Below are 55,140 nucleotides of genomic sequence, written 5' to 3' on the forward strand. Positions count from 1 at the left end.
GTTCCCATCAGCCATCGCATCAAGAAATGCGCCTGGAACGACGACTATCTCATCAATGCCATCACTCATATGCGATAGCCCTGCCCGCAAGGGGGAGATCGGATGTCGTCCCGGCTTTCGCCAACCGTCGGCGTTGCAAAAATGGGCGGTGAAATTGAAGCTGCCAATCTCCCCCCTTGCGGGGGAGATGTCCGGCAGGACAGAGGGGGGCGCTGTCCCGCCAGCATCTCGCGGCTTAGTAAGCCCTCAAGCCGCTTCAGCCAAACACTTCGCACAAGTCCCACGAAACTCGATCACCGCCTTCTTGGCGGCGAAGCCGGTCGAGCGCACCCATTCGTCGAGCCGGTGGCCGACATCGTGGTCGGAGAACTCGGTCACCTGGCCGCAGCTGTCGCAGATGGCAAACGCCGTCATCGAATGGCTGTGGTCGTGCGGCTCGGCACAGGCGACGAAGGAATTGAGGCTTTCGAGCCTGTGCACGAAGCCGGACTTCACCAGCGTGTCGAGCGCCCGATAGACCTGCAGCGGTGCGCGAAAACCGCGCTCGCGCAATTGGTCGAGCAACGTATAGGCGCTGAGCGGCCCGCTGGCGGCCTCGAGTTTCTCGAGAACGCAAAGCTGGTTCTTCGTCAGTACATCCCTTGCCGCCATGATCCCGTTCCAAGCCGCTCCGTGCCGATCACTGCCAGTTCGCATGCAATCCGGCCTGTTGCACTGAGATAGCGACGAACTGCTATTTTTGCTACTGTTTCTATTCGCAGCCGGTGGTCGGCTGGCCGGCGGCGCCATATTCAAAATACTGACAAAATCGTCAGCCAGGCTGGCCGTGCTTGGAAATTCGATCGGGCTTGGGGAAGCAACCATGATCAAAGTGACGCGGCGGACGCTGCTTGCCGGCACGTCTGCGCTGGCCGCTGCCGGCCTGGTGCCGTTTCGGGCATTCGCAGCGGCGCGCACCTACCATGCGCTGCTTGTTGCCTGCACCGATTACCCGAACCTGCCGAAGAAAAACTGGCTGATCGGACCGAAAAACGATGCCGGCCTGGTGCGCGATTACCTCCTGGGGAACACGCCCGCGCCGGTAAAATTCCTGGCCGAAAACGTCACGCTGCTCGCCAAGGATGTCGAAGGCGCCAACGGACCGCCGACACATGCGGCGATCAAGGCAGCACTCGCCGACCTTGCCGCCAAGGTCCAGCGTGATGATTTCGTCTATCTGCATTTGTCCGGTCACGGCGCGCAACAGCCCGCGGCGACCAAGGGCGACGAGACCGACGGCCTCGACGAAATTTTCTTGCCGTCCGACATCGACAAATGGGTCAACCACGAACAGGGCGTGCCCAATGCGCTGGTCGACAACGAGATCGGCACCGCACTCGACGCCATTCGCGACAAGGGCGCCTTTATCTGGGCCGTGTTCGACTGCTGCCATTCCGGCACGGCGACGCGCGCCGCCGAGGTCGACGACGAGCTGGAACGCAAGGTCGAGTTCGCCGATCTGGTCGGCGGCGACGATGCTGCCAGGGCGGCTGCGGTGAAAGCCTATGACGGGATTGCGTCGGCCGCGCCGCGCGGCTTTGGCGAGGACGGGCAGCGCAAGCCGGCCTTCAAGCTGGCGCCGACCGGCGCCGAGCCGACCACCAAGGGTAAATTGGTCGCCTTCTACGCGGCGCAGACGGTGGAGACGACGCCTGAGATGCCGCTGCCCAGGGGCACGGCCGATGCGCCGCGTTTCGGGCTGTTCACCTTCACCATCCTGTCGAAACTGGCCGAGAACCCCAACATCACCTACCGCCAGCTCGGTCAGTCGGTGCTGCAGCAATATTCGGCGGACGGCCGCACCCGGCCAACGCCGCTGTTCGAGGGAGAACTCGACGCACGCGTCTTCGGCACCGACAAGACCGATGCGGTCATGCAATGGCCGATCGTCGTCAAGGACGACAAAGCCACCATCGGCGCCGGACTGCTGCATCGCCTCACCCCCGGCAGCAAGCTGGCAATCTTGCCGTCGGCGCTGTCGCCGCTGTCCGAGGCGCTTGGTTATCTCCAGGTGCGATCGGCAAAGAACCTGGAGAGCCGGGTCCAGCCGGTCGAGTTCGGCGGCAAGCCGGCGCTCAAGCTGGCTGACATCCCCGCCAATGCCTATGCCCGGCTCGCCGAGCTCGCCGTCGACTACAAGCTCGTGGTCGCGCGGCCGGCAGCGGCCAAAGGCCTCGAGAAAGAGGCTGCGCTGGCGAACTCGGTTCTCGACGATCTGGCGGCCAGGGAGAACTCAGGGTTCCACATCGCGCTGGTCGAGCCGGGCAAGAGCGCAGATCTGCGTCTCGCCGTGCTGCGCGAGAATGCCATTGCCGGCGCCGCAGAAGACGCCACCGACGCGCCGGCGCTGTGGTTCCTGCCAGCTTCGGGCGACATGACGCTCAAGGATGGCAGCAAGCCGCCGCTGATCGTCATTCATCCGGACGGCCGCGAAAAGCTGATCGACGCCGCGGCCAGGAACCTGACGAAAATCTTCCGCGCCATCGGCCTGTCGAGGCTGGCCGCCGCTTCGGATTATCGGCCGGAAGAGGTCGACGTCGAGTTCCGGATCAAGCGTCTGGACAGTGACGCGCTGCAGCCTATCGAGCCGTCGACGGTGCCGCGTGTTTCGCCCGACGATCAGGTGCATGTGCTGGTCTGGAACGGCTCGACCAACCTGGTTGACATCAACGTGCTCTATGTCGGCTCCGACTATTCCATCCAGCATTTTCTTGCCGAGCGCCTGACCGAGGGCGCCGTGCTCGAGGAAGGCCTGTTCAAATTCACCGACACCAGCTTCGGCATGGAGCAGATGATCGCCGTCTTGACCGAGGCGCCGCCGCAGAGCGAGAAGCAGGACCTGAGCTTCCTGGCGCAATCGGGGGTTGTCTCGGTAACGCGCGGACTGGGACAGCCAAGTTTCTCCGATATGCTGGCCGATATCGGCATGGCGCCGGCGACGCGGTCGGCCATGCGGCTCACCGACGACAAGGCATCGAAGGGCGCCGTGATGATCTTCCCGATGGAGACGGTGCCGCGCGCCTGAGGCGGGATCAAGCGCCCGGCCAGGCCTCTTGCCTGATCGGCTGATAATGAACATTCTTCGACCGCCGCTGTCGGCGGCCGAACGGAACGGATGAGGGCGTTCGTGAACAGGATGGTATTTTCGTGGCGCGCAACAACCGCCGGCCTTGTCGCCGGGCTGTTGCTGGCCGCCAATGCCTCGGCGGACGAGATCTGCGGCCTTTGCGCCAAGGAGGTCGTCATCAACTCCGAACTGGCGAGTTGCTTTCTCGATCAGTACGACCAGATCGCCAAAACCGGCAACACCGCCGTCGTCGTCGATCTCAGCAGCTGCACCTCACGCGGCGTGGTCGAGCCGTTGCCGTCGCCTGGCAAGCCGCAGGTGGAGCCTGACGTGCAGTTCATCGTTTCGCGGGCGCAGCTGGATTGCCTGAAGAAGAAGCTGGAGACGCCGGGCATCGTGCTCGATCCGTCAGCTATCATCGAACTGGACAGCTGCGGATGACGAAAGCAGGGAGCGACGCAACGCAGCAGGCAGGGGCGGCGCCGGTACCGCAAAAGAAGCCGGCGTCACTGCCGGAAACCGTCGAAGGCCTGCCTTGGGTGAGCAATCACGAGGTCAAGAAGGAGGCGAACCCGTTCACCGATCGCGACTGGCGCATGCTTGTCTATGCCTGGTCCGGATTGCTGGTACGGCTGGCGATCATCTTCACCTTGATCTTTTCGGTCTACCAGTTCCTGGCAAACCAGGAGCAGAAGCGTGTCGAACAGACGATGTCGCTGGTCGAGCTCTGGGAAAGCAAGGATTACCAGCAGGCGCAACGGGCCCTTAAGCAACGCCTGGCGACGCTCAATGCCAAATACGGCAATCTGCTCAGCGCCAATCCCACGCCGACCGAGGAACAGGTCTATCGGCAACGCATCGGCATCGAGGCGATGAGCGCAACCGGCGGCGACATGCCGCTTGCCGAGTTCAGCGACAATTTCGACCGCATCGTCTATTTCCTCAACCGTCTTTCCTTCTGCGTCGAAGGCAGGCTTTGCTCGCGTCAGGTCGCCGACTCGTATTTCCGCGACTATGCCGCCTCGTTCTGGAGCTATTTTGCCGGCTATATCGACAAGGAGCGCAAGGCCGGTTCGCCGACCTTCGCCCTGCCAATCGAGAACTATGTCCGCCAGGCGCCACCCCCGGCCCAATCCAGATAATCCCCGAAAATGCGAAAGCCGGCGACGGAAATGCTCCGCCGCCGGCTTTGATTGGAGCATTTTGCAGCCAAGTGTGATCATATTTGGCGTCGCAGAAATGCCGCTAAAATAGATAACCCGCCCCGATGATCGCGGCGCGCACTCTGCAGGCCTATTTGTACAGGCTGTTGATCCACTGGACGTTGATGGCGTTCAGGCGCACGGCGGTATTGGCATCCGGGCTCTCGGCCACGTTCACGCCGGTGATGACGCGCTGCTTGGAGCCATTGTCATAGGCATAGACCGAGCTGCCGCTCGAACCTGGATACGTGTCGCAGTCGTACTGGAAATACTCGGTGGCGATGTTTTCGGCGTGCACTTCGCAGGTCGCCTTCCACATCGTGCCCATCGGCTTGTCGCCGGGATAGCCGATGATGTTGGCGGTGAAATCGCCGAGATCCACATAGTTGGCATAGCCCAGCCAGCCGAGATTGGTGCCGACATCCTGCTTGAGAGTGACGATGCCGAGATCCCACGGCACGACAGAGCCGTAAAAGCCTTGGTAATTGTCGATGAAGCCCTGGACGATATAGGCGCTTTCATAGGTGAAGGCGCCGAACGGAGCGTCGTCGGCGGTCTTGCCATTGAGAGCCGGCACGAACAGGATATCGTCGAGCCAGGCCTTGTCCTCGTGGCTGTAGAGGCAGTGCGCCGCGGTGAGCACCGTGCGCGGGCCGATCAGTGTCGCCGAGCAGCTGCCATAGCTGCCGCTCTTCGATTTGCCTTCGAGATAGCCGATCGCGGTGAACGGGTAGGTTTTGGTATTCTTGATCTGCTCGCGGTCGTCCGTCCCGAACACCTGGCGGCCGGCCTCTTCGCCTCCGCTTAGTCCGGAATTATCGGACTTCTGCCCGTCGGCGGGCGCGTTCATTTCCTTGATGACAAGGTCCTTCAGCGTCTCGTTCGGGTCGATCTTGATGTCCTTGCCATCGGCGGAGCGGCCGACGATGCCATAAGATTTGACTGCCGTTGCTTCGTCGGCGAGCGGCGCGGCGCGGTTGGCCTCGTCGTCGGTCAGTTTCGGCGGGGCGATCGGTTTCGCCCGGCCGGGCTTGTAATCGCCCGATGTCACGTCCCGCATGCTTTCGCCGTTGCCAGCATTGGCGGAGCCTGGATCGGCAGCCAAGGCAGGAACCGCCCACATTGCGGTGGAAAGCAACGCGGACGCAATAATGCTATGTGTCAGTTTTGTCATGGTGAGACTCTCCCAAAAGTCAGCAAGGACTGGATCAAGATAGAGAAATATTGTCGAGATCGTGGTGGTGACGAAAAATGAAATTGGTTGCCGGCGCCTTTACCGGGCCATTATTCAGTGCAGCCAGTTTAGGTCCCCGCCAAAAATGCCCGCAACGGTATACTGCCTAAATTAATCCAACATTGGCAATGACAAATTGCTTTCACATAGCCCGTGGGGGGCTATAGGATTTGGGCGGGCTTGGTTCGACAGCACGATTAGCAAAAGTGGTGCTCGGTTTTGTGACGGATCGCGCTCCGCCTTGGAGCATGATCTCACCGGCCGGTTCCATTTCAGTGGATCATGCGTCCGTGGCTGACCTGTCGGAATATTGTCTCAGGGGGTTCGAGGTGAAGATCATCCATAGGTTCAGACCGATTGCCGCCGCCGCGCTGCTCGGCATCGCGGCGGCCTTGCCGGTCGTTGATTCCGTTCATGCCACGGACGCGGCCGCCCGGCCGGAGGCGGCGATCTCGCCGATGAAACGCGTGGCCGAGGCCAGGGCAAAGGCCAGGGCGGAGAACCCCGACGGCGCCGATCGCGTCTACGGCGGCAAGCAGGCCGAGACGGGCGCCTACCCGTTCCAGGTGGCATTGCTGACCACGGGCAAGCTGGACAAAAGCCCGGCCTCGCAGGCGAATGCGCAGTTCTGCGGCGGCAGCCTGATCGCGCCGCAATGGGTGCTGACCGCGGCGCACTGCCTCAATGACGACGGCGAGCCGATTTCGCCTGATGTGGTCACCGTGCTCACCGGCGCCACCGATCTCAGCGAGGGCAAGCGCTACAAGGCGGTGGAGATCATCGTCAACGAGGGCTACAGCGAGCAGACGCTGGACAACGATCTCGGCCTGATCCGGCTGGCCGAGCCGGCCGATGCCCCGACCATCAAAATTGCCAGTGAGCCGACCCCCGACGCCGGCAAGACGACAGTCACCGGCTGGGGCAAGATGCAGGACGGAACATTTCCCACCGCGCTGATGGTCGCCGACCTGGACCTCCAGCCGAACGCAACCTGCAACAGCGGCATCAAGGCGATTTATGCGCATGATTTGAAAGCAGCGCTCGGCGAGCTCGCCCGCCGCATGCGTTATTCGGAAAGGGGCATCGAGGCGGCCGCCAACGCGATTGCTGCCGACATGGCGGATCCGCTGACCGGCAACATGATCTGCGCCGGAACGGCCAGCGGCGAGCGCGACGCCTGCAATGGCGACAGCGGCGGACCGCTGTTCATGACCGGCGCCGATGGTCCGGTGCAGGTCGGCGTCGTCAGCTGGGGCGAAGGTCCGGCCGACGGCGGCACCGCCTGCGGCCACAAGAACGCCTACGGCATCTACACGCGGCTGGCCAATTACACCGGCTGGATCGAGGAGAAGATGAAAACGGCAGCGCCCGTGCCCGCAGCACCCAAAGCCCTCGGCACGGCGCAGAAGCCGGCGACGCCCTGACCGGCGTCACTTGCTGAACCAATGAACAGCGGGAGCAATCCCGCTGTTTCTGTCCCAAAACCTGGGGTCGGGACTAGAACCAGCGATCGCGGCGCTGGTCTGTGGCGGCCAAGGTGAGGCCCAGTAGCGCCCCTACTGCCGCTCCGAGTATGAATGCGGACGATACTGTGCCAGGATTCTCCTGGACGACCCCGGAAACCGTTTGCGCCCTGTTGCGCAGGGCTTGCGCCGTCCGGGACGCGCGGTCAGCAGCGCTGTCATACCAGTCGCCGGCCTCTTCGATCGTCTCTTCCGCGCGTTCGGCCAAGGTCCGATTGATCTTGTTGATCTCACGCCTCAGCTGCGCGACCTGCTTCTCCAGGGCTTCCTGAGCTTCACGTTGAGTCATCTTCGGTGCTGCGGATTCGTTCGGGTCGTCGGCCATGGTAATCTCCTTTGCGGAAGGCTCGGCTCAACGGTCGGCCCACTGTACAGGTTCCTCGGCAAAACGATTCTGTCCGGTGTTTGTTCTGTGAGAACCCGGGATTTGTCCGGCATGTGTGCGAAATCGGCTTGAACATCGGATCGTTCCGGCGCTCCCCGCGTTGGTGAAAACGCCACAAGGGAGGAGCCGTCATGGACAACGATCGGCATGAAAAGATTCGGCAACGAGCCTATGAAATCTGGATGCGCGAGGGCCGCCCGGATGGCGCGCATGAGCGTCATTGGCAGCAGGCGAAGCAAGAGCTTGGCTACGATGAGACGATGACCGGCCAGGCTGATGATGACGCGGCCGAGCACGGTCCGGCTGGAACGATCGCCAGTTCCGACGTTCTGACGGTCGAGGCACTGGCGATGCGCACCGGGATAACCGGTGATCAGGCGCAAGAGTTGATCGACAGGCTCGGCAACGACAGAGCCGCACTCGAAGAAGCCGCGCGGAACCTCAAGGCAGCCGAAAGTTAGCCGCTGGCCACCGTGTCGAAGACAGCTATCAGTTTGCGCTGCCGCGTCTTTCGATGAAAACGGACCGCGGACCGTCTCCGCCTACTTCCTTGGCGGCCCCTTGCGCTCGGCCGACGTCGCCCAGAGATTGATGTCCGACTCGCGTGCAAAGGTGTCGATCTCGGCGAGCTCGGCATCGCTGAAGTCGAGCGTCTCGAGCGCGCCGACGCAATCCACGACCTGTTCCGGCCGGCTGGCGCCGATCAGCGCCGACGTCACCCTGCCCCGGCGCAACACCCAGGCCAGCGCCATCTGCGCCAGCGTCTGGCCGCGGCGACGGGCGATGACGTTCAGCGCCTCGATATTTGCGATCGATTTGTCGTTGATGAATGCCGGGCGCAGCGACTTGCCCTGGCTGGCGCGGCTGCCATCGGGGATGCCGCCGAGATATTTGTCGGTCAGCATGCCTTGTGCCAGCGGCGAGAACACGATGGAACCGACGCCAAGCCCCTCGAGTGTATCGAGCAGGCCGTCGTCCTCGACCCAGCGGTTAAGCATCGAATAGCTCGGCTGATGGATCACGCAAGGCGTGCCGAGCTGCTTCAAAATGTCGGCGGCTTCGCGGGTGCGCTGTGAATTATAGGAGGAAATGCCGGCATAGAGCGCCTTGCCCGAGCGCACCGCGTGATCGAGCGCGCCCATCGTCTCTTCCAGAGGGGTGTCGGGGTCGAAGCGATGGGAATAGAAGATGTCGACATAATCGAGCCCCATCCGCTTCAGGCTCTGGTCGAGGCTGGCCAGCACATATTTGCGGCCGCCCCATTCGCCGTAAGGTCCTGCCCACATTTCGTAGCCGGCCTTGGTCGAGATGATCAGCTCGTCGCGATAACCGGCAAAGTCCGTCCGCAGGATCTCGCCAAAGGCCCGCTCCGCCGAGCCGGGCGGCGGGCCGTAATTGTTGGCGAGATCGAAATGCGTGATGCCGAGATCGAAGGCCTTGCGCGTGATTGCCTGCTTGGTTCTATGCGGCGTGTCATCGCCGAAATTGTGCCACAGCCCGAGCGAGATCGCCGGCAGCTTCAGGCCGGACCGCCCGCAGCGATTGTAGACCATCTTTTCGTAGCGGTTCTCGGCGGGAACATAGGGCATGGGAAATCCTCATATCGAAACGAGCCCGACGGCTGTCGCCGCGACGCACGGCAGCCGAGCCTTCCGCACCTTTAGCCTCTCCCCGCGCAAACGGGGAGAGGCTTTTACGGTGCTTGGGAGGTGCGCCGCCTACTTCGTTTTCTTCTTCGCCAGCAGCTCCTTCGCTGCCTTGACGCCGAGTGCCGCGGGCCGCTCGCAGCTGGTCTGCATGGCGACGAACTTTCCGGTCTCGCCAGAACGCAACAGGCCGGTCATGACATCGACGGCATGCAGCGCCAGTTCCATCGAGCAGCGGTGCGGCCGGCCTTCGGTAATCGCGATCGCCATGTCGGCAAGGCCGGCGGTGCGGTAGTTGGCCATCATGCCATGCGAATGCATCTCGTTGGGCACGCCGAACGGATGCCGCCATTTCGGCAGCTTCTTCACCGGCTTGGCGGCCTCGGTGTAGCGCACCTCGCCGCCGAAGAAATTCGGATCCGGCACGAACACCGTGCCTACCTCGCCATAGAGCTCCATCGGCGCGTGGCCATGGCTCCAGACATCCCAGCTGGTGTTGAGCGTCACCACGGCGCCGTTCTCGAATTCCAGCACGCCATGGATCGTCGTCGGCGTGGAGACCGGGATCTTTTCGCCGGCGCGCGGCTTCGAGCTGATGATGCGTTCCGTCATCGGGATCGAAGCAAAAGCCGCGACCTGCTTCACCGGCCCGATCAGCTGGATCAGGTTGGTGATGTAATACGGTCCGATATCGAGCACCGGCCCGGCGCCCGGCTGGAAGAAGAAGTCCGGATTGGGGTGCCAATGTTCCATCCCATGGCTCATCACATGACAGGTGCCGCTGGTGATCCTGCCGAGCCTGCCGGTGTCGATCAGGTCGCGGACAAGCTGGTGCGCGCCGCCGAGGAAGGTGTCGGGCGCCGAACCGATGCGCAGCCCCTTGCTTTCGGCCCGTTTCTTCAGGTCGAGCCCTTCCTTGACCGAGAGCACGAAGGGCTTCTCCGAATAAACATGCTTGCCGGCGTCGAGAATCTGCTTCGACACCTCGTAATGCACCGCCGGAATGGTCAGGTTGACGATGATGTCGATATCGTCGGCCTTGAGTAGCCCCTCGACGGTCTCGGCGCGCAGCTTGAACTCTTTTGCCCGCGCTTTCGCCGCTTCCATGTTGATGTCGGCGCAGGCGCGCATCTCGATGCCACGGAACAGCGGCGCCAGCGAGAAATACGCCTTCGAGATGTTGCCGCAGCCGATGACGCCGATGCCAAGTTTTGTTGCCATGCTGGTGTGCTCCTAATAGGTCTTGGCGGCTGCGATCGAGCGGCGGGCGAAGCGCGCGATATCGTTGGGATTGTCCTGTTCCATGACGTAGTATTTTGCGGCGCTTTTGGCGCGCAGCGCCTTGATCAGGCCGGGCCAGTCGATGGTGCCGTGGCCGACATCCGACCAGCCGTCCTCGTCGAGTCCCTCGCCCGCCTTGGCCATGTCCTTGACGTGGACGGCGACGATGCGCTTGCCGTGCTTCTCGATCCAGGGCAGCGGATCGACGCCGCCGCGCACCACCCAGGCGACGTCCATCTCCCAGCCGATGTCAGGCGCCGAGGACAGAATATGGTCCTGCGGCACCGAGCCGTCGGCAAGCGCCTTGAACTCGAAATCATGGTTGTGCCAGGCAAAGCCATAGCCGGCTTTCCTGGCCGTCTCGCCGACCTTGGCCAGGCGTTCGCCGAAGCCGCGCCAGCCGGCTGTGTCGGCCGGCCTGAACTCGGCGTTCAGGAACGGGCAGATGAGCAGCGTGATGCCGAGCGCGTCGGCCGTCCTGCGCACGCCATCGAAATCCTTCTCGAGCGCGTCGATCGAGAAATGCCCGGTCGGCATGGCAAGCCCGTTCTTGTCGAGTTCCGCACGGAATGCCTTGGGATCGTCATAGACACCACCGAACCCTTCGACTTGGCTGTAACCAAGCTCGCCCAGCATCTTGAGCACGCCCTCCCAGGGCTGGAAATTGCGGGCACTGTAAAGTTGGAATGACCAGTTCATCGTCTCTGTCCGTTTTCTTGTGGATGGTTAGTCTTGGGGGGATGAGTCTTGGGGGGAATGGAAGAGTCTTGGGTGGCTAGATCTGCTCTAGAGGCGGTTACCTGTGGCGGCGTCGAACAGCGAGGCGCGCATCGGATCAAAACCGATGCCGACCGCCTCGGCGTTGTTTGGCGTGCGCTCGGCTGTCACCCGTACCGTGAAATTCTGGCCGCCGAGCTTCAGCCAGACCAGCGTGTCGGAACCCATGGGCTCGACGACCTCGACACTTGCCGTGGCTGCGAATGGCCATCCCGTGCCGCTGTTGAACGCGACGTGCTCGGGGCGAATGCCGAACACGGCCGGCCCCGGCACCGGGTCCTTCTCGAAAGCATAGGTGGCAAGCGGAATCCGTACATCCTCGGCGACGAAGTGCCAGTCGCCGTCCGCCTGCTCCAGCCTGCCGTCAAGGAAGTTCATCGCCGGCGAGCCGAGGAAGCCGGCGACAAACCGGTTGACCGGCCGGTTATAGATGGTCTGCGGTGCATCGAGCTGCTGGATGACGCCGCCCTTCATCACCGCGATGCGGTCGGCCAGCGTCATCGCCTCGATCTGGTCGTGGGTGACGTAGATCATGGTGTTCTCGAGCTTGCGATGCAGCAGCTTTATCTCGACGCGCAATTCCGCGCGCAGCTTGGCGTCGAGGTTGGAGAGCGGCTCGTCGAACAGAAAGACATCGACGTCACGCACAAGTGCGCGCCCGATCGCCACGCGCTGGCGCTGGCCACCGGACAGAGCCGCCGGCTTGCGATGCAAAAGCGGCTCGATCTGCAGGATCTCGGCGGCCCGGGCGATGCGCTTGGCGATCTCGTCCTTGGCGAGGCCGGCAACGCGCAGCCCAAACGACAGGTTCTTCTCCACCGTCATCTGCGGATAGAGCGCGTAGGACTGGAACACCATGCCGATGCCGCGATCCTTGGGCTCTTCCCAGGTGACGTTCTTGCCCTTGATGAAGATGCGGCCTTCGGAAACGTCCAGCAGCCCGGCAATGCAGTTGAGCAGGGTCGACTTGCCGCAGCCGGACGGGCCGAGCAGCACGATGAACTCGCCTTCTGCGACATCGAGGTTGAGCGTCTGCAGCACCGATATCGCGCCGAAATTCAGCGACAGGTTCTGGATCGAGACGCTGGTGCCGTTTGCCCCGCTGCTGCCGTTTACCTCAACACTGCCGTTTGCGTTCATCGCCATCATCCTTTCACCGCGCCGGCGGCGATGCCGCGCACAAACAATTTTCCGGACAGGAAATAGACGATCAGCGGCACCAGGCCGGTCAGGATGGTGGCTGCCATGTTGACGTTGTATTCCTTCACGCCTTGCACCGAGTTGACGATGTTGTTGAGCTGCACCGTCATCGGATAGGTGTCGGGGCGGGTGTAGACGACGCCGAACAGGAAGTCGTTCCAGATGCCGGTCACCTGCAGGATGATGGCGACGACGAAGATCGGCAGCGACATCGGCAGCATGATGCGGAAATAGATGCCCCAGAAGCCGGCGCCGTCGACACGCGCTGCCCGGAACAGCTCCTCCGGCATGGAGGTAAAGTAGTTGCGGAACAACAGTGTGAGGATCGGCATGCCGAAGATGGAATGGACGATCACCAGGCCGCTGAGGCTGCCGTAGAGGCCGACCTCGCGCAGGATAATGACGATCGGATAGATCATCACCTGATACGGGATGAAGGCGCCGACGATCAGGATGATGAAGAAAGTGTCGGCCCCTTTGAAGCGCCAGTTGGCCAGCGCATAGCCGTTCACCGAGGCGAGCGCGATCGACAGGATCACCGACGGGATGGTGATGCGCACCGAATTCCAGAAGCCACGCGACAGCCCGTCGCAGTTGAGCCCGGTGCAGGCGCTCGACCAGGCCTTGACCCAGGGCTCGAAGGTGATCTCCATCGGCGGCGAGAAGATGTTGCCAAGGCGTATCTCGGGCATGCCTTTAAGCGATGTCACCACCATGACGTAGAGCGGCAAAAGATAGTAGAGCGCCACCACGATCAGCGCGCCGTAGAGGAAGATGTTGCGGCGCGAGAACGTGTGGCGCGGCTTCGGTCCGCTCGGCCCGTAGGCTTCGAGCCCGCCGGCGCCGCCAATGGCAGGCAATGAGACGGCATGGTCAGACACGCTTCTTGCCTCCGAACTCGAGATAGGCCCACGGCACGATGACGATGATCACCGACAGCAGCATCATCGTCGAAGCGGCGAACCCTTGGCCGAGGTTCTGGGCGAAGAACATGTAATCATAGACATATTTGGCCGGGACTTCGGAGGCGATACCAGGCCCGCCGCTGGTCTGCGCGACGACAAGGTCGTAGACGCGAACGATGTTGGAGGCGACGATGACCAGCGTGGTGATGAAGACCGGCCGCATCATCGGTATGATGATGAACAGATAGGTCTTCCAGGTCGGTATCCCGTCGACCCGCGCGGCCTTCCAGATATCCTCGTCGATGCCGCGCAGGCCTGCCAGCATCAGACACATGATGAGCCCGGTGCCTTGCCAGAGAGCAGCGATCAATATGCCGTAGATGACGATGCTGGAATCATAGAGCGGATTGAAGCTGAAGCTCGTCCAGCCGAGGCTGCGCACCACTGCCTGGACACCGAACTCGGGGTTGAGCAGCCACTGCCAGACGAGACCGGTGACGATGAAGGACAGGGCGAAGGGATAGAGGAAAATGGTCCGGAATGTGTCCTCGAACCGGATCTTCTGGTCGAGCAGGGCAGCAAGCAGGAAACCGATCACCAGCGAGAACACCAGCGACAGCACGCCGTAGATCAGCAGGTTCTCGATCGAGATCAGCCAGCGCGGCGTCGCCCACAGCCGGTAATACTGGTCGATCCCGACGAAATGCAGCCGCGGCAGCAGCTTGGAATTGGTGAAGGAATACAGCACCGTCCAGACGGTGCCGCCGACGAAGATCACCAGCGCGGTGAAGATCATTGGGATCGAAGCGATTTTCGCATTGAGGTTGCGAAAGAGTTGGCTGGGGCGTTCGCTCTTGCTCATCTGCACAGCCGCGCTGGATCGGGTAAGGGCGGGAGGGTCAAGAGGTCTTGACCCGAGCTCCCGACCCTGCGCTCGCAGGGGCGGGAGTGAGGCGCTTGATCGATCGCTCAATCGGCCGAACCGACGATGGCGGCGAAGCGCTTCTGCGCATCTTCCACGGTCATGTCCTGCTTGGCGAAGAACTCGGAGAACAGATCCTCCTTTTGCTTCTGCGTATCCTGCGAAAGCAACTGGTCCGTCCAAGGCATGACATTGCCCTTGGCGAGGATTTCGAGGCCCTTCTTCATGCAGTCGTTCGCCGCCTTGAGGTCGACGTCGCCGCGCACCGGCAGCGAACCCTTCTTGAGATTGAAGGCGACCTGCGTCTTGGGATCAAGCAGCGTGTGGGCCAGCACTTCCTGCGCCTTCGATTTTTCGGGATCCTTCAGCAGCGGGAAGTAAAAAGCGTCGCCGCCGGTGGCGATCATCTCGTTGAGGCCGAGGCCCGGAAGGCAAGTATAGTCCTTGCCGGCGGTCTGGCCGGCAACCTGGAACTCGCCCTGCGCCCAGTCACCCATGATCTGGCCGCCGGCCTTGCCGGTGATGACCAGGTTGGTGGCCTGGTTCCAGTCCTGCACATTGGTGTTCTTCGCCATCTTGCGGGCGTCGTCCGCGGCCTTGAAGACCTTGGCGACTTCGGGCCCGGCGGCGAATTCCGCGTCCTTGTCCTTATAGACCTTGAGGAAGGCATCGGTGCCGCCGACCGCCGCGAGCAGCACGTCGAAAGCGCCGGAGGCCTGCCAGGGCTGGCCGCCGACCGCGAGCGGCTGGATGCCTGCTTTTTCAAGCGCGGGCGCCGCAGCGACATATTCATTCCAGTTCTTCGGCACCGGCACGCCGGCTTTTTCGAAGGCGGCGTTCGACAGCCACAGCCACTGCCAGGAGTGGATATTGACCGGCACGCAATAGATTTTGCCATCGAGGGTACAGCCGTCGAGCAGGCTCTTCGGCTGCACGATTTCCGTCCACTTTTCCTTGGTGGCGAGATCGGTGAGGTCGCGCATCAGCCCGGCCTGCACCAATTCTTCCGCCTGCCGGCCGTGATTGAACTGGGTCGCGCCCATCGGGTCGCCGCCGGTGATGCGGCTGATCATGATCGGCCGCGCTGTGCCGCCGGAGCCGGCGATGGCGCCGTCAACCCAGTGATTGCCGGTTGCGTCGAAAGCCTTGGCGAGTTCGGCGACCGCTGCCGCCTCGCCGCCGGAGGTCCACCAATGGGTGACTTCCAGATCCGTCGCGGCCGCCGGGCCGGCGAATTGCAGCGCGGTCGTCAATGCCAGCGCAGCAGTCATGAGTTGGTATCGCATTTCGTTCCTCCCAGAATCTGAAACGTTACAGATTTTGGATACGGCAATTGCTTCGGACGCGCAACCCCTCAGGCAAATCCGGCGCCAAATTTTTTCGAAGCGCGAATAAAATCACCTGGCCTGTCGAGCTACCGCATCGCAACAAGAGAGGTTGCACTGCAAAAAATTGGTGCTGCGACGCCAGAAACCCGGAAAAGCCCGTTTCAATCGTTCTTTTTTGCGCCGACCGGAGTACCGCTCGTTTTGCGCCTATCACCAGTGATATCGCGACGGCAGTGACAATCTGTAACGTTTCAGTATATAGCGGTCTCATTCGGTGAAGGCCCGCGGCGTACCCGCGGCCCGCCGATTGCCGGCCTGCCCGGCAACTGCTATGCGCCTGACGGGGCGGGACGAATGAACAGGCATCAAAAAGAGAAGGCCGACGAAGCGTCGGGGCAGGGCCGGCCGACACTGAAGACGCTCGCCTTCATGACCGGGCTGGGCGTCACCACCGTGTCGCGCGCGCTGAAGGACGCGCCCGAGATCGGCGCCGAGACCAGGCGTCGCGTCCAGCTTGTCGCCAAACAAATCGGCTATCGGCCCAACCGTGCCGGCGTCCGCCTGCGCACCGGCAAGACCAATGTCATCAGCCTGGTGCTCAACACCGAGCACGAGATCATGAGCTTTGTCTCGGACATCATCTACGGTGTTTCGGAAGTCATTGCCGATACGCCCTATCACTTGATCGTGACGCCCTATTCACGCTCGCAGGATCCGCTCGACCCGATCCGTTACCTCGTGGAAACCGGTTCAGCCGACGGCGTCATCATTTCGCGCACGCAGCCGAACGACCCGAGGGCACGTTATATGCTGGAGCGCGGCATCCCCTTTGCTACGCATGGCCGCACCGACATGGGGCTGATCCATCCCTACCATGATTTCGACAATTACGCTTTCGCAGCCGAGGCAGTGCGCCATCTGGCCGGCATCGGCCGCCGCCGGCTGGCACTGCTGGCGCCGCCGGTCGAGTTGACCTATCACGGTCACACGCTGAACGGCTTTGCCGATGCGCTGAGCGAGGTCGGTGCCAGCGAGATTCCGTTCAACACCGTTTCGATCGATCATTCGATCGAGCAGATCAGAATGCGGACCGCGCAGCTGATGCGCCGCGACGTCAGGCCGGACGGTTTCATCAGCAGCGCCGCCGCCGCGACGCTTGCCATCGTCGCCGGCATCGAAGACGCCGGCCTCAAGCTTGGCCGCGATGTCGATGTAGTGTCCAAACAATCGTCGGAGCTTCTGCACCTGTTTCGCAGCGAATTGCTGGTCGTCAACGAGAACTTCCGGCTGGCCGGAGCCGAACTCGCCCGCTCGGTGCTGGGCTGGATCGGCGGCGCCGCACCCGGCACCCTGCAAAGCCTGAGCGAGCCGGGTGAAGTCCAGGCTTATCGCCCTCCCGACCAGAGCGGGATACGTTCAAATTGAACTCCCGCTCCATCTATTTGTCATAGCCGCATTTCTGCGGCGCCAAGTGATTCCACTTGGTTGCAAAATGCGCGCTGCTGACTGGCAACCTTGGGGCCGGTAGTTGACCGGCAGCTTCGAGGATCGGATCTTAAGAAGCGGACCTTCAGGAACCCGCGGCGCTCGAGACGGTTCGCGAAACGGGCGATCCGCAGATGCTTTTTCGTGTTATGATGCGGTTACAACACGCGTAGTCTCGACCTCGGCAATCTGGCAGGGGCCGGAAAGCTATACGTTGCCCGGCGCAGGAAAGTTTTGCGCCCGTCCGGCATCGAACTGTGTTCTCGATCTTGCTATGTCCGAGCAAAGTCTGAATCGCTCGTAGATTGCCGGTCGCCTTGTATATGAGCGACGCTTTCGTCCTGCGCAGCGAGTGAGTGCCGTAGTCCTCAGGTGTCAGCCCAATCGCGGTCCCCCACTCGTCGACCAGCCGCGCGTACTGACGCGTGCTCAGGTGACAGGCGTCACCCCCGCACAGTGGCGCGAGCAGAACACCGAGAGATTGGCGGCCATCGCAAGTTTTCTGTCGCATCCTGTAAGTGAATGCGACAGGAGGCGTGCCTAAATCCGCCGATGAATGGCAGGGACGGCCTGACCCTCACCCCGGCCGAAAGCATTGAAAGGAACAAGTCATGCCCACCACCAAGCGCCGCGCACTGATCCTCATCTCGTCCGGCCGCCAGCTGCCGCTGGCCGAACCGGCCGACGTCAAGTCGATCTCGACCGGGTTCTTCCTGGTCGAGATGGCTCAAGTGCTCAAGGAGTTCGAGAACGACTACGAGTTCACCTTCGCTACCCCCGACGGCAACGCCCCTCAACTCGACATCAACGGCATGGCCCTGTCCGTGCAATCCATCGAGAAGACCGGCGCCATGACCATCCCCCTCCGTATGCAGCAGCGCCGCCGCTCGTTCGACGTCAACAGCTTCCGGCAGCGCCACCCCGCGTTGGTCGCCCGCCGCGAGCAGGAAGTTCAGCTGCTGGAGCGGCACATCGGCCGGATCCCGGTCTCCGAACTATTGCCTAACAGCGAGCCGGAGCTCGCCGAGTACTGCCCCGAACTGGTTCGCCGCCTCGCAAAGCTGCCCGAGGGCACCTTCCACTCGCTACAGGAACTCGTCCAGCGTCACCGCGACTCGGCCGACCCGTTCACTTTCGCCGACTTTGACTTCATCCACACCCCCGGCGGTCACGCCCCCATGGTCGACTTCCGTGACAACCCGTGGCTCGGCGAAACCCTCCACATAGCCCGGGAGAACAGCGTCATCATCTCGCTGATCTGCCACGCGCCTGTGGCGGTGACCTCCACCCGGCAGCGCATCGACGCTCAGGGCCACCCCTACCTCGTCAGCGACAACCCGTTCCTCGCCGCCACCATCTCGACCGTCCCCACGATCGGCGAGCTGTTCGCGCTGCGGTTCCTCTACCCACGCGTCCCCGGCAAAAAGACCCGAACCTCCTACTTCGTCGACGCGGCCATCAAGGAAGCTGGCTTCACACTCGCGACCTCCCTCAACATCGCCGCCCCGCTACTGGCCTACGAGCCGTCCGTGCGGCTGCTCACCGGCAACGGCCCGCAGGCCATCGACCAGCAGGCCGCTAAGCTGCGCAGTGTCCTCACCAGCACTCGCGCCGCCCGACGCGCTAGCGCCACGCAGTTGAGCATACAACCGTTACGGTCCACCCTGCCGGTCACACAGTGGACGACCCGGTAGGGCAGATGGATGACTGGATCGGTGGCGGATTCGGGTACGCTGTGATCGAACTGGGGCCGGGCTAGACGACGATAGGACAGCGGCGCTCATATGCCGCCATTACGGGTGAGTGAAAGACTGCCATGACACGGCTACCAATCGACAGATGCAAAGTCCCACAGGCCTTTTGGCGCGCTGTAGAGCGGGCTGGCATCTCACCAGCGGCATTGTTGAGGCAAGCTCGGTTGCCTGCGACCCTCCACATTTCCGAAGACGCTTGGGTCAATACCGCTCAATACTTCGAACTCTGGCAAGCACTGGAGGAGCTATCGGGCGACCCTGCGATCGGGCTGCATATCACAGTTGCGGCAGATACATCGGTCCATCCCCCCGCGACCATGTCGGCCTTCTTCGCCAAGGATTTCCGTGACGGCCTCAACCGTCTTGCCAGGTTCAAGCGGCTTTGCACCCCGGAAGAGCTGCACGTGATAGAACGTGATGGTGAGGCTTTTGTCAGCTTCGACTGGATCCACGCCGTTGGCACGGAGCCTGACGTAGCGGTCGATGTGACGTTTGCAGCAATCCTTGAACTGGGACGACGCGGAACAGGTCGTCACATCGTCCCGCTGCGAGTGGACATGACCCGAAAAGGCCCGACGACCCGAGCGCACAAGGAGTACCTCGGAGCGCCAATAACCTTCGGGGCGCCCAAGAACCAGCTGGTGCTGCGTGCCGATGATCTGGATCGACCGTTCGCTGGGCACAACCCCGAGCTGCTCGCCATCCTTACACCGGCACTGTTGGCCTCGCTCGACGAGATCGATGCGCAAAGCTCGTTGCCAGAACAAGTGAAGATTGTCCTGAAGCGGCGGTTGGCCAGCGGCAAGCCCGAACTATCGGACGTGGCCAACGTCCTGGGGATGAGCGAACGCACGCTGCAGCGCCGTATTTCGGAATCTGGGACAAGTTTCAGGCTGCTACTGGAGGCTTCCCGCCAGGAACTCGGTCGCGAAATGCTGGCCAGCGGCGCGAACGCGGCTGATGAGATTGCCTATCTATTAGGGTATCAGGATACCAGCTCGTTCTATCGCGCCTTCCGCGAATGGGAAGGTGTCACCCCCGCACGGTGGCGCGAGCAGAACACCGAGGCCTCTCGCCTAAACTAGAGATTGGCGCCCATCGCCAGTTTTCTGTCGCAACCTGCAAATGAATTCGACAGGGGGCCTGCCTACCTCAAGAGAAGTGCCCAATGGCACGCAACCATGAGGTAGATCGATGTCGAAAGTCTGGTTCATTACAGGCGCCAACCGTGGCTTTGGTCGAGTGTGGGCGGAAGCCGCACTCGAGCGCGGCGACAGGGTTGCCGCGACGAGCCGGCAGCCTGAGGCCTTGCAGGATCTCGTCACTCAATTCCGCGATGCGGTCCTGCCCCTGCGGCTGGATGTGACCGATCGCGCCGCCGCAATTGCCGCTGTCGGACAGGCTGCCAAAACATTTGGTGGTCTCGACGTTGTCGTCAACAATGCGGGCTACGGCCTTTTCGGTGCGGTCGAAGAAGTCACGGAGCAGCAGGTGCGCGATCAGCTCGAAGTGAATTTCTTCGGTGTGCTGAACGTCACGCAGGCTGTCTTGCCCATCCTGCGCAAGCAGGGGCATGGCCATATCATCCAGGTGTCCAGCATCGGTGGCCTGATGTCCTACCCCAATCTGGGGGCCTATCACGCCTCCAAGTGGGCGGTCGAAGGCCTCACCGAGTCGCTGGCGCAGGAGGTTGCCCCGTTCGGCATCAAAGTGACCTTGGTGGAACCGGGCGGCTATGCCACCGACTGGGGCAGGGGCTCGGCCGTCCACGCCAACCCGGCGCCGCAGTATGACCCTCTGCGCCGTGGCCAGGCAGACATCTGGGCCAACCTGCCCGCGGAGTTCATTGGCGAACCGACGGCGACGGGTCCGGCGATCCTGCAGGTCGTCGATGCCGCCGAGCCCCCGACCCGGATCTTTTTCGGGCTCACCCCAACCAAGACCATCGTGGATATCTACGCCAAGCGCCTCCAGACCTGGAAGGATTGGGAGGCGGTTTCGATCGCGGCCAACGGCCACTGAAGCAGCAGCCTGCGGGGCCTGCCGATTGGCGGCCCCGCACAGGTCAAACGACCGCCACTGACCGCTTCCAATCGGGCATTGAGGTAGCTCCAACGTTCGCCTCCGCTTCGTTTCGTCCTGCGCGGGTCACGCTTTTTTCGTGGTCGGATAGCGGCGCGCGCCGAAGCTGCCACAAGCATTGGTCGGATCGGCTCGGGGTGCCTTGCTTTTGGACGCGCTATGATGCGCAGCAGACAGTTGCGGCGTTGCCCCGGCGAAAGAACGGCAGCTATTGGGAAGTCGCCGAGGCGGCTTGGACGGCCGAAATAGGGCGCTAACCCGCCGCCCCACTCCCCCATGGGCCATGGAAAGCGCCCTGCCCGTCGATGCGCTCGAAGCCGTGCGCGCCGAAGAAATCGCGTTGCGCCTGGATCAGGTTCGAAGTGCCGCGGCCCTGCCGGTAACTGTCGAAATAGGCAAGTGCCGATGACAGGGCCGGCACCGGCGAGCCGGCTTCGGCTGCCCTTGCCACGACACGGCGAAGCGACGGATGTGCCTCCTGCATCAATGAAACGAAAGCCGCCGCCATCAACAGGTTGGTGGCTGCGCCGCCGGCGCCGAAGGCCTCCGCCATTGTATCCAGCAATTGCGAGCGGATGATGCAGCCGGCCCGCCAGATCTTGGCGATGACCGGCATCGGCAGGTTCCAGTTGAATTCCTTCGACGCGCCGCTCATCACCGCGAAGCCTTGCGCGTAGGCGGCGATCTTGCCGGCAAACAGCGCCAGCTCGAGATCGCCGAGCAGCGCGTCCCTGTCCCCAGAAATCTTGCTCACGCCGCCGCCATAGACCTTTTCGGCGGCAAGCCGCTCGTCCTTGATCGACGACAGCACGCGGGCCGCCACCGCCGCTTCGATTGCGGTGGCCGGGATGCCGAGCTGCTGCGCCTCGATCACCGACCATTTGCCGGTGCCTTTCTGGCCGGCGCGGTCGAGAATGATGTCGACCACCGGTTTGCCGGTCTTGGGGTCGTCGGCGGCCAGCACCTTGGCGGTGATCTCGATCAGGTACGAGTTGAGCCTGCCCGTGTTCCACTGGGAAAACACCTCAGTGATCTCTTTCGGCCCCATGCCTAGCCCGTCACGCAAGATGCCGTAGATCTCGGCGATCATCTGCATATCGGCATATTCGATGCCGTTGTGGATGGTCTTGACGAAATGGCCGGCGCCGTCGGTGCCAAGCCACGCCGCGCAAGGCTCGCCCTTGAACTTGGCCGAGATTGCGGTCAGCACTCTTTCGACGCGCCTCCAGGACTCTTCGGTGCCGCCGACCATGATCGAGGGACCGTGGCGTGCGCCCTCCTCGCCGCCGGACACGCCCATGCCGATGAAGGTCAGGCCCGAATCGGTAAGCTCCGAGAAGCGCCGCATCGTATCGCGGAAATTGGCATTACCGGCGTCGATGACGATGTCGTTGGCCGACAGCACGCCGCGCAATGCCGTGATCTGCTCGTCGACCGGCTTGCCGGCCAGCACCATGATGATGATCGGCCGCGGCGGCCGGATCGCGGCGGCCAGTTCCTCGAGGCTATAGCAGGGCACCACCCTGTCTCTGAGCGCGCCGGCATTTTCGACAAAGGCATCGGTGCGCGCCGCGGTGCGGTTGAAGACGGCGATGCGGTGCCCCTTCTCGGCGATATTGAGCGCCAGGTTGGAGCCCATCGTGCCAAGGCCGATCAGGCCGATTTCGGCTTTTTCCATCGTTTCTTCCCTGCTTTCGGATCTTGTTGGTTTGAGCCCGCGATTGGGTTGGATGCCCATTCTTGATGACGATGATTGACGGGCCTTCAAGGCCGCGTCAACCGTCTCGCCGAATTGTGTTGCGCAGACCAGCGCCGTCTTCATGGCCGGATATCGATCGGCGCTTCGATCTTCACCATCTCGAAATCCGAGACCAGGATATCGAGCCGCGCTGTCCACCGGCCGGCGACCGGAATGACGAGATCGTCGACGCGCCAGGTGCCGTCGCCGGGCTTCGTCGCAGGGCGTTTTATCGGCTCGATGCCGGAATCGGGCTTTGACAGCACCAGCGTCACCTGCTTGGCGTCGAGCGGGCCGAAATCGCCGCTCATGATGAAGATCGAAGCAGCAACAGGTCCGGTGTGGCCGGGCGCAATGCTGAGATCGGCCATCGCTTGCTGCGTGTGGATATGCACCGATGCCGGCTGTGCCGCGGCGATTGCCAGCGCCCGCGGCGGCGGCGTGAAGCGCCAGCCGGCGCCAACTCCGAAGATCGCCACCACGATCAGCACCTCGATGGCGATCGAGCGGGCCAGCCGCCGCTGGACTTCCGTATTTCCTGCCTCGGCCGAGGCCGTGAGCTTGAAGCGGTTGACGGCGGCGAGCGTGAACAGAAAGACGAGCAGCACGAGCTTGAGCAGCAGCAGCCGGCCATAAGCGGTGTGGACCAGCGCCGACGGCGTTTGCACCTGGATGACGGCGAGCACGATGCCGGCTGCCGCAAGCACGGCCACGACGAACAGGATCGCTCGCGAAAACCGTCGCAGCAATGGCCCGGCTTTGGCCGGCTGCCGTTTCAAGGCAAGACCAAGCGGCGCCAGCGCCCCGGCCCAGACGGCGATACCAGTTCCGTGCAGAAACACCATCGGCCTGGTCAGCCATTGCGGCTCGGCGGCACTGGCATGCCCGCTGGCGGCAAGTGCTGCGCCGACGCCAGCCAGTCCGGCCAAGGCGAGCGGCTTTGCGTCGGCGGGCGGCACGACCAGCGATAATAGGCTGAGGCCGAGCGCCATCAGCGCGATCAGCACCGTCCAGCCGAAGCTGGTGCCCAGCCCGGTCTGCCAGATGACCGGCTGCGCCAGCCGGGCAAGCGGCGCGCCAAGCGCATCCAGCCCCTGCAGGCCGAGCGACAGCGTTGCGGCGGCCAGCCCGCACAGGATTGCCGCGACGATCAGGCGCTGGCCGGATCGCCCGCCTTGCGCCAGCCAGGCCAGCGCAAAGGCACCCCCGACGCCGAAAAACAGGCCGATATATAGAAAAATCTTGCCGATCCAGAACGCCGTTCGAAGCACCCGGTCGACGGCTTCGGAGGCGGCCGGCGCAGCACTCGGTGCGCCGACCGAGAACAGCACCGAGCCGCCGACCGGATGCCCGTCGGCGGAGATCACTCGCCAGCTCAGCACATGCGTGCCGGATGTCAGCGCCTGCGGATTGTCGATCTCGACGGTCTGGCCGCTGAGCTGGAAAGAGCTCAGCGGGACCGCCGTGCCGTCGGGCCGCACCAGCGTCAGCACCAGCGGCGAAACCGGCTCGCTGAAGGTCAGCGACATCTGCGACGGGCTCTGCGCCAGCACCGCACCGTCAGCCGGCTCGGCCTTGATCAGCGCCGCATGGGCGAAGGCCGGATCAGGCATGGCAATTACGGCGAGCAGCACGATGGCGGCGAGCAGGCCAGCCACAAGCCGGCCAGAATGGTTGCCGGCCATGCAAGCTCGCCGCAGGAAGGATGCCGCGCTCATCTCACCGCCAAGAGCAGCGGCGCGCTCATCCGCCAAAGCGCGCCGCTGGAGCTCACTTCTTCGGCAGCAGCTTGAGGCCGGGCGCCGGAAATTCCAGCGCGTCCTCAGCCTGCCCGACCGCCGGAATTTCAATCCAGCGATCGGCGACGCCGTCACATTCCTGCACCACCGGGAAATGCAGCGTCTGGCCTGCCGGCAGGTCGGACGCCAGTGTCGTGCGAAAGACGAATTCGTCGTAGAATTCGTCCGGCAGGCTGCCGGCGCTCCAGTCGACCTCCTTGACGCCGCTGGTCACTGCCTGGCCGTAGAGCTGGTAGGACTTCTCGTATTTGCCGTTCTTGACCTGCAGCGTCCAGCCCGGCTTCGGCATCGGTTTGACCGAGAGCACCCCTTCCGGGATCTGCACGCGCAAGGCGGTCGTTGCCTTGCCCTCGCAGCCATGCGGCACCCGAAGAACCGCCTTGTAGGTCGAGCCGACCGCCGCCTCCGGCGTTTCGAGCGTGATGTGGGCGAAGGCCGCGCTGGTCCCGAGAACAAGAAGCACGCAGCCGGGCAAAAGAGATTTCTTCATGATGGTACCTCTCGAAGCGGCCAAGTCAGTCGTCGTCCTGGGGTGCCGCACTGCCGATGCCTTGCACGGCGAATTCAATCTGCACGGGCCCGGCTTTCTCGAAGGTCAGCGTGGCGGAGAACATTTCGCCCTCCTTGGGCCGCCGCTTCAAATCCATGAACATCAAATGATAGCCCTTAGGCGCCAGCGCGACCTTGCCGCCGGCCGGGATTTCGAGGCCGCCGGTGACCGGCCGCATGGTCATGACGCCATTGCTGACGCCCATCTCGTGCAGTTCGGCCTTAACCGAAATGTCGGAGGTGATCGACAGCAGGCGATCCGGCGCACTGCCGGTGTTGGTGATGGTGAAGTAGCCGCCGGCTACCTTGGCGCCGGCTGGCGTGGCGCGCGACCAGGGGTGCCCGATCTCGAGACCGCCAAGCTTGAACTCATGTGCCAACACCGTCTGGGCGTTGGCGAACAGGAGGGCAAGAACGCAAAGGGCGACGCCGAGACGCTGCTCGAAACTACCCAGTGAGAAGCGCCTGCGGCTGGATGCGGCAGCGCGAAAAGAGTGAGACATGATTGCTCCGTGGATTTTAAGAGATCGCGCCGATGCCGGTCGCGAACGATGTCGATAAACGCGCCGGCCCAGGGTGTGCGCGGCGCAAACCAGAACGGATCAGGCCGTCGCCGGTGGTGCGCGCGGATTGGACGGAGTGCGGGCGCGGGCGAAATCGCGATGCCGGAAGGCCGGCAGGAAAAAGGCGATGGTTTCGACGGAAGGGCTGCGAGACAGGCTCCCGGTGGCATCGGGCGGCGCGTAGACCGCCGAAACGAGGTTGCAGCCAAGCATGCAGCAAGCCGGCATGTGCTGCTGATGCGGATCCCCGGCCGGGAGTTGCGCCGCACCGTCATGGGTGCAGATCGTGTTGCCGAAAGCATCGAATTGCGAGGCGTTCGGCTCGATGCCGGAAGCAAACGCGCCGAACATCGACTGGAGCACGAAAAGCCAGGCCGCGGCGAACGCGACCGGCATGCTCCATCGTCTCCGGCGTATGGTCAAGAACCAGCCTCTTCACGCAGCAACGTCAGCTCTCTAGCACGGAGCCGGCGGCCGGAAAATCGCCAAAACGTTGCTGCGGCAACGCAACACAATCACGCGCGCAGCGGCTGCCTGCCCTCCGGGATCGACGTCAGCAGCGTGTGGCGGGCCGATTTCAGGTGCTTGCGGCAGGCGGCGTCGACCTTGGCGAGATCGCGCGATTTGAGCGCGGCGATATAGGCGAGATGCTCCTGGACCGCGACTTCGTTGCGCTCGCGCTCCTGCGCCTTGTTCCACTGGTAGTGGTAGTGGAAGATCATGGCGATGACGTCGTAGAAATCGACGATGAAGCGGTTGTGCGAGGCGCGGTGGATCAGCCGGTGAAAGCGCTCGTCGAGCTCGGAGAACGCGTTGAAGCGCACGGCGATCTCGCGCGCCAGCAGGCGATGCTCGTCTTCCAGGCTGTCGAGGTCGGCCCAGACCGGGCTGTCCTCGGGCAGAGCGGCAAAGGCGGCGGCCGAGCGCAGTTCGAACATCTCGCGGATTTCGGTCAGCTCCAGCGCGAAGGCGCGGGTAAAGCCTTTCAGCACCCAATGACTGTTGCGGCGCTTCTCGATCAGGCCGAAGCGCGAGAAGCGGATCAGGAATTCGCGCACGCTGGTGGTGCCGACGCCGATCTCGCGCGCCAGTTCGAGTTCGTTGATCTGCATGCCGGCCTCGGCGCCACCGGCAAGCAGCCGCCGCATGAAGGAGCGTTCGATGATCTCGGCCAGCGTGTCGGTCTCTTCCTCGGGAAAAAAATCGTCCGGCCGCGGCTCGCGCAGAACCGTCTTGCTGCGCTTGTTCCAATCGATCAGCCCGGTCTCTTCCATGCGGGCAAGGATGGTGCGGACGGTCGTGCGGCTGACGCCGAGCAGCGTGCCCAGCTCCGGCTCCGAAGGCAGGCTCCTGGTTTCGTCGAGCAGCCTAAGACCGCGATTATAGGCGTCCTTGTAAACGTTGTTGCTCTTCGACATCCCTGCCCCGTGGCGCATCGGCGTTTGCGGCCAGTGTGAAGCGTTTCTCGCGCATGAAACCGGTACCTTTTCGGAAAACATCATGCGCAACGCTAGTTTTAGTTGTAGAGCCTACTTCTCGCATCCAAAGACGCGTCGCGCTCTGGCGAAAAAACAATTGACGCAAAAATGTTTTTTCACGATAAAAGACATTATATGTTAAGAGCCGCGTGTCAATCCGCTCGCGCACCCAGGAACACACCCAGGAAGCTCCCGTGAACGCCGCAAACAGCATTCTTCTGTCTCCCGCCGACAATGTCGCGGTCGCCAATGGCCGCATCGAGATCGGCACCGTGCTGCCGGGCGGCGCCGTCGTCGCCGCAGTGATCGAGCCGGGCCACAAAGTGGCGATCAAGCCGATTGCGGCCGGCGAGGCCGTGGTCAAATACGCCCAGGCGATCGGCCGCGCCACGCAAGACATCGCGCCCGGCGAGCATGTCCATTCGCACAATCTGGTCTTCGAAAGCGGGCGTTTGCCGGTGGTGCCGCCGAGCGAGGCTGTGCATGCGACCGAGGCCGATCGCGCCCGCACCTTCATGGGCTACCGCCGCGCCGATGGCCGCGCCGGCACGCGCAATTTCATCGGCATTCTCGCCAGCGTCAATTGCTCGGCCACCGTCTGCCATGCCATCGCCGACGCCGCGAACCGCACGCTTTTGCCGCAATATCCCGGCATCGACGGCTTCGTCCCGATCGTCCACGGCCAGGGCTGCGGCATGAGCGCCACCGGCGACGGCATGATGGTGCTGCATCGCACGCTGGCCGGCTATGCCCGTCACCCGAATTTCGGCGGCGTGCTGATGGTCGGGCTCGGCTGCGAGGTCAACCAGCTCACCCTCTACGGCCAGAAGGGCGTTGCCGCGGGAAAACGTCATTTCAACATCCAGGAAGCCGGCGGCTCGCGCAAATCGGTCGAGAAGGCGTTGGTCGTGCTGGCCGAGATCGCCGAGGAGGTCGGCAAGCTTCAGCGTGAGCCGATCCCGGTCAGCGAGATCGTCGTCGGCCTGCAATGCGGCGGCTCCGACGGCATGTCCGGCATCACCGCCAATCCGGCGCTGGGTGCCGCGGTCGACATTTTGGCCGGCGTCGGCGGTGTCGGCATCCTCTCCGAGACGACGGAGATCTACGGCGCCGAGCACCTGCTCGCCTATCGCGCCGCAACCCCCGAGATCGCCGCCAAGCTCGACGGTTATGTGAAATGGTGGGAAGACCACGTCGCCAAGCATGGCGCATCGATTGACAACAATCCCTCGCCGGGTAACAAGCGCGGCGGCCTGACCACCATCCTGGAAAAGTCGCTCGGCGCGGTCGCCAAGGGCGGCCAGACGCCGCTCAACGGCGTCTTCGGCTATGCCGAAAAGGTCACCGGGCACGGGCTGGTGTTCATGGACACGCCCGGCTACGACCCGGTCTCGGCCACCGGCCAGGTGGCGGGCGGCGCCAATGTCATCGTCTTCACCACAGGCCGCGGCTCCTGCTTCGGCTGCCGGCCGACGCCGTCGATCAAGGTCGCCAGCAACTCGACCATGTATCACACGATGGAAGAGGACATGGACGTGAATTGCGGCGTCATCGCCTCGGGCGAAAAGACCATCGCCGGCATGGGCCGCGAGATCTTCGAACTGATCGTCGAGACAGCTTCGGGCCGCAAGACCAAGAGCGAGGAATTCGGCTACGGCGACAACGAGTTCGTGCCGTGGCACCTCGGTGCGACGCTCTAAGCCGGACCGCTCGCGACAGTCGCGAACACCTGACGTGATCGCCAGGTGTCGCAGTTCGTACATCCCCGAAAAAAGAATGAACATTCCATATTGACTGAGTGATGGAATTAATATTCCATGCAACATATTGGAGGAGATTGGCAGCGGAGTTCCGAGGGAGCAAGCTTTCCCACCCAGCCATTCGAGCGGCCATCAAACATCGCTTGCGCCGACCGAGGTGATGCACTATCAAAATGCGGTAAATGTTTTTTATTGATAAAGTTCCGTTCGGGCCGCGCCATCCGAATGGAGCTTCCGTAACATTCACCGGGCGACTTAGGGAGGACTCCTAATGAAATTCGTGACCAGCATTCTCAATCGCCGCGCCTTCGTGGCACTCGCAGCCGCCTCGATGCTTGCCGGCGTGATGCACTCGGCCCCGGCATCCGCGGCCGACGCGACCATTCCGATCATCGTTAAGGACACCACGTCCTTCTACTGGCAGATCGTTCTGGCCGGCGCCCGCAAGGCCGGCAAGGATCTCGGCGTCAACGTGCCGGAGCTCGGCGCCCAGGCCGAGACCGACGTCAACGGCCAGATCTCGATCCTCGAAAATGCCGTCGCCGGTAACCCGGCCGCCGTCGTCATCGCGCCGACCGAAGCCAAGGCGCTCGGCAAGCCGATCGACGAGGCCGCCACCAAGGTCAAGATCATCGGTATCGACTCTGGCGCCGACTCCAAGGCCTTCACCTCGTTCCTGACCACCGACAACATCCAGGGCGGCCGCGTTGCCGCTGACGGCCTTGCCGCAGCCATCGGCGAAGCCAATGGCGGCAAGGTCGAGGGCGACGTCGCCCTGATCACCGCTCTTCCGGGCGCCGGCTCGCTCGAACAGCGCGCCCAGGGTTTTAAGGAACAGCTCGCCGCCAAATATCCGGGCCTCAAGCTGGTCGCCGACAAATACGCCGACGGCCAGGCCACCACCGGCCTCAACATCGCCACCGACCTGATCACCGCCAACCCCAACCTCAAGGGCATCTTCGCCTCCAACCTGATCATGGCGCAGGGCGTCGGTCAGGCGATCGCCGAGAACAGTCTGGCCGGCAAGGTCGGGCTTGTCGGTTTCGACAGCGACGAGAAGCTGATCAAGTTCCTCAACGACGGCGTCATCTCGGCGCTCGTCGTTCAGGATCCGTACCGGATGGGCTATGACGGCATCAAGACGGCGCTCGCCGCCTCGAAGGGCGAGAAGGTCGAGGCCAATGTCGACACCGGCGCCAATTTGGTTACCAAGGCCAACATGAAGGATCCGAAGATCGACGCGCTGCTCAACCCGAAGCTCGACTGAGCATAGCCGCAAGTGAACTGTTTCCGGGGCCTTTTTCGCCCCGGAAACATCCCACTCGTGCCAATCGCGAGGCCAATCTTTGGGGGCCAATCTGGGAGGATTGTCATGATGTCGACGGCGCAGGAACTCCATCCGGCCCCAACGCTTGAACCGGGCAGGACCATCCTCGAACTCCGCGGGCTGGAAAAGCGCTATCCCGGCACCCACGCGCTGAAGCCGGTCGACCTCGCCTTCAAGGCCGGCGAGATCCACGCCATCGTCGGCGAGAACGGCGCCGGCAAATCCACCCTGATCAAGCTTCTGACCGGCGTCATGCCGCGCACCTCCGGCGACGTCATCTGGGAGGGCAAGCCTGCCGCATTGGCGACGCCGCATGAGGCGATGGCGCTCGGCATCAATGCCGTGCATCAGGAAGTCGTCCTATGCCGCCATCTCACCGTCGCCGCCAACATGTTCCTCGGCGAGGAGGATTCCCGCTTCGGCATCCTGCAGCAGCGGGCGATGGTCAGGCAGGCGCAGAAGATCATCGACGATCTCGGCTTCGACCTGCCGGCGCATGTCATGCTGGGTGACCTGACCATCGGCCAGCAGCAGTTGATCGCCGCCGCCCGCGCCACGGTGCGCGGCACCAAATTCCTGATCTTCGACGAGCCGACCGCCTATCTTACCCGCAAGGAGGCCGACCAGCTGTTCACGCTGATCCGCCGGCTGAAGGGCGAAGGCGTCACCATCATCTACATCAGCCATCGCATGGAAGAAGTGTTCGAGCTCGCCGACCGCGTCTCGGTGCTGCGCGACGGCACGCTGGTCGGCACCAGGAATATCGCCGAGACCAATGACGCCGAGCTGGTCAAGATGATGATCAACCGCTCGATCGAGCAGGTCTACCACAAGGAGCATTTCACCCCGGGCGCGATGCTTGTAGAAACCAGGAATCTCTCCGGCAAGGGTTTCGAAAATGTCTCGATGTCCGTCCGCGCCGGCGAGATCGTCGGCCTCTACGGCCTGATCGGCGCCGGCCGCAGCGAGTTCGTCACCACGCTCTATGGCCGCCACCGCAAATCGGGCGGCCAGATCCTCTGGGAGGGCAAGGAGGTCAAGGTCAATTCAGAACACGACGCGATCAGGCTCGGCATGGCGCTGGCCCCGGAAAGCCGCCGCGACCAGGGCCTCTGCCTCAACCTGCCGGTCGGGCTCAACCTCAATCTGCCGATCTACAAGCGCATCTCGAGCAATCTGCTGATCTCCCGTGCGCAGGAAAAAGCCCAGGCCGATCGCCAGATCGCCGACCTGCGCATCAAGACGCCGACGCGAAGTGCGCTGGCCTCCAGCCTGTCCGGCGGCAATCAGCAGAAGATCGTCATCGGCAAATGGCTCGCGCACGGCGCCAAGCTGTTCATCTTCGACGAGCCGACCGTCGGCGTCGATGTCGGCACCAAGGCCGAGATCTACCGCCTGTTTGGCGCGCTGCTATCCAAGGGCGCCGGCATCATCCTGATCTCGTCCTACCTGCCCGAGGTCTATGAGCTCGCCGACACGCTGCATGTGTTCCGGCGCGGCAAGCTGGTGGCCACGCATGGGTTTCGTACCGCTGACCACGAGGAGATCCTCACCCAGGCGCTGGCCGAGAAACAAGAAAGACCGGGAGGACGGATATGAGCACCGAGGCGATCGCTGCCGAAAGGCCGAAACGCAACTACAACGCCCTGTTCGGGCTGACACTGCTGGCACTGCTGGTTCTTTTGTGGATCATCTTGTCGGTGGCGACGCCGAGCTTCGCCTCGGCCAACAACATCTCGAACCTGTTGCGGCAAGGGTCGATGATCGCCATCCTGGCGGTCGGCCAGACCTTCGTCATCATCACCGGCGGCATCGACCTTTCCGTCGGCGCCGTTGTCGGCTTCGCCACCGTCATCGTCGCGATGCTGATCAACGCCGGCACACCGGTTTTCCTAGCCATCCTGATTACCTTGCTGGTCGGCGTCGCCATTGGCATGTTCCATGGCTTCGGCATCGTCAAGATGGGCTTGCCACCCTTCATCATCACCCTGGCGACGCTGACCTCGCTGCGTGGCATCGGCCTGTTGATGACCAACGGCAACTCGATCTCGATCAACAACGACGCCTTCCAGACGTTCTCGCGCAGTTCCTTCGTCGGCGTCCCCAATCTGTTCTGGATGGTGATCCTGGTCGGCATTCCGGCCTACATCTTCCTGCACCACAGCCGCTGGGGCCGCTACCTGTTCTCGGTCGGCTCCAACGCCGAGGCATCGCGTCTGTCGGGCGTCAACGTCCAGCGCACAATCTACATGGCCTATACATTGTCGGGGCTGTGTGCGGCCTTCGTCGGCGTGCTGCTCGCGTCGCGCATCGGCATCGGCAATCCGACGCAGGCCGAGGGCTGGGAATTGCAGGCGATCGCTTCTTCGGTGATCGGCGGCACGTCGCTGTTCGGCGCTGTCGGCTCCGTGCACGGGCCGCTGCTCGGCGCCTTCATCCTTGCCACCATCAACAACGGCGCCAATCTGCTCAACGTCAACGCCTTCTGGCAGCGCATCATCACCGGCGTGCTGATCATCGTCATCGTCTATTTCGACGGGCTGCGCCGCCGCGGCAAATAGATCGCCCCTAACAGCCGCCGGCCTCGCAACAGCAGAGCCGGCGGTGCCATGAACCGACTGGATTGAAGCATGAAAGCCGTCGTCTGCCGCTCGCCCGGCGAACTTGTCCTCGAAGATCGCCCGGCGCCTGGCGCGCCGCCCTCGGGCTGGGCGCTGGTCGCGGTCAGTCATGTCGGCATCTGCGGCACCGATTATCACATTTTTGAAGGCAAGCACCCGTTCCTCGCCTATCCCCGCATCATGGGCCATGAAGTCTCGGGGACCGTGCTGGAGACCGGCCAAGGCGTCGATCTGGCAATAGGCGAAGCGGTGATCGTCAATCCCTATCTCGCCTGCGGCAAATGCATCGCCTGCCGGCAAGGCAAGCCGAACTGCTGCGTCAGGATCGAGGTGCTCGGCGTCCATCGCGACGGCGCCATGTGCGAGCAGATCCTGGTGCCGGCGCAAAATCTTTATCCGGCAAACGGCCTGTCGCTGGCCGATGCGGCCGCCGTCGAATTCCTGGCGATCGGGGCGCATGCGGTGCGGCGCTCGCTGGCTCAATCGGGCGCGCGTACCCTGGTCATCGGCGCCGGCCCGATCGGCCTCGGCACGGCGCTGTTCGCCCGCATCGCCGGGCTCGACGTGACGCTGCTCGACATGAGTGCCGAGAGGCTGGGTTTCGCCGAAAGCGAACTCGGCTTCGCGACCCTCAACGGCTCGCAGGGCGCCGCCGCTGATCTGGTGCGGCAGGCGACCGACGGCGATGGTTTTGACGCGGTCTTCGACGCCACCGGCAACACCCAGTCGGTGCAGTCGGCCTTCGCCCATGTCGCGCATGGCGGCACGCTGGTGCTGGTCAGCGTCGTCAAGGACGACATCGCCTTTTCCGATCCCGAATTCCACAAGCGCGAGATGATGCTGATCGGCAGCCGCAACGCTCTGCGCGCCGATTTCGACCATGTCGCCGCTTCAATCCGCAACGGTGCGGTGCCGCTGGCAAAGCTAGTCACCCACCGCACCATGCTTGGCGAGACGCCGCGCGACCTCGCCCGCTGGGCACATGAGAAATCCGGGCTGATCAAGGCGGTCATCCAGGTCGGATGACACAACGATAGCCGCGTCTCAAAGCGCCGACAGTTTGAGTTCGATCCGCTCGGCCGGGAAGCGCGACTCCGAAAACTGGATCGGCTGACCGTCGGGCGTGACGTTGACGGCGACCGTCACCAGCACGATGGCGCCGGGCTGCAGGTCGAGGTCGGCAAGGTCGGCGGCATCGGCATGGCGCGCCGACAGCACGGTCGATTGCCGGAGATAGTCGTCGATGCCGAAACGTGCCAGCGATGCCGTGATCGAACCGGTTTCTGCCATAGCGGCATCGATGCCGGCAAAGCGCCTGGCATCGAACCAGCCGGCAGCGCGGGACACCGGCATTCCATCGGCTTCGCCGCGCGTTTCCAGGCGTATCACGTCGGCCCCCTGCACAAGGCCTAAGCCCTCTGCGACACGACGGTTGGCCGGCTCCACCGACGACGCGAGCAAGGTGATATGCCGCTCTGACGCCTGTCCTTGCAATCCCTCGGAAAAGCGGGTGCGGGCGCCGATCGGATAGGACAGCCGCTTTCGCGACAGCACGAAGGTGCCACGCCCTTGCTCCGCCTTGAGCACACCCTCCTGCACCAGCGCTGCGATAGCGCTGCGCACCGTATGGCGGTTGACGCCATAGCGTTCGGCAAGTGCCACCTCCGGCGGCAGCGCGGCATTCTCGGGAAAATCGCCGACGGCGATCGAGTGCAGGATCTGGTCGGCGATCTGCCGCCATAGCGCGACACCGCTGCGCCGCTCGATGCTGTTGGCCTGCCCGATCATTTCCCGCCCCAATCTTTGCGCCGACCTTTTGGCCCGTGTCACGTACACGTCATAGACACGCGCTAGATAATAGATATAATTTGTATAGTTGTCTATATCAATAGACAAATGCACGCGAACGAGGAGCACCGGCCATGCGAGGACGGGAAGCGCGAGAGCAGGCCGAGCGCAAGGCCGTAATGGCGACGCTGGCGCAATCGGCCGGCGACGACATTGTCCGCCTCTGGGACGAAGCCGGCCTGCCTTGCGAAGCAGAACTTCTACGTGGCCCCGAAGCCGGCCTGGTGACCGTGCGCGGCCGCATTGGCGGTGGCGGCGCGCCGTTCAATGTCGGCGAGGCGACGGTCACCCGCGCCACGGTGCGGCTTGCGTCCGGCCATGTCGGCCACTGCTACGCGCTTGGTCGCGACAAGCAGAAGGCAAGGCTGGCGGCAATCGCCGACGCGCTCTGGCAGGATCCGGCCCACCGCAACGAGGTCGAGACCAGGATCGTCGCGCCCTTGCAAGCCGCACTGGCCAAGGCGCGTGACCAGCGCCGCGCAGAGACGGCGGCGACCAAGGTCGATTTCTTCACCATGGTACGCGGGGAAGACTGATGGACATCGCCACTCAATCCATTGAGGGCGGCTTCGCCGATCCGGTATTCAACGCGCAGACCGTATTCCGCGCCGTCATGGACGCGATGGCGCGGCCGGGCAGCGTGCAGCCGCTGCCGGCCCTCGCCCACCCCCCGGCGCCGCTGTCGGCCATCGCCGGCGCCATTGCTCTGGCGCTGTGCGACAACGACACGCCGCTCTGGCTCGACCCGGCTTTGCAGGGGTCGGCGGCGGTGAAATCCTGGCTTGGCTTCCATACCGGCGCGCCGCTGGCCAACACCCCGGCCGACGCGCATTTCGCGCTGATTGCCACGCCGGCCGAGATGATGGCGCTCGACGGGTTTTCGCAAGGCACCCAGGATTATCCCGATCGTTCGACGACGCTGATCCTTGAGGTCGGCGATCTCGTCTCCGGCGCTCCGCTGCTGCTCGAAGGCCCGGGCATCGAGAAGACGGCGACGATCGCGCCGGCGCAAATGCCGCGTCATTTCGTCGAGCAATGGAAGCAGAACAATCAACGCTTTCCGCGGGGTGTCGACATCATCCTCGCCACGTCCGACGCAATTGCCTGCCTGCCGCGCACGACGCGCATTAAGACGATGGAGGCGTAGGATGTATGTCGCGGTAAAAGGCGGTGAAGCAGCCATCCGCAACGCCCACAAATTGCTCGCCGACCGCCGGCGCGGCGATCGCTCGGTGCCCGCACTTCGGCTCGACCAGATCGTCGAGCAGCTGGCGCTCGGCGTCGACCGGGTGATGAGCGAAGGTTCGCTCTACGACAGGGAATTGGCGGCACTCGCCATCGTCCAGGCGCGCGGCGACATGATCGAGGCGATCTTCCTGGTTCGCGCCTATCGCACGACGCTGCCGCGTTTCGGCTATACCAGGGCGATCGAAACCGGCTCGATGCTGGTCGAACGGCGCGTGTCGGCGACCTACAAGGACCTGCCCGGCGGGCAGTTGCTCGGCCCGACTTTCGACTACACCCACCGGTTGCTCGATCCCGAGCTTGCCGCCGGCGGCGAAGTCGCCGAACCGGAGCAGCGTGCAGGCGAAGCGGAGGCGATGCCGCGCGTCGCGGCCATCCTCGCTCGCGAAGGCCTGATCGAGCCCGACGGCGACATGCCCGGGGATCATGTCCCCGGCGACATCACCCGCGAGCCGCTCGAATTCCCGATGGCGCGTGATATCCGCCTGCAGGCGCTGTCGCGCGGTGACGAGGGGTTTCTGCTGGCGCTCGGCTATTCCACCCAGCGCGGCTATGCGCGCAACCATCCTTTCGTCGGCGAGGTTCGTATCGGCGAGGTCGAACTGGAACTGGACGTGCCGGAACTGCCCTTTGCCGTGCCGCTCGGCAGCATCCGCGTCACCGAATGCCAGATGGTCAACCAGTTCAAGGGCTCGGCCAAGGCGCCGCCGCAATTCACCCGCGGGTACGGCCTCGTCTTCGGCCAGAGCGAGCGCAAGGCGATGGCCATGGCGCTATGCGACCGCGCTCTTCGTGCAACCGAATTCGGCGAAGATGTCGTCGCCGCCGCGCAAGACGAAGAGTTCGTCATCTCGCATTCCGACAATGTCCAGGCGACCGGCTTCGTCGAGCATTTGAAGCTGCCACACTATGTTGATTTTCAGGCCGAGCTCGACCTCGTGCGCCGCATGCGCGCCGCGCACGACGCCCGCGAAAACGCCGGCAAGGCCGACGAGAAAAGGCAGGCCGCGGAATGACCGGACAACCGACCGACATCGCCACCTACAACTTCGCCTATCTCGACGAGCAGACCAAGCGGATGATCCGCCGCGCCATCCTCAAGGGCATCGCCATCCCCGGCTATCAGGTGCCGTTCGCCTCGCGCGAGATGCCGATGCCCTATGGCTGGGGCACCGGCGGCGTCCAGGTCACGGCGTCGATCATCGGACCGGACGATGTTCTCAAGGTCATCGACCAGGGCGCCGACGACACCACCAATGCCGTCTCGATCCGCGCCTTCTTCAAGAAGGTCGCCAATGTCGCGGTCACCACCGAGACGGCCAAGGCGACCATCATCCAGACCCGCCATCGCATCCCTGAACATCCGCTGAGTGCCGGTCAGGTGCTGGTCTATCAGGTGCCGATCCCCGAGCCGCTGCGCTTCCTCGAGCCGCGCGAAACGGAGACGCGCAAAATGCATGCGCTTGAGGAATACGGCCTCATGCATGTGAAGCTCTACGAGGACATCGCCAGGCACGGCCGCATCGCCACCACCTATGCCTACCCGGTCAAGGTCGAAGGCCGCTATGTGATGGATCCGTCGCCGACGCCGAAATTCGACAATCCCAAGATGCACCGTTCGCCGGCTCTGCAGTTGTTCGGCGCCGGCCGCGAAAAACGCATCTATGCGCTGCCGCCCTTTACCGAGGTGGTCAGCCTCGACTTCGAGGATCATCCCTTCGAAGTGCAGACCTTCGACCAGCCCTGCGCGCTGTGCGCGGCCGAGAACGTCTATCTCGACGAGGTCATCCTCGACGACCATGGCGGCCACATGTTCGTCTGCTCCGACACCGATTATTGCGAGAAGCGGCGCGCCGAAGGCCACCGCGGCCATCTCGCGCCCGAGACCCATCTTGCCCCAGGAAAAATGGAGCCGGCTGAATGACCGACGAACCGCTGCTGCGCGTTTCGGCGCTGTCCAAATTCTACGGCTCGCGCGTCGGCTGCGAGAACGTCACCTTTGATCTGTGGCCGGGCGAAGTGCTGGCGGTGGTCGGCGAATCCGGTTCCGGCAAGACGACTTTGCTCAACTGCCTGTCGACTCGGCTGCTGCCCTCTTCCGGCACCGCCAGCTACCGCATGCGCGACGGCCAGTTCCGTGAGCTTTACCGCATGAGCGAGGCCGAGCGCCGCTTCCTGATGCGCACCGACTGGGGCTTTGTCCATCAGAACCCCGCCGACGGGCTGCGCATGACGGTGTCGGCCGGCGCCAATGTCGGCGAACGGCTGATGGCGGTCGGCGACCGCCACTATGGCAGGATCCGCGCGACGGCGGTCGACTGGCTGTCGCGCGTCGAGATCGACGAGGACCGCATCGACGACGAGCCGCGCGCCTTCTCCGGCGGCATGCGCCAGCGCCTGCAGATCGCCCGCAACCTGGTCACAGGGCCGCGGCTGGTGTTCATGGACGAGCCGACCGGTGGCCTCGACGTTTCGGTACAGGCACGCCTGCTCGATCTGCTGCGGGGGCTGGTCACCGATCTCGGCCTGGCGGCCATCGTCGTCACCCACGATCTCGCCGTGGCGCGGCTGTTGTCGCAGCGCATGATGGTGATGAAGGACGGCCGTGTTGTCGAAAGCGGCCTCACCGACCGCGTCCTCGACGATCCGCGCGCGCCCTACACCCAGTTGCTTGTCTCCTCGATTCTGCAGGTGTGACGATGATTGCTCCGGCGTACCCCCCTCTGGCCTGCCCTCTTTGGCATCGCTTGGCATCTCCCCCTCAAGGGGAGAGATTGGCTATCACTCCCGGTTTCGCCATCCTACAACGTTGCAGAACGAGCGAGATAGTCAGGCTGCCCATCTCCCCCCTTGAGGGGGAGATGGCCGGCAGGCCAGAGGGGGGTGTTGGCCCGCAAACGAATGGCGATTGGAGGACCTTCTGATGGCAACCCCGCTCGTCGTCTCCGATGTCGCCAAGAGCTTCACCATGCATCTGCGCGACGGCATCAAACTGCCTGTCGTCGCCGGCGTCTCGTTCGCGATCAGGGCCGGCGAATGCTCCGTGCTCGGCGGCCCGTCCGGCGCCGGCAAGAGCTCGATCCTGAAAATGCTCTACGGCAATTATGCCGTCGACGCAGGCCAGATCATCGTCCAGCACGAGGACGGGCTCATCGATCTCGCCACGGCCAGCCCGCGCACCGTGCTAGCCGTGCGCCGGCTCACGATCGGCTATGTCAGCCAGTTCCTGCGCACCGTGCCGCGCGTCTCGGCGCTCGATGTCGTCGCCGAACCGCTGGTCGAGCGCGGCGAGGAGCGCGAAGCCGCGCGCGGCAAGGCACGCGACTTGCTGGCCCAATTGAACCTGCCGGAAAAACTCTGGGCGCTGCCGCCGGCGACGTTCTCCGGCGGCGAACAGCAGCGCGTCAACATCGCGCGCGGCTTCATCACCGAGCATCCGATCCTGCTGCTCGACGAGCCGACCGCTTCGCTTGATGCGAAGAACCGGGACGTGGTGATTTCCCTGATCGCTGCCAAGAAGGCGGCGGGCGTCGCTTTGCTCGGCATCTTCCACGATTACGACGTGCGCGAAGCCGTCGCCGATCGCATCATAGACGTGACCGCCTTCGCCGCTGGGAAAATCGCCGCATGACCAGGAAATTGTCGGAGGCCCCGCTGGTCCACGAGACGGCGGAGATCGAGAACTCGACGCTCGGCCGCTGGACCGAGATCGCCGACCGAAGCCGGGTTTCGGAAAGCATGATCGGCGACTATTCCTACATGATGCAGGACTGCAGCGTCTGGTGCGCGACAATCGGCAAATTCGCCAACATCGCCGCCAGCGTCCGCATCAATGCCACCAATCATCCGACCTGGCGGCCGACGCTGCACCATTTCACCTATCGCGCCTCCGACTATTGGGACGACGCCGAGCACGAGAGCGAATTCTTCGCTCAGCGCCGCGCCAAACGCGTCACCATCGGCCACGACACCTGGCTCGGCCATGGCTCGACCGTCCTGCCCGGCGTCACCGTTGGCGACGGTGCGGCGGTCGGTGCCGGCGCAGTGGTATCGAAGGACGTCGCTCCCTACACCATCGTCGGCGGCGTACCGGCCAAGCCGATCCGCGAGCGCTTCGACCGCCGCACCGCGGAGCGCTATCAGGCGCTCGCCTGGTGGGATTGGGATCATGCAAGGCTGCGCGCCGCGCTCGACGATTTCCGGGAGCTGTCGGCGGAGGCTTTTCTGGAGAAGTATGGTGGCTAAGGATCGTGAATGGTAATGGCGGGCAGCGAATAAATTTCGAGGCTCAGGAAAGCCTTTCTTATCACCATTCACCATTCGAGCTTCTCGCGCCGAGTTGATCCCGCCCCGCTCCAGGCTGTGGGCGGTAACAAAACTGACATCAATCAGACACCGCAGGTTCACGTAGCTGCGCTAGCGAGGGTTAACAGACCTTCAATTGCGATTGGACTGGAGCCTGCACCATGTCAGCTACGCTCGAAATCCGCGGCGTCACCCGCCGGTTCGGCAAGAACACCGCCGTCAGCAATGTTCACATCTCGATCCCGCAAGGACAGATGGTCGGCGTCATCGGCCGCTCCGGCGCCGGCAAATCGACCCTTCTGCGCATGATCAACCGCCTCATCGATCCCAGCCAGGGATCCATCCTGTTCGACGGCGTCGAGGTTTCCGGGTTGCGCGGCTCGCCGCTCCGGCGTTGGCAACGCGACTGTGCCATGATCTTCCAGCAGTTCAATCTGGTGCCGCGCCTCGATGTGCTGACCAATGTACTGCTCGGCCGGCTCAACCACCGCTCGACCCTGTCCAACCTGTTCGGCATGTTCTCCCGCAACGAATGCGCCGAGGCGGTTGCAGCCCTCGAGCACCTGGACATCGCCCGCACCGCGCTGCAGCCCGCCGGCACGCTTTCCGGCGGCCAGCAGCAGCGCGTTGCGATCGCGCGTGCCATGATGCAGCAGCCGAAGGTGTTGCTCGCCGACGAGCCGATTGCCTCGCTCGATCCGCTCAACGCCAAAGTGGTGATGGATTCGCTGCAGGATATCAATTTGCGCGAGGGTATCATCGTCATCACCAATCTGCATACGCTGGATACGGCGCGCAACTATTGCAACCGCATCATCGGCATGGCCGCCGGCAAGGTCGTCTTCGACGGCCCGCCCGAAGACCTCAATCGCGAGGCGGTGCGCATGGTCTATGGCGCCGACAGCAATGGCGGCGAAATCTCCGAGGCCATCACCTCGACCAGTGTCGCCATCAAACAGAAAATCGCTGCATCCGCCGGACCGCTCGAGCCAGCGTTTCCTGGTTAGTTGAGAACGGCCTGATCGCCGCCCGCGTCAAAGGCACTCGTCAAAATTCGATCGCAACCGGCGCGAGGCCGGATCAAAGGAGAGAGACCCAATGTTCAGGAAGATGGTTTTTGGCGCGGTTTCATTGCTCGCCATCGCGGCCAGTGCCGCTCACGCCCAGGATATCAAGGAATTCCGCATCGGTATCCTTGGCGGTGAAAATGAAGCGGACCGGCTGCGCAATTTTCAGTGCCTCGCCGATCACCTGACGTCCGAATTCGGCTTCGAGAAGGTCTCGCTGTTCCCGGCCGCCGACTACGACGGCGTCATCCAGGGCCTGCTCGGCGGCACGCTCGATTTCGCCGAGCTTGGTGCGTCGGGCTATGCCAGCGTCTACCTCAAGGATCCGAACGCGGTGACCCCGATCCTCACCACCCAGCAGACCGACGGTGCGACCGGTTATTATTCGATAGGCCTGGCGCTGAAGTCGTCCGGCATCACCGACATCAAATCGGCCAAGGGCAAGAAGCTCGGTTATGCCGACCCGGATTCGACGTCGGGCTATCTGATCCCGCTGACCCAGATCCCGAAGGACACCGGCGCTTCGAACGAAACTTTCTTCGCCTCGACCCAGTTCAATGGCGGCCACGAGAACAACCTTCTCGCCGTCCGCGACGGCAAGGTCGACGTGGCGGTTGACGACTCCTCGGGCATCGGCGACTTCAAGAACGGTTACACGTCCGGCACCTTCCACAAGGAAGTCGCCAAGGGCGCCGTCGACCCCAACGACTTCGTCGAAGTCTGGCGCTCCGGCCTGATCCCGAATGGCCCGCTGGTCGTGCGCACCGCGCTCGGCGGCGATATGAGCGCCAAGCTCGCCAACTTCTTCACCAGCTTGCCGGCCAAGGACAAGCCTTGCTTCGAAGCCATCGAAGGCGGCGATTTCACCGGCTACGTTCCAGTGAAGCCGGACTTCTACAGCGTCATCGTCGAAGCCCGCAAAGCGGCGATCGGCGGGTGAATGCAATTGAAAAGGGCGGCCTTACCAGCGCCGCCCTTTTTGCATGCCGATCATGACCATCTCAGCCACGATCCGTTCAGACGCGACCCGGCGGACGGCCGACACCTGGCGACGCCAGACGTCCTTGCGCCGGTTCTACACCGCGCTCGGCATCGGCTTGCTGCTTGTCGCCATGTGCACAGCCATGTGGTTCGCCGACGAGGCCAATGCCGGACATTTCTTCGATCGGCTGCCGCACATACTGGATTTCCTTAGCTGGCTTGTTCCCAAGGACTGGAATGACGTCTGGCGCGCGCTGTTCGACATCGCATCGCCGCACGACAAAGGCAGCCAGGAGTTCAACTTCCCGCTTGGCCGCATCTATCTCTGGGGCGGCTTTTATCTACCCGAATATTTCGAGCTGATGCTCACCACGCTCAACGTGGCGCTGGTTTCCACTTTCATCGGCTTCGTCTTTGCGGTGCCCTTTTCCTTCATCGCCGCGCGCAACTTGACGCCCAGTCCGGTGCTCAGGCTCGTCGTCAAGCGCTTCATGGAACTGCTTCGCGCCTTCCCGGAGATCGTCATTGCCGGCCTTTTCGCAGCCATCCTCTCGACCGGCCCGGTCGCGGCCATCATCGCCATCGGCCTGCATTCCATCGGCGCCCTCGGCAAGCTCTTCTACGAGATCAACGAAAACATCGACATGCGCGCCGAAGAAGGCCTGCGCGCGGTCGGCGCCAACTGGTTCGAGCGCGTGCGCTTTGCCGGCCTGCCGCAAGTGCTGCCCAATTTCACGTCCTACACGCTGCTCAGGATCGAGATCAATGTCCGCATCTCGACCATCATCGGCGCGGTCGGGGGTGGTGGCATCGGCGAGGAACTGAAGCTCTCCATCTCGCGCGGCTTCGGCGCCAAAACGCTGGCACTGGTGCTGCTGCTGTTCACGACGATCTTCCTCGTCGACCAGTTCTCTGCCTGGCTAAGGCGCAAGCTCGTCGGTGAGCAGGCATTCATGATGGGCGCCTGAGCATGGCCGCAATGACCGCCGATGAGATGCAGTCGATCGAAGAGCGCTTTCCCCAAGTGTTCCGGCGGCCCCTGTACAAACGCTTCGGCCCGCTGGTCCTGTTCACCGGCATCCTGCTCTACCTCCTCTACGCCTTGTGGTTCTTCAACCTGCCGCAAGTGCTGAGGGAATCGCACTGGGAACGCCTGCCGCTCTTTCTGACGCAATGGATCAGCTACGATCTGCAGCCGGAATTCCGTCTCGATCAGCCTCAGATCACGCCCAAATACCCGCGTTTTTCCGCGCTCGGCGAAGATCCTCATCCCGACTGGGTCATCACCAGTGCGAACGGCTCCTACACCATTCTGATCGACGGCCGGGCCAAATCGGTTACCTTCGACAAGACCGAGGCGATGCTGGTCGCCAATGGCCAGACGGTGCCGGTGTCCTTGGCCAGCGGCAAGCCGGTGATATCCGGCCTGGTGCCGGACTGGATCACCGCACACGACGACGAAATCGTCGCCAGGATGGGCTTTGCCGGCGAGGTCCGCATAACCGTCGATCGCGTCAAGGTCCGCAAGCGCTTCCTCGGCTGGGCGAATTTCGTCTTCGACACACGCTCGCCCTTCTTCGGCAAGTCGCCCGGCGAGGTGGTCTCGTTGCTGATGTCCGGACCCCAGCTCAAGCCCGGCACATCCAATCTGGCACTGGCCGGCGACAACATCTGGAACAACGCCCAATGGCAGCATGGCGATGTCTGGACGAAGCTGTTCCAGACCATCGTCATGGCATTTCTCGGCACCTTGCTCGGCGGCATCGTCGCCTTCCCGCTCGCCTTCTTTGCCGCCCGCAACATCACCCCGAGCGGCGTGATCAGTCAGGTGCTCAAGCGCTTCTTCGATTTCATGCGTTCGGTCGACATGCTGATCTGGGCGCTGTTCTTCACCCGCGCCTTCGGCCCCGGCCCGCTGGCCGGCAGCGCCGCGATCTTCTTCACCGAGATCGGCACGCTCGGCAAAGTCTATTCGGAAGGCCTTGAGAACATCGACGACAAGCCGCGCGAGGGCATCCAGTCGACCGGCGCCAACGGCTTGCTGGTGCAGCGCTATGGCGTGCTGCCGGAAGTGATTCCGGTCTTCATCAGCCAGACGCTCTACCAGTGGGAATCCAACACCAGGGGCGCAACGATCATCGGCGCTGTCGGTGCCGGCGGTATCGGCCTGAAGCTTTGGGAAGCGATGCGCACCAACTCCAACTGGGCCAATGTCTTCTACATGGTGCTCTTGGTCCTGCTCGTCGTTTTCATCTTCGACAACATTTCCAATTTCCTGCGCCGCCGCTTGAGCAGGACGATCCACGACTACAACAGGATCCAGGCCGGCCAGGGGTGACGGCCGCGTTGCGCCGGCGGCAGTTAGGCCGCCTTCTTCCAGCCGCTCCTGATGTGCCTGTAGCCGTCGCGGTAAACAGCTTCCGGGCCTTCGGAAAAGTCGCGCCACACCTTGGTGGCCGCGGCCAGATCCTTCAGCGAGCGGCCGAACGCCTCGATCGTCAGCCAATCGTCATAGTCGCTCTCGCGGATGGCGGAGAAAGTCTCCTTCCAGGGGATGTGACCGCGGCCCGGCACGCCGCGGTCGTTCTCCGAAATGTGGATATGGACGACGTTCTTGCGGTTGCGTGTATAGGCGCCGATCGGGTCGGCCTCTTCGATGTTGGCATGGAAGGTGTCGTACATCGCCTTGATGTGCGGCCGGTCGATCGCGTCGATATGCTCCGACAAATCGTCCATCGTGTTGAGCAGATAGCATTCGAAGCGGTTGAGCGCCTCCAGCCCGATGGTGACGCTCTTGTTGCCGGCATGGTCGCCAATAGCGCGTTGCGAAGCGATCGAACGTTTTTTCTCGGCCGCCGTCGGCCCGCTGCCCGAGAAGGCCCCGAGCGTCGAATGCAACGGGCCGCTCAACGTGTCTGCGCCAAGCGCCTGCGCGCAGTCGATCGCCCATTTCATGTAGTCGATACCGGCCTTGCGCGTCGAGGCATCCGGCGAGATCAGGTTCATCGCCGGATCGCCCATGGCCGAGACGGCGGTGCGTTGCAGCCCGATTCGGTCGAGCAGATCACCGAGCTTCTTGTAGCCGTCCGGCGCGCCGGAGAAGACCGGTATTTCGACGCCGTCGAAGCCGGTCGTCTTGATGTCTCTCAACAGCGGCTCGTGTTTTTTCGACACGGCCGTCGTCCACAACAGCATGCACATGCCGATCTTCATCGACGCCCCTCCCTTCATTCGCTCGATCGCCCCCGAGGAGTGGTAGATTCAGGTCAGGCCGAGCCGAAAATGGTAGGTTCCGAGAACCGGAGCGGAGCGTACTTTTGGTACGTGAGCACCGGAAGCGCAGGAAAACTGCCATTTGCAGGCCGGCCTCACCTGAATATCACCACCCCTTCAAAGCTTCGTCCACGCCCCATTCTTCTTAGACGACTTCACGCAGGCTTCGATGAAGGCCATGCCTTCGACGCCGTCTTGCACGGTTGGGAAGACGACATCCTTAGCCGGCTTGCCGCCCGTCCGGCGCGCCGCACGAATAGCCCGCGCGGCTTCCTGGTAGATGTTGGCGAAACCTTCGAGATAGCCTTCCGGATGCCCTGGCGGGACGCGGCTGACGCGCCCCGCGACGGGGAGCGCGCCGGCGCCATTTCGGGTAATCAACTGCTTCGGCTCGCCGAACGGCGTGTACCAGAGATAGTTCGGGTCGGCCTGCACCCATTCGAGCCCGCCCTTCGAGCCGTAGATACGCAATTTCAGCCCGTTCTCGTGGCCGGGCGCCACCTGGCTGGCCCAGACCATGCCCTTGGCCGGGTGCGACCCGCCGACCGGCTTGAAGCGCAGCAGCACATTGATGTTGTCGTCGAGCAGCCTCCCCGGCACGAAGGCATCGAGATCGGCCGACAACGAATCGAGCTCCAGCCCGGAGACGAAACGGGCAAGGTTGTAGGCATGGGTGCCGATATCACCCAGCGCACCGCCCGCACCCGCCTGCTTGGGGTCTGAGCGCCACGCAGCCTGCTTCTGGCCGGTGGCGGCCAGGTCCTCGGTCAGCCAGTCCTGCGGATATTCCGACTGCACGATGCGGATATCGCCGAGCTGCCCCTTGGCCACCATCTCGCGTGCCTGCCGCACCATCGGATAGGCGGTGTAGTTATGCGTCAGCACGAACACTTTGCCGGTCTTTTCGACCAGCGCCGCCAGCTTCTTTGCCTCGGCCAGCGTCGTCGCCAGCGGCTTGTCGCAGATGACGTGGATGCCGGCCTCGAGAAAAGCCTTGGCAGCCGGCACGTGCACATTGTTCGGCGTGACGATGGCGACCACCTCGATGCCGTCCGGCCGCTTGGCCTCCGCCTTGGCCATCTCGGCATAGGAGCCGTAGCTGCGTGCCGGATCGAGCCCAAGCTCGGCCGCCGAGGCCTTGGCGCGCTCCGGATTCGATGACAGCGCGCCGGCGACCAGCACGAACTCGTTGTCCATGCGCGCCGCGATGCGGTGCACCGCGCCGATAAAGGCGCCTTGTCCGCCGCCAACCATGCCGTAGCGGATCGGACCGCCCCCGGTTTCCGCCTTCGATGCGCCGACCATGATTTTCTCCCTCGTTGTCTGAGATACCCCTCCCCCTTGAGGGAGGGTGGCCCGAAGGGCCGGGAGGGTCGGTCAATGCCGAGCTCAACCCAGCGACCCCACCCCGATCCGCTGCGCGGATCGACCCTCCCCTCAAGGGGGAGGGAAAGCTGTGTTAGATCCCCATCATCCCGCGCAGCACCTTTTTGTCGGTCGTGCCGCCGGCGAAATCGTCGAATGCCTTTTCCGTAACCCTGATGATATGATGCTGGATGAAGGGAGCGCCCTCGGCAGCACCATCCTCCGGGTGCTTCAGGCAGCATTCCCATTCCAGCACCGCCCATGAATCATAGTTGTATTGGGTAAGCTTGGAGAAGATGCCGCCGAAATCCACCTGTCCGTCGCCGAGCGAGCGGAACCGCCCGGCACGGTTGGTCCAGCTCTGGTAGCCCGAATAGACGCCTTGCCGCCCGGTCGGATTGAACTCGGCATCCTTGACGTGGAACGCCTTGATCCGCTCGTGGTAGATGTCGATGAATTCGAGATAATCGAGCTGCTGCAGCAGGAAGTGCGACGGGTCGTAGTTGATGTTGCAGCGCTTGTGGCCGCCGACCGCATCGAGGAACATCTCGAATGTCGCGCCGTCGAACACGTCCTCGCCCGGATGGATTTCGTAGCCGACATCGACGCCGTTCTCGTCATAGACGTCGAGGATCGGCTTCCAGCGCTTGCCGAGTTCGGCAAATGCTTCCTCGATCAATCCCGCCGGCCGCTGCGGCCACGGGTAGAGGTAAGGGAAGGCCAACGCCCCGCAAAACGACACCGACGCCTTGAGCCCGAGATTCTTCGACGCCTTGGCGCCGAACTTCATCTGCTCGACCGCCCATTGCTGCCTGGTTTTTGGATTGTTGTGCACCGCAGGTGGAGCGAAGCCGTCGAATTGTGCGTCGTAGGCAGGATGCACCGCCACCAGCTGACCCTGCAGATGCGTCGACAGTTCAGTGATCTCGACGCCGGCATCGGCGCAGATGCCCTTCACCTCGTCGCAATAGGCCTTCGACGACGCTGCCTTCTCGAGATCGAACAGCCGGGCGTCCCATGTCGGGATCTGCACGCCCTTGTAGCCCAGACCGGCCGCCCATTTGGTGATCGAGGCCAGCGAGTTGAACGGAGCGGCGTCGCCCGCAAACTGCGCCAGGAACAGACCAGGCCCCTTCATCGTCGTCGGCATCGGCATCTCCCTATGTTTCGCGACCAAGCATAGCGCCGATTGAAAACAGGGCCAGCCTCTTTGGTCTCTTTGCACAGCGCGCTCGGCGCCGCTATTCTGGTATTACCAAATGCCGAAATCTGGTCAAGCCATTTGACGCGCGGCCGCAGTCCTGCAACCATGCCGAGCTGCCCAACATAATTCAACGTAATCAATGCTGTAAGCAAGAGACGGCGCTTGATGGTAGCACTTCTTGCCGTCCAGATGAAATTACTGTAGACCTCCCATCAAGCCCAATTGGTCGAACCAGTTTGCCAAAAAAATGCTGGGAGGCCTTGGGGAGGAATCATGCAGCGCACTTCGGCAGAGTGCGTCGCAGGCGAACTGGTACAGGCGATTCTGGGAAGGATAGACCATGCATCTTTCGACGCACAATTGGATGCGGGCGGAGCCGCTGGAAACGACGCTCAAGCGCATCAAGAAATTCGGCTATGAGTCGATCGAGATTTCCGGCGAACCCGAACAGTACAAGACCAAGGAAACACGCGCGCTGCTGAACGAGTACGGCATCCGTTGCTGGGGAGCGGTGACGCTGATGCTGGGCGAGCGCAATCTCGCCGCCAAGGACCAGGGCCAGCGCGAGCGCTCGGTGCAATATGTCAAGGACGTGCTGACCATGGTCAGCGAGCTCGACGGCGAGATCATCACGCTGGTTCCCGCCACCGTCGGCAAGGTCGTGCCGGACGGCACCGAGGAAGAGGAATGGAAATGGGTGGTCGACGCCACCCGGGAATGCTTCACCCACGCCAAGAAGGTCGGCGTCAAGATCGCGGTCGAGCCGCTCAACCGCTTCGAAACCTACCTGTTCAACCGCGGCGCCCAGGCACTGGCCCTTGCCGATGCGGTCAGCCCCGAATGCGGCGTCTGCCTCGACGCCTACCACATCCACATGGAAGAATTTAACGTCTATGACGCCATCCGGCAGGTCGGCAAGCGCCTGTACGACTTCCATGTCGCCGACAACAACCGCTTCGCTGCCGGCCTCGGGCAGATCGACTGGCCGAAGATTGTCGGCACGCTGAAGGAGATCGGCTATGACGGCGCGCTGACCAATGAATTCGTCGCCCCAGTCGACCGCACGCCGGCAGCCCCCTATCCCGACATGGTCGAACGCAATCCGGTCGACATCTCGCCAGAGCAGCTGAAATTCATTCAGGACCACGGCTCCAGCGTGCTCACGGAAAAATTCTACACTGACCAGATGCGCATCAATGCGGAAACGCTGCTGCCGCTGATCAAGTAGCCAAGCCGTTTGGAAAAAGCCCTTCCGCCTCACAGCGGCCGGGCCGAGGATGAACATGCGCATCAAGACGGTCCAAGCCTGGTGGGTTCGCATACCGATCGAAGCCGCGAAGCAGCACCGCAGCGACTTCGGTCAGGTGGCGACGTTCGACGCCGCCATCCTGCGCATCGAAACCGACGACGGGCTTGTCGGCTGGGGCGAAGGCAAGAACGCCGCCGGCAGCGCCGGCAGCTACGGCGCCCTTGTCCATTTGCTGAACCATGAGGTCGGGCCGCAGCTGGTCGGCCTCGACCCGGCCGACATCGGCGTCATCTGGGAGATGCTGTACAATGGCGCGCGTCACGACAGCGCCGCCCGCGCCGGCCACGCCATGCCGCAATTGGCGCGACGCGGCATGAGCATCGCCGCTATCAGCGCCGTCGACATCGCATTGTGGGACATTCTCGGCAAATCACTCGGCGTTCCGGTCTGGCGACTGCTCGGCGGCCGCAAGCTGGACCGCATGCCGGCCTATGCTTCCGGCGGCTGGGCCACTGCGGAAGCCATCGGCGATCAGCTGCAATCCTACGTGGCCAAGGGCGGCTTCAAGGCGCTGAAGATGCGCGTCGGCGCCATGGACGGCGCCCCGCACGTCTCCGCCGCCCGCGTCCGCGCTGCAAGACAGGCGCTCGGTCCCGACATCGACCTGATGGTCGACGCGCACGGCACCTATACGGTGGCCGAAGCCAAGCGCTTCATCCATCTCGCCGGCGACCTCGATCTCGCCTGGTTCGAGGAGCCGGTGATCGCCGACGACAAGCCCGGCATGGCCGAGGTGCGCGCCTGCGGCTCGATCCCGATCGCCACCGGCGAAAGCGAGGCGACCCGCTATGCCTTCCGCGACCTCGCTGTGCTCAAATCCGCCGATATCTTCCAGCCGGATCCGGCCTTTTGCGGCGGCATCAGCGAGGCGATGAAGATCGGAACCATCGCCAGCGCCTTCAATCTGCGCTTTGCGCCGCATCTTTGGGCGGGTGCGCCCTGCTTTTTTGCCGGGCTGCATGTCTGCGCCGCTTCGCCGGCGAGCTTCACCGTCGAATATTCACTCGGCGCCAACCCGATGATCCACGATCTGATCGAAGAGACTGTCGAAGCAAAGGACGGTATGGTAGCGATCCCTGATAGACCCGGGCTGGGATTCACTATTTCGGAGCGGTTCCTGGAGGCGCACGCGCAACACGGCTGACATGAAAGAAAAGAACCTTCTCGCGGAACTCGCCGCCTACCTGTTCTCCCATTCGGACAAGGAGACGGGCCGCACGCCGTCGGAGCGCGAACTGGCAGAGCATTTCAGCGTCAGCCGCGGTCAGATCCGCGAGGCGCTGGCCATCCTCGAGGCCATGCGCATCGTCGAACGACGGGCGAAGTCCGGCATCTACATCGATACAAAGCAGGCGAGCGTCGAGGCGATGGCGCTGTTCGCCCGCGCCGGCCTGCCGCTCGATCCTGTCCAGATCTACGAGACGGTCGAGTTGCGCAAGATCCACGAGATCAAGGCCGCCGAACTTGCCTGTTCCCGCGCCACCGAGGAGAATTTCGAGCGGCTGCGCGAGATCCTGAAGGCCTCTGAGGATCGCATCGCGGCCGGTGAAGGCCTTGCCCGGGAAGACCGCGAGTTCCATCTCGAGATCGTGCGGGCGACCAAGAACAGCGTCTTCCACAATGTCTGCAGCGTCTACTACATGATGGGCGAGATGCGCCTGCCGATCTATTTCAACGATCCCGAACGCAGCGTGCGCTCGCATGCCGAGCACATCCAGATCTACGAGGCGCTGCTGCGCCGCGACGGCAACCTCGCCCAGGCGCTGATGAGCGCTCATCTGCAAGGCGCCGAAAGCTACTGGAAGGGGCTGATCGAGGGGCGTGAGGCGGAACCGCAAAGCCCAGCGCTCGAAAAGGCCTGAAATGCCCAAGATCCTGTCGACACACAGACTGCACCCCCGTGCCTCTTCCATGCTGACAGGGGCCGGCGAACTCGTCGTTGCTTCCGCTCTCGACGCGGCCACGCTGGCCGCCGAGGCAAGGGACGCCGATGTCATCATCGTTCGCGCTCCTTTGCCTGCGGCGCTTTTCGAAGGCGCGACCAAGCTCAGGGCCGCGATCCGCCACGGCGCCGGGCTCGACATGGTACCGATGGAAGCGGCCAACGCGGCGGGCGTGCTGGTGGCGAACGTTCCGGGAGTGAACGCGCGCTCGGTCGCCGAATATGTGATGTTCGCGGCACTGGCGCTGCTTCGGCGCTTTCGTGTGTTGGACCGCGACTTGCGGGCGAAGGGCTGGCTGGCCGGCCGCGAACACACCGTCGTGGCTAATGAGCTTGCCGGCAAGACGATCGGCATTGTCGGCCTCGGCGCAATCGGCCAGGCGGTCGGCCACATCGCCGCCCATGGTTTCGATCTGAATGTGGTGGCAACGACGCGCAGCATGCAGCCGGCGCCGGACAGCGTCGGCTTCTTGTCGATCGATGCGCTCATCGAGCAGAGCGACATCATCGTTCTGTGCTGCCCGCTGACGCCCGAAACGCGGGGGCTGATCAGCCGGGAACGTATCGACCGGATGAAGCCGGATGCGCTGCTGATCAATGTTTCGCGCGGGCCGGTGATCGACGACGACGCGCTGATCGAGGCCCTGCAGAAGGGCCGCATCGGCGGCGCCGCGCTCGACGTTTTTGCGACACAACCGCTGCCGCCCAACCATCCCTACTTCGGCTTCGACAACGTCATCGTCACCCCGCACATGGCCGGGATCACCGAACAGTCGATGATGCGCATGGGCGTCGGCGCGGCTGGCGAAGCCTTGCTGGTGCTGGCCAACAGATTGCCGGTTAATCTGCGCAATCCCGAAGTGGTCGAGCACTACCGGCGGCGGTTCCCTGCCGATTTCTAAAGCGCAGGCTACGCCTCAATTTTCCCGAATTCGCCAGCGACGTTGCCGGTATGGGAAACACCACAAAATTCCTGCTGACCGCCAGTGTCTGCATGGCGGCGGCGCATGCCTTGGCCAACGGACAGGGCAGCTACGTGTTCTGCGACAACGGCTTGCGCTGCGTGATGGCACCCTGTCCATCGAACAGCGCGCTCGACCTCGACACCGGCAAGTTCGTCAAAGGCGTTTCGATCGACATCGATCGCCTGCCGCAGCAAGACAAGGGCCTCGATCTTTCGGACAAGCTCTATGCCGGCAAGGTCGTTGTTGTCGGCTCGATCGAGAACCGCACCCGGACCTTCAACGGCAAGCGATACACCCTGCCTTGGCTGGTTGCCACCAGCATCGAGCGCACCGCCAAGGACAACGAGCGCGGCCACTGCTCGTCGCGCTGACACGCGCTATCGGATCAATTTGCAAGCAGTGCCTCGACCGCAGCGGCGATCCGCAGCAGGTAGTGGTCATGGCCATTGCGCGCCACCAGCATCAGCCCGGCCGGACGCATCATTCCGGGCATCGGCAGCGAGATGGCTGAAAGATCGAACTGGTTGGCGACCTGCGTGTTGCGCAGCAGAAGGCCTTCCGTCCTGTCGCACAGGGCCTCGTCGCCGGTCATCGAGACGATCGTCGGCGCGGTCATCGGCGTGGTCGGCAGGGCCAGCACGTCGACCGACGCCAGCCGGTCATCCATCGCGGCGGCAAGTGCTGCGCGACGGCGCATTGCTCTGATATAGACCGTGGCCGGAATGGCGGCGGCGCGCGACAATGGCCCGCTTACCCGCGGGTCGACCGGCATCGTCGCTCCCGTCGCCAGCCAGTCGGCATGGATCTCCGCCCCTTCCATTGCCGCGATCGAGGCGCGTTTGGTTGCCGCGCGCAGATCGACAAGCAGGTCGTCGATCGACAACTCCACAAGCCGTGCGCCGCTAAGCTCCATCTTGCGAAGACACCGGTCGAACGTCGTCGCGACCTCTTCCTCCGTATCATCGAACAGCACGCCGCGCGGAATACCGATGCGCAGGCCGTCCAGCGGAAGCGGCAACAGTGCCGCCAGGTTTTCGCCCGCCATCACTGCGTCGGCCGCCGCACATTCGGCGACGGTGCGGGCCAGCGGACCGATCGAGTCCAGCGTGGCCGACAGCGGAAACGCACCCGCGAGCGGCACGCGCCGCGCCGTCGGCTTGAAACCGACGACGCCATTCAACGATGCCGGAATGCGCACCGATCCGCCGGTATCGGAACCGATGGAGATTTCGCTGGTGCCTTCGCCGACCGAAACCGCGGCGCCTGAGGACGAGCCGCCCGGAATACGGCTGGCATCACTTGCATTGCCGGGCGTGCCGTAATGTGGGTTGACGCCGATCGCGGTAAAGGCGAACTCGGTCATGTTGGTCTTGCCGAGGATGACCGCACCGGCCTGGCGCAGCCGTCGCACGACAATGGCGTCCCGCAGCGCCGGCGCTGCGGTGGCGAGCAGCAGAGAGCCCGCCGTGGTCGGCTCGCCAGCGACATCGAACAGATCCTTGATCGAGACGATAGCCCCATCGAGCGGCCCGAGCGTGACGCCGGCTTTTCGCCGCGCATCGGCGGCGTCGGCCGCCGCCCGTGCTGCTTCAGGATAGAGCTTTACGAAAACGCTCTCATCGCCCACGCGAGCAGCAAGAAGCGAAACAATTTTTTCGAGGCGATCACGGGCTGATTGCATTTTCGGTGTCGGACTCCGCACGCTTGCAACGTCTTAGTGTAGCAGCCACAAACTGGCCGCAGGAGACATAACCCGGCACGGTCGGGTTTGCACCTGTCGAACCGAAGGAGGAAGGCCCGATGCTCTACAAAGGCAGCTGCCACTGCGGCAAGGTCGCGTTCGAGGTCGAAGGCGAGCTGACCGGAGCCGTACGGTGCAATTGCTCGATCTGCTCGCGCAAGGGTGCACTGCTATGGGCAGTGCCGCATGAGAGCATGCGGGTGCTTGCCTGGGGCGATAATCTCGGCCGCTACAGCTTCGGCAACCATGTCATCGCCCACCGCTTCTGCCGCAGCTGCGGCATCCACCCCTTCGCCGAGGATGTCGGCGAAGGGAGCGGGCGAAGTGCCTATATCAATATCCATTGCATCGAGGCGTTGGACGTCGCCGCGGTGCCGGTCTTCGACTTCGACGGCCGTTCCGTTTAGGAATTGGGGTCGTCGATCGGCTTGGGGCCAAGGAAGAACGCCGCCAATGCCGCAAGCAACGTCGCCGCCGCGCAATAGGCGAAGGCGCTGGCAACGCCGGTATTGTCGACCAGCAGGCCGCCGAAGACGGCGCCCAACGCGATGGCGACCTGGAACGTCATGACCATCAGCCCGCCGGCGCTTTCCGCCTGATCGGGGGCGGCTCGCACCAGCCAGGTCTGCAGCCCGACTGGGACGGCGCCGAAGGCAAAGCCCCAGCTGGCCACCGCTATTGCAGCCACGACGGGTGAGCCTCCGACCACCAGCAGCAGGAGCGCCGAAAACGCGATCAGCAGAGGCGCCAGGCTGACGGCTGCCTTGAGGCTGCGTTCCGCCATGAAGCCGCCGGCAAAATTGCCGAAGAAGCCACCAATGCCGTAGGCGAGCAGCACAAGCGAGATCGTCTCGATGTCCAGCGCGGGCACCTTCTCGAGAAACGGGCGGACATAGGTGAAGCCGGCAAAGTGTCCCGAGGCGACCAGCAGCACCACCAGCAGTGCCACCCTGATCATCGGCCGCTTCATCACCTCCAGCAGCGTGCGAAAACCTGCCGTACCTGCCGGCGGCAGCTTCGGAATGGTAGCCACCTGCACGAGCAGCGCTAGCGCGCCGACCACGGCGGCGATCATGAAGGCCGTCCGCCATCCCCAGATGTCGCCGACATAGGCGCCGACCGGAGCCGCACAGACCGTCGCCACCGAAACGCCGGTGAGGATGATCGACATGGCGCGCGGCATCAGCCGCATCGGAACGAGCCGCATCGCCATGGCTGCTGACATCGACC

54 protein-coding genes and 1 pseudogene (1 of these 55 only partly in view) are annotated in these 55,140 nt (G+C 63.4%); 31 read left to right on the forward strand and 24 right to left on the reverse strand.

Annotation, left to right across the window (positions count from 1 at the left end):
• Positions 1–246 precede the first annotated feature (246 nt).
• Positions 247–651, reverse strand: coding sequence for a Fur family transcriptional regulator (locus tag NKJ93_RS30000; RefSeq protein WP_023721937.1), 405 nt, complete (start codon positions 649–651; stop codon positions 247–249).
• Between the two features lie 211 nt (positions 652–862).
• On the opposite strand from NKJ93_RS30000, the gene NKJ93_RS30005 reads away from it, so the two are divergent.
• From NKJ93_RS30005 to NKJ93_RS30015, 3 genes are all read left to right on the forward strand, one after another.
• On the forward strand, positions 863–3,064 hold the full coding sequence (locus tag NKJ93_RS30005; RefSeq protein WP_352592766.1) for a caspase family protein: 2,202 nt from the start codon (positions 863–865) through the stop codon (positions 3,062–3,064).
• A 111-nt stretch (positions 3,065–3,175) separates the two neighbouring features.
• The gene (locus NKJ93_RS30010) at positions 3,176–3,547 is read left to right on the forward strand and encodes a hypothetical protein (RefSeq protein WP_352483640.1); all 372 of its coding nucleotides are present in this window, start codon (positions 3,176–3,178) and stop codon (positions 3,545–3,547) included.
• The gene (locus NKJ93_RS30015) at positions 3,544–4,248 is read left to right on the forward strand and encodes a DUF4760 domain-containing protein (protein ID WP_352483605.1); all 705 of its coding nucleotides are present in this window, start codon (positions 3,544–3,546) and stop codon (positions 4,246–4,248) included. Before NKJ93_RS30010 ends, NKJ93_RS30015 begins: the two co-directional genes overlap by 4 nt.
• A gap of 151 nt (positions 4,249–4,399) precedes the next feature.
• Here the strand turns inward: NKJ93_RS30015 and NKJ93_RS30020 are convergent, their stop codons facing one another.
• On the reverse strand, positions 4,400–5,482 hold the full coding sequence (locus NKJ93_RS30020) for a trypsin-like serine peptidase (RefSeq protein ID WP_031194911.1): 1,083 nt from the start codon (positions 5,480–5,482) through the stop codon (positions 4,400–4,402).
• A 350-nt stretch (positions 5,483–5,832) separates the two neighbouring features.
• Between NKJ93_RS30020 and NKJ93_RS30025 the strand changes: the two genes are divergently transcribed.
• Complete coding sequence (locus tag NKJ93_RS30025; protein WP_352495500.1) at positions 5,833–6,966, forward strand: S1 family serine peptidase; 1,134 nt, start codon at positions 5,833–5,835, stop codon at positions 6,964–6,966.
• 73 nt (positions 6,967–7,039) lie between these two features.
• On the opposite strand, the gene NKJ93_RS30030 is transcribed toward NKJ93_RS30025, so the two are convergent.
• Positions 7,040–7,390 (reverse strand): hypothetical protein, encoded by a 351-nt coding sequence (locus NKJ93_RS30030; RefSeq protein WP_352592768.1) that lies wholly within the window; start codon positions 7,388–7,390, stop codon positions 7,040–7,042.
• 191 nt (positions 7,391–7,581) lie between these two features.
• On the opposite strand from NKJ93_RS30030, the gene NKJ93_RS30035 reads away from it, so the two are divergent.
• The gene (locus NKJ93_RS30035) at positions 7,582–7,911 is read left to right on the forward strand and encodes a DUF2934 domain-containing protein (RefSeq protein WP_352592770.1); all 330 of its coding nucleotides are present in this window, start codon (positions 7,582–7,584) and stop codon (positions 7,909–7,911) included.
• An 81-nt stretch (positions 7,912–7,992) separates the two neighbouring features.
• Here the strand turns inward: NKJ93_RS30035 and mgrA are convergent, their stop codons facing one another.
• The 7 genes from mgrA to NKJ93_RS30070 all read right to left on the reverse strand — a co-directional run bounded on the left by mgrA (position 7,993) and on the right by NKJ93_RS30070 (position 15,467).
• The gene (gene mgrA, locus NKJ93_RS30040; RefSeq protein ID WP_352495501.1) at positions 7,993–9,039 is read right to left on the reverse strand and encodes an L-glyceraldehyde 3-phosphate reductase; all 1,047 of its coding nucleotides are present in this window, start codon (positions 9,037–9,039) and stop codon (positions 7,993–7,995) included.
• 129 nt (positions 9,040–9,168) lie between these two features.
• Positions 9,169–10,317, reverse strand: coding sequence for a Gfo/Idh/MocA family protein (locus NKJ93_RS30045; protein ID WP_023721946.1), 1,149 nt, complete (start codon positions 10,315–10,317; stop codon positions 9,169–9,171).
• 12 nt (positions 10,318–10,329) lie between these two features.
• Positions 10,330–11,076, reverse strand: coding sequence for a sugar phosphate isomerase/epimerase family protein (locus tag NKJ93_RS30050; protein ID WP_023721947.1), 747 nt, complete (start codon positions 11,074–11,076; stop codon positions 10,330–10,332).
• Between the two features lie 87 nt (positions 11,077–11,163).
• Positions 11,164–12,294, reverse strand: coding sequence for an ABC transporter ATP-binding protein (locus NKJ93_RS30055; protein ID WP_051409752.1), 1,131 nt, complete (start codon positions 12,292–12,294; stop codon positions 11,164–11,166).
• A 5-nt stretch (positions 12,295–12,299) separates the two neighbouring features.
• Positions 12,300–13,235, reverse strand: coding sequence for a carbohydrate ABC transporter permease (locus tag NKJ93_RS30060; RefSeq protein ID WP_352495503.1), 936 nt, complete (start codon positions 13,233–13,235; stop codon positions 12,300–12,302).
• Positions 13,228–14,121: a carbohydrate ABC transporter permease gene (locus NKJ93_RS30065; RefSeq protein ID WP_352495504.1), complete on the reverse strand. Its 894-nt coding sequence runs from the start codon at positions 14,119–14,121 to the stop codon at positions 13,228–13,230. Before NKJ93_RS30065 ends, NKJ93_RS30060 begins: the two co-directional genes overlap by 8 nt.
• 107 nt (positions 14,122–14,228) lie before the next feature.
• The gene (locus NKJ93_RS30070; RefSeq protein WP_031194918.1) at positions 14,229–15,467 is read right to left on the reverse strand and encodes an ABC transporter substrate-binding protein; all 1,239 of its coding nucleotides are present in this window, start codon (positions 15,465–15,467) and stop codon (positions 14,229–14,231) included.
• Between the two features lie 396 nt (positions 15,468–15,863).
• Between NKJ93_RS30070 and NKJ93_RS30075 the strand changes: the two genes are divergently transcribed.
• Complete coding sequence (locus tag NKJ93_RS30075) at positions 15,864–16,934, forward strand: LacI family transcriptional regulator (RefSeq protein WP_352495505.1); 1,071 nt, start codon at positions 15,864–15,866, stop codon at positions 16,932–16,934.
• Positions 16,935–17,244: 310 nt separating this feature from the next.
• Here the strand turns inward: NKJ93_RS30075 and NKJ93_RS30080 are convergent.
• Positions 17,245–17,430: pseudogene (locus tag NKJ93_RS30080) on the reverse strand (tyrosine-type recombinase/integrase); the annotation flags it as partial.
• Between the two features lie 175 nt (positions 17,431–17,605).
• Between NKJ93_RS30080 and NKJ93_RS30085 the strand changes: the two are divergent.
• The 3 genes from NKJ93_RS30085 (at position 17,606) to NKJ93_RS30095 (ending at position 20,770) form a co-directional block, all read left to right on the forward strand.
• Positions 17,606–18,688 carry a type 1 glutamine amidotransferase family protein gene (locus NKJ93_RS30085; protein ID WP_352495506.1) on the forward strand — a complete coding sequence of 361 codons (1,083 nt, stop codon included), beginning with the start codon at positions 17,606–17,608 and terminating at the stop codon, positions 18,686–18,688.
• Between the two features lie 122 nt (positions 18,689–18,810).
• Entirely contained in the window at positions 18,811–19,833 is a 1,023-nt protein-coding gene (locus NKJ93_RS30090; protein ID WP_352592771.1) for an AraC family transcriptional regulator, read from the forward strand.
• Between the two features lie 109 nt (positions 19,834–19,942).
• Positions 19,943–20,770 (forward strand): SDR family NAD(P)-dependent oxidoreductase, encoded by an 828-nt coding sequence (locus NKJ93_RS30095; protein WP_352495508.1) that lies wholly within the window; start codon positions 19,943–19,945, stop codon positions 20,768–20,770.
• Between the two features lie 313 nt (positions 20,771–21,083).
• Here the strand turns inward: NKJ93_RS30095 and gnd are convergent, their stop codons facing one another.
• The 7 genes from gnd to NKJ93_RS30130 form a co-directional block, all read right to left on the reverse strand.
• A complete protein-coding gene (gnd, locus tag NKJ93_RS30100) occupies positions 21,084–22,508 on the reverse strand; it encodes an NADP-dependent phosphogluconate dehydrogenase (RefSeq protein ID WP_352495509.1) in 1,425 nt (474 codons plus the stop codon).
• Between the two features lie 140 nt (positions 22,509–22,648).
• Complete coding sequence (locus NKJ93_RS30105) at positions 22,649–24,286, reverse strand: copper resistance CopC/CopD family protein (RefSeq protein WP_502901328.1); 1,638 nt, start codon at positions 24,284–24,286, stop codon at positions 22,649–22,651.
• A gap of 52 nt (positions 24,287–24,338) precedes the next feature.
• Positions 24,339–24,857, reverse strand: coding sequence for a YcnI family copper-binding membrane protein (locus NKJ93_RS30110; protein ID WP_023721958.1), 519 nt, complete (start codon positions 24,855–24,857; stop codon positions 24,339–24,341).
• A gap of 25 nt (positions 24,858–24,882) precedes the next feature.
• Complete coding sequence (locus tag NKJ93_RS30115; RefSeq protein WP_352483617.1) at positions 24,883–25,419, reverse strand: copper chaperone PCu(A)C; 537 nt, start codon at positions 25,417–25,419, stop codon at positions 24,883–24,885.
• A 99-nt stretch (positions 25,420–25,518) separates the two neighbouring features.
• Positions 25,519–25,875, reverse strand: coding sequence for a DUF2946 family protein (locus NKJ93_RS30120; protein ID WP_352483618.1), 357 nt, complete (start codon positions 25,873–25,875; stop codon positions 25,519–25,521).
• 119 nt (positions 25,876–25,994) lie between these two features.
• On the reverse strand, positions 25,995–26,897 hold the full coding sequence (locus NKJ93_RS30125) for a GntR family transcriptional regulator (RefSeq protein ID WP_352483619.1): 903 nt from the start codon (positions 26,895–26,897) through the stop codon (positions 25,995–25,997).
• Positions 26,860–27,171 (reverse strand): hypothetical protein, encoded by a 312-nt coding sequence (locus tag NKJ93_RS30130; protein WP_352592773.1) that lies wholly within the window; start codon positions 27,169–27,171, stop codon positions 26,860–26,862. Before NKJ93_RS30130 ends, NKJ93_RS30125 begins: the two co-directional genes overlap by 38 nt.
• Between NKJ93_RS30130 and NKJ93_RS30135 the strand changes: the two genes are divergently transcribed.
• The 5 genes from NKJ93_RS30135 (at position 27,152) to NKJ93_RS30155 (ending at position 33,691) form a co-directional block, all read left to right on the forward strand.
• A complete protein-coding gene (locus tag NKJ93_RS30135) occupies positions 27,152–28,657 on the forward strand; it encodes a UxaA family hydrolase (protein WP_352592776.1) in 1,506 nt (501 codons plus the stop codon). The two genes, NKJ93_RS30130 and NKJ93_RS30135, sit on opposite strands and share 20 nt — an antisense overlap.
• Positions 28,658–28,988: 331 nt before the next feature.
• Entirely contained in the window at positions 28,989–29,984 is a 996-nt protein-coding gene (locus NKJ93_RS30140; protein WP_023675208.1) for an ABC transporter substrate-binding protein, read from the forward strand.
• Positions 29,985–30,089: 105 nt separating this feature from the next.
• Positions 30,090–31,643, forward strand: a complete 1,554-nt coding sequence (locus tag NKJ93_RS30145; RefSeq protein WP_352592779.1) for a sugar ABC transporter ATP-binding protein — start codon at positions 30,090–30,092, stop codon at positions 31,641–31,643.
• Complete coding sequence (locus NKJ93_RS30150) at positions 31,640–32,605, forward strand: ABC transporter permease (protein WP_352483622.1); 966 nt, start codon at positions 31,640–31,642, stop codon at positions 32,603–32,605. The genes NKJ93_RS30145 and NKJ93_RS30150 overlap by 4 nt, the downstream gene beginning before the upstream one ends.
• Before the next feature lie 69 nt (positions 32,606–32,674).
• Complete coding sequence (locus NKJ93_RS30155; RefSeq protein ID WP_352592782.1) at positions 32,675–33,691, forward strand: zinc-binding alcohol dehydrogenase family protein; 1,017 nt, start codon at positions 32,675–32,677, stop codon at positions 33,689–33,691.
• A gap of 18 nt (positions 33,692–33,709) precedes the next feature.
• Here the strand turns inward: NKJ93_RS30155 and phnF are convergent, their stop codons facing one another.
• Positions 33,710–34,453 carry a phosphonate metabolism transcriptional regulator PhnF gene (phnF, locus tag NKJ93_RS30160; RefSeq protein ID WP_352592785.1) on the reverse strand — a complete coding sequence of 248 codons (744 nt, stop codon included), beginning with the start codon at positions 34,451–34,453 and terminating at the stop codon, positions 33,710–33,712.
• A gap of 134 nt (positions 34,454–34,587) precedes the next feature.
• Between phnF and phnG the strand changes: the two genes are divergently transcribed.
• From phnG to phnE (NKJ93_RS30215), 11 genes are all read left to right on the forward strand, one after another.
• A complete protein-coding gene (phnG, locus tag NKJ93_RS30165; protein ID WP_352592788.1) occupies positions 34,588–35,049 on the forward strand; it encodes a phosphonate C-P lyase system protein PhnG in 462 nt (153 codons plus the stop codon).
• Complete coding sequence (phnH, locus tag NKJ93_RS30170) at positions 35,049–35,660, forward strand: phosphonate C-P lyase system protein PhnH (protein WP_352592790.1); 612 nt, start codon at positions 35,049–35,051, stop codon at positions 35,658–35,660. Before phnG ends, phnH begins: the two co-directional genes overlap by 1 nt.
• 1 nt (position 35,661) lies before the next feature.
• Complete coding sequence (locus tag NKJ93_RS30175; protein WP_352592793.1) at positions 35,662–36,774, forward strand: carbon-phosphorus lyase complex subunit; 1,113 nt, start codon at positions 35,662–35,664, stop codon at positions 36,772–36,774.
• Complete coding sequence (locus tag NKJ93_RS30180) at positions 36,771–37,682, forward strand: alpha-D-ribose 1-methylphosphonate 5-phosphate C-P-lyase PhnJ (RefSeq protein ID WP_352483628.1); 912 nt, start codon at positions 36,771–36,773, stop codon at positions 37,680–37,682. Before NKJ93_RS30175 ends, NKJ93_RS30180 begins: the two co-directional genes overlap by 4 nt.
• Entirely contained in the window at positions 37,679–38,455 is a 777-nt protein-coding gene (gene phnK / locus NKJ93_RS30185) for a phosphonate C-P lyase system protein PhnK (RefSeq protein ID WP_140536281.1), read from the forward strand. The genes NKJ93_RS30180 and phnK overlap by 4 nt, the downstream gene beginning before the upstream one ends.
• A 226-nt stretch (positions 38,456–38,681) precedes the next feature.
• Complete coding sequence (gene phnL, locus NKJ93_RS30190; protein WP_023721973.1) at positions 38,682–39,389, forward strand: phosphonate C-P lyase system protein PhnL; 708 nt, start codon at positions 38,682–38,684, stop codon at positions 39,387–39,389.
• Complete coding sequence (locus tag NKJ93_RS30195; protein WP_352483629.1) at positions 39,386–40,003, forward strand: DapH/DapD/GlmU-related protein; 618 nt, start codon at positions 39,386–39,388, stop codon at positions 40,001–40,003. Before phnL ends, NKJ93_RS30195 begins: the two co-directional genes overlap by 4 nt.
• Positions 40,004–40,224: 221 nt before the next feature.
• Positions 40,225–41,070, forward strand: a complete 846-nt coding sequence (gene phnC, locus NKJ93_RS30200) for a phosphonate ABC transporter ATP-binding protein (protein ID WP_352592796.1) — start codon at positions 40,225–40,227, stop codon at positions 41,068–41,070.
• Between the two features lie 91 nt (positions 41,071–41,161).
• Positions 41,162–42,070 (forward strand): phosphonate ABC transporter substrate-binding protein, encoded by a 909-nt coding sequence (phnD, locus tag NKJ93_RS30205; RefSeq protein ID WP_023721976.1) that lies wholly within the window; start codon positions 41,162–41,164, stop codon positions 42,068–42,070.
• 52 nt (positions 42,071–42,122) lie between these two features.
• The gene (gene phnE / locus NKJ93_RS30210) at positions 42,123–43,079 is read left to right on the forward strand and encodes a phosphonate ABC transporter, permease protein PhnE (RefSeq protein WP_352592799.1); all 957 of its coding nucleotides are present in this window, start codon (positions 42,123–42,125) and stop codon (positions 43,077–43,079) included.
• Positions 43,080–43,081: 2 nt separating this feature from the next.
• Positions 43,082–44,449 carry a phosphonate ABC transporter, permease protein PhnE gene (gene phnE / locus NKJ93_RS30215; RefSeq protein ID WP_352592802.1) on the forward strand — a complete coding sequence of 456 codons (1,368 nt, stop codon included), beginning with the start codon at positions 43,082–43,084 and terminating at the stop codon, positions 44,447–44,449.
• Between the two features lie 23 nt (positions 44,450–44,472).
• Here phnE (NKJ93_RS30215) and NKJ93_RS30220 read toward each other — a convergent pair whose 3' ends face one another.
• The 3 genes from NKJ93_RS30220 to NKJ93_RS30230 all read right to left on the reverse strand — a co-directional run bounded on the left by NKJ93_RS30220 (position 44,473) and on the right by NKJ93_RS30230 (position 47,899).
• The gene (locus NKJ93_RS30220; RefSeq protein WP_352483631.1) at positions 44,473–45,324 is read right to left on the reverse strand and encodes a sugar phosphate isomerase/epimerase family protein; all 852 of its coding nucleotides are present in this window, start codon (positions 45,322–45,324) and stop codon (positions 44,473–44,475) included.
• A gap of 177 nt (positions 45,325–45,501) precedes the next feature.
• Positions 45,502–46,689, reverse strand: coding sequence for a Gfo/Idh/MocA family protein (locus NKJ93_RS30225; protein ID WP_023721980.1), 1,188 nt, complete (start codon positions 46,687–46,689; stop codon positions 45,502–45,504).
• A 154-nt stretch (positions 46,690–46,843) separates the two neighbouring features.
• The gene (locus tag NKJ93_RS30230; protein ID WP_352592805.1) at positions 46,844–47,899 is read right to left on the reverse strand and encodes a sugar phosphate isomerase/epimerase family protein; all 1,056 of its coding nucleotides are present in this window, start codon (positions 47,897–47,899) and stop codon (positions 46,844–46,846) included.
• Between the two features lie 394 nt (positions 47,900–48,293).
• Between NKJ93_RS30230 and NKJ93_RS30235 the strand changes: the two genes are divergently transcribed.
• The 5 genes from NKJ93_RS30235 to NKJ93_RS30255 are packed head-to-tail and all read left to right on the forward strand — an operon-like array spanning position 48,294 to position 52,540.
• Complete coding sequence (locus NKJ93_RS30235) at positions 48,294–49,181, forward strand: sugar phosphate isomerase/epimerase family protein (protein ID WP_023721982.1); 888 nt, start codon at positions 48,294–48,296, stop codon at positions 49,179–49,181.
• A 55-nt stretch (positions 49,182–49,236) separates the two neighbouring features.
• The gene (locus NKJ93_RS30240) at positions 49,237–50,406 is read left to right on the forward strand and encodes a mandelate racemase/muconate lactonizing enzyme family protein (RefSeq protein ID WP_352592808.1); all 1,170 of its coding nucleotides are present in this window, start codon (positions 49,237–49,239) and stop codon (positions 50,404–50,406) included.
• 1 nt (position 50,407) lies between these two features.
• Complete coding sequence (locus NKJ93_RS30245) at positions 50,408–51,124, forward strand: FadR/GntR family transcriptional regulator (protein WP_352483633.1); 717 nt, start codon at positions 50,408–50,410, stop codon at positions 51,122–51,124.
• A 1-nt stretch (position 51,125) separates the two neighbouring features.
• On the forward strand, positions 51,126–52,106 hold the full coding sequence (locus NKJ93_RS30250; RefSeq protein ID WP_352483634.1) for a hydroxyacid dehydrogenase: 981 nt from the start codon (positions 51,126–51,128) through the stop codon (positions 52,104–52,106).
• Positions 52,107–52,156: 50 nt separating this feature from the next.
• Positions 52,157–52,540 (forward strand): hypothetical protein, encoded by a 384-nt coding sequence (locus NKJ93_RS30255; RefSeq protein ID WP_023721986.1) that lies wholly within the window; start codon positions 52,157–52,159, stop codon positions 52,538–52,540.
• Between the two features lie 14 nt (positions 52,541–52,554).
• Here the strand turns inward: NKJ93_RS30255 and NKJ93_RS30260 are convergent, their stop codons facing one another.
• The gene (locus NKJ93_RS30260; RefSeq protein WP_352592811.1) at positions 52,555–53,850 is read right to left on the reverse strand and encodes an amidase; all 1,296 of its coding nucleotides are present in this window, start codon (positions 53,848–53,850) and stop codon (positions 52,555–52,557) included.
• 119 nt (positions 53,851–53,969) lie between these two features.
• On the opposite strand from NKJ93_RS30260, the gene NKJ93_RS30265 reads away from it, so the two are divergent.
• The gene (locus NKJ93_RS30265; protein ID WP_352592814.1) at positions 53,970–54,317 is read left to right on the forward strand and encodes a GFA family protein; all 348 of its coding nucleotides are present in this window, start codon (positions 53,970–53,972) and stop codon (positions 54,315–54,317) included.
• On the opposite strand, the gene NKJ93_RS30270 is transcribed toward NKJ93_RS30265, so the two are convergent.
• Positions 54,314–55,140, reverse strand: partial view of an MFS transporter gene (locus NKJ93_RS30270; RefSeq protein WP_352515841.1) — the 3' portion only. The gene runs 397 nt beyond the window's last position; only the last 827 of its 1,224 coding nucleotides appear in the window; its start codon lies beyond the right edge, outside the window; its stop codon occupies positions 54,314–54,316. The two genes, NKJ93_RS30265 and NKJ93_RS30270, sit on opposite strands and share 4 nt — an antisense overlap.

Origin of the sequence: Mesorhizobium sp. M0028, from assembly GCF_040323855.1 — a bacterium.
Taxonomy (GTDB): Bacteria; Pseudomonadota; Alphaproteobacteria; order Rhizobiales; family Rhizobiaceae; genus Mesorhizobium.

What these genes read in the sequence shown, in the direction of transcription:
- NKJ93_RS30095 (WP_352495508.1), top strand. Translation starts at nt 19,943, where the DNA reads ATGTCGAAAGTCTGGTTCATTACAGGCGCCAACCGTGGCTTTGGTCGA.
- phnH (WP_352592790.1), top strand. Translation starts at nt 35,049, where the DNA reads ATGGACATCGCCACTCAATCCATTGAGGGCGGCTTCGCCGATCCGGTA.
- NKJ93_RS30010 (WP_352483640.1), top strand. Translation starts at nt 3,176, where the DNA reads ATGGTATTTTCGTGGCGCGCAACAACCGCCGGCCTTGTCGCCGGGCTG.
- phnC (WP_352592796.1), top strand. Translation starts at nt 40,225, where the DNA reads ATGTCAGCTACGCTCGAAATCCGCGGCGTCACCCGCCGGTTCGGCAAG.
- NKJ93_RS30035 (WP_352592770.1), top strand. Translation starts at nt 7,582, where the DNA reads ATGGACAACGATCGGCATGAAAAGATTCGGCAACGAGCCTATGAAATC.
- phnE (WP_352592802.1), top strand. Translation starts at nt 43,082, where the DNA reads ATGGCCGCAATGACCGCCGATGAGATGCAGTCGATCGAAGAGCGCTTT.
- NKJ93_RS30155 (WP_352592782.1), top strand. Translation starts at nt 32,675, where the DNA reads ATGAAAGCCGTCGTCTGCCGCTCGCCCGGCGAACTTGTCCTCGAAGAT.
- NKJ93_RS30125 (WP_352483619.1), bottom strand. Translation starts at nt 26,897, where the DNA reads ATGTCGAAGAGCAACAACGTTTACAAGGACGCCTATAATCGCGGTCTT.
- NKJ93_RS30015 (WP_352483605.1), top strand. Translation starts at nt 3,544, where the DNA reads ATGACGAAAGCAGGGAGCGACGCAACGCAGCAGGCAGGGGCGGCGCCG.
- NKJ93_RS30065 (WP_352495504.1), bottom strand. Translation starts at nt 14,121, where the DNA reads ATGAGCAAGAGCGAACGCCCCAGCCAACTCTTTCGCAACCTCAATGCG.
- NKJ93_RS30070 (WP_031194918.1), bottom strand. Translation starts at nt 15,467, where the DNA reads ATGCGATACCAACTCATGACTGCTGCGCTGGCATTGACGACCGCGCTG.
- NKJ93_RS30020 (WP_031194911.1), bottom strand. Translation starts at nt 5,482, where the DNA reads ATGACAAAACTGACACATAGCATTATTGCGTCCGCGTTGCTTTCCACC.
- phnK (WP_140536281.1), top strand. Translation starts at nt 37,679, where the DNA reads ATGACCGACGAACCGCTGCTGCGCGTTTCGGCGCTGTCCAAATTCTAC.
- NKJ93_RS30110 (WP_023721958.1), bottom strand. Translation starts at nt 24,857, where the DNA reads ATGAAGAAATCTCTTTTGCCCGGCTGCGTGCTTCTTGTTCTCGGGACC.
- NKJ93_RS30260 (WP_352592811.1), bottom strand. Translation starts at nt 53,850, where the DNA reads ATGCAATCAGCCCGTGATCGCCTCGAAAAAATTGTTTCGCTTCTTGCT.
- NKJ93_RS30105 (WP_502901328.1), bottom strand. Translation starts at nt 24,286, where the DNA reads ATGAGCGCGGCATCCTTCCTGCGGCGAGCTTGCATGGCCGGCAACCAT.
- phnD (WP_023721976.1), top strand. Translation starts at nt 41,162, where the DNA reads ATGTTCAGGAAGATGGTTTTTGGCGCGGTTTCATTGCTCGCCATCGCG.
- gnd (WP_352495509.1), bottom strand. Translation starts at nt 22,508, where the DNA reads ATGGAAAAAGCCGAAATCGGCCTGATCGGCCTTGGCACGATGGGCTCC.
- phnE (WP_352592799.1), top strand. Translation starts at nt 42,123, where the DNA reads ATGACCATCTCAGCCACGATCCGTTCAGACGCGACCCGGCGGACGGCC.
- NKJ93_RS30235 (WP_023721982.1), top strand. Translation starts at nt 48,294, where the DNA reads ATGCATCTTTCGACGCACAATTGGATGCGGGCGGAGCCGCTGGAAACG.
- NKJ93_RS30120 (WP_352483618.1), bottom strand. Translation starts at nt 25,875, where the DNA reads ATGCCGGTCGCGTTCGCCGCGGCCTGGCTTTTCGTGCTCCAGTCGATG.
- phnF (WP_352592785.1), bottom strand. Translation starts at nt 34,453, where the DNA reads ATGATCGGGCAGGCCAACAGCATCGAGCGGCGCAGCGGTGTCGCGCTA.
- NKJ93_RS30090 (WP_352592771.1), top strand. Translation starts at nt 18,811, where the DNA reads ATGACACGGCTACCAATCGACAGATGCAAAGTCCCACAGGCCTTTTGG.
- mgrA (WP_352495501.1), bottom strand. Translation starts at nt 9,039, where the DNA reads ATGCCCTATGTTCCCGCCGAGAACCGCTACGAAAAGATGGTCTACAAT.
- NKJ93_RS30055 (WP_051409752.1), bottom strand. Translation starts at nt 12,294, where the DNA reads ATGAACGCAAACGGCAGTGTTGAGGTAAACGGCAGCAGCGGGGCAAAC.
- NKJ93_RS30265 (WP_352592814.1), top strand. Translation starts at nt 53,970, where the DNA reads ATGCTCTACAAAGGCAGCTGCCACTGCGGCAAGGTCGCGTTCGAGGTC.
- NKJ93_RS30030 (WP_352592768.1), bottom strand. Translation starts at nt 7,390, where the DNA reads ATGGCCGACGACCCGAACGAATCCGCAGCACCGAAGATGACTCAACGT.
- NKJ93_RS30220 (WP_352483631.1), bottom strand. Translation starts at nt 45,324, where the DNA reads ATGAAGATCGGCATGTGCATGCTGTTGTGGACGACGGCCGTGTCGAAA.
- NKJ93_RS30115 (WP_352483617.1), bottom strand. Translation starts at nt 25,419, where the DNA reads ATGTCTCACTCTTTTCGCGCTGCCGCATCCAGCCGCAGGCGCTTCTCA.
- NKJ93_RS30050 (WP_023721947.1), bottom strand. Translation starts at nt 11,076, where the DNA reads ATGAACTGGTCATTCCAACTTTACAGTGCCCGCAATTTCCAGCCCTGG.
- NKJ93_RS30230 (WP_352592805.1), bottom strand. Translation starts at nt 47,899, where the DNA reads ATGCCGACGACGATGAAGGGGCCTGGTCTGTTCCTGGCGCAGTTTGCG.
- NKJ93_RS30045 (WP_023721946.1), bottom strand. Translation starts at nt 10,317, where the DNA reads ATGGCAACAAAACTTGGCATCGGCGTCATCGGCTGCGGCAACATCTCG.
- NKJ93_RS30255 (WP_023721986.1), top strand. Translation starts at nt 52,157, where the DNA reads ATGGGAAACACCACAAAATTCCTGCTGACCGCCAGTGTCTGCATGGCG.
- NKJ93_RS30130 (WP_352592773.1), bottom strand. Translation starts at nt 27,171, where the DNA reads ATGCTGTTTGCGGCGTTCACGGGAGCTTCCTGGGTGTGTTCCTGGGTG.
- NKJ93_RS30085 (WP_352495506.1), top strand. Translation starts at nt 17,606, where the DNA reads ATGCCCACCACCAAGCGCCGCGCACTGATCCTCATCTCGTCCGGCCGC.
- NKJ93_RS30150 (WP_352483622.1), top strand. Translation starts at nt 31,640, where the DNA reads ATGAGCACCGAGGCGATCGCTGCCGAAAGGCCGAAACGCAACTACAAC.
- NKJ93_RS30250 (WP_352483634.1), top strand. Translation starts at nt 51,126, where the DNA reads ATGCCCAAGATCCTGTCGACACACAGACTGCACCCCCGTGCCTCTTCC.
- NKJ93_RS30000 (WP_023721937.1), bottom strand. Translation starts at nt 651, where the DNA reads ATGGCGGCAAGGGATGTACTGACGAAGAACCAGCTTTGCGTTCTCGAG.
- NKJ93_RS30145 (WP_352592779.1), top strand. Translation starts at nt 30,090, where the DNA reads ATGATGTCGACGGCGCAGGAACTCCATCCGGCCCCAACGCTTGAACCG.
- NKJ93_RS30005 (WP_352592766.1), top strand. Translation starts at nt 863, where the DNA reads ATGATCAAAGTGACGCGGCGGACGCTGCTTGCCGGCACGTCTGCGCTG.
- NKJ93_RS30075 (WP_352495505.1), top strand. Translation starts at nt 15,864, where the DNA reads ATGAACAGGCATCAAAAAGAGAAGGCCGACGAAGCGTCGGGGCAGGGC.
- NKJ93_RS30175 (WP_352592793.1), top strand. Translation starts at nt 35,662, where the DNA reads ATGTATGTCGCGGTAAAAGGCGGTGAAGCAGCCATCCGCAACGCCCAC.
- NKJ93_RS30180 (WP_352483628.1), top strand. Translation starts at nt 36,771, where the DNA reads ATGACCGGACAACCGACCGACATCGCCACCTACAACTTCGCCTATCTC.
- phnG (WP_352592788.1), top strand. Translation starts at nt 34,588, where the DNA reads ATGCGAGGACGGGAAGCGCGAGAGCAGGCCGAGCGCAAGGCCGTAATG.
- NKJ93_RS30195 (WP_352483629.1), top strand. Translation starts at nt 39,386, where the DNA reads ATGACCAGGAAATTGTCGGAGGCCCCGCTGGTCCACGAGACGGCGGAG.
- NKJ93_RS30245 (WP_352483633.1), top strand. Translation starts at nt 50,408, where the DNA reads ATGAAAGAAAAGAACCTTCTCGCGGAACTCGCCGCCTACCTGTTCTCC.
- NKJ93_RS30240 (WP_352592808.1), top strand. Translation starts at nt 49,237, where the DNA reads ATGCGCATCAAGACGGTCCAAGCCTGGTGGGTTCGCATACCGATCGAA.
- NKJ93_RS30225 (WP_023721980.1), bottom strand. Translation starts at nt 46,689, where the DNA reads ATGGTCGGCGCATCGAAGGCGGAAACCGGGGGCGGTCCGATCCGCTAC.
- phnL (WP_023721973.1), top strand. Translation starts at nt 38,682, where the DNA reads ATGGCAACCCCGCTCGTCGTCTCCGATGTCGCCAAGAGCTTCACCATG.
- NKJ93_RS30140 (WP_023675208.1), top strand. Translation starts at nt 28,989, where the DNA reads ATGAAATTCGTGACCAGCATTCTCAATCGCCGCGCCTTCGTGGCACTC.